A 52,564-nucleotide genomic window follows, 5' to 3' on the forward strand; every position below is an offset into this window, starting at 1 on the left:
CACGCAGGTCGTGATCGCGGCGGGTGGACTCCACGCCATCATCACGGAGCGTCGCAAGCCGTTCCATCACCTCTCCGACTTCCGGATGCTGGGCCTCGAGCCGACGACCGCGGACATCGTGGTGGTGAAGATCGGCTATCTCGAACCCGAGCTGTACGAACTCGCCGCGGGCTGGACTCTCGCGTTGACTCCCGGAGGTGTCGACCAGGACCTCCTCCGTCTCGGTCACCACCGTCTACGCCCCGGTGTCTACCCCTTCGACCCCGACGGAAACCCCGACCTGAAAGCCGTGGTCGTCCGCCGCGGCGTCGCAGAGGAGCCGACCGCATGATGAACTTCGAGAAGCGCACCGGGCCGGACCTCGGCGCGGATGCTCCGACGTACCCGACGCAGAGCGTGCCCGACTGGTACCGCGACGCGAAGCTCGGCATCTTCGTGCACTGGGGGCTCTACTCGGTGCCGGCGTGGGCCGTGCAGCACGGCGAGGGCGTGAACATCCCGACCGAGGACGCGTACGCCTGGCATCAGTATGCCGAGTGGTACGGCAACACCGTGCGGATCGCGGGGAGTCCGACCTGGGAGCGTCATCAGCAGCTGTTCGGGCCGGGGACCTCCTACGAGGACCTCGCCGATCGGTGGGACGCCGAGGCGTTCGACGCGGATGCCTTCGTCGGCGAGCTCGTCGGCGCAGGGGCCAGGTACATCATCCCGACCACGAAGCACCACGAGGGCTTCTGTCTGTGGGGCACCGAGACCACCGGCTTCAACGCGGTCGCACGCGGGCCGCGCCGTGACCTGATCTCCGAGTTCCACGATGCCACCCGGCGCGCGGGCGCGAAGTTCGGCGTGTACTACTCGGGCGCGCTCGACTGGCATGTGAGCGACTTCCCGCCGATCGAGTCCGACACCGATCTGTTCCGTTTCCGCCGCAACGACGCCCATTTCGCGCGGTACTCGGCAGCTCAGCTCGAGGAGTTGGTCACGCGCTTCTCACCCGACGTGCTGTGGAACGACATCGAGTGGCCCGACGGCGGCAAGGGGCGCGACGAGTATGCGGTCGCCGCGCTGCTGGAGCGATACTTCGAGGCCGTTCCGGATGGCGTCGTCAACGACCGGTGGGGTGTGCCGTATCACGGCTTCCTCACGCGGGAGTACACGGACATCCCGGAGATCATCCCGGAGCCGTGGGAGTCGACTCGAGGCCTGGGCTACTCCTTCGGCTTCAACCAGGCGGAGGATGAGCGTCATTCGCTGTCGGGAGCCGCCTTGATCCGGCTGCTCGTCGACGTCGTCGCCAAGAACGGCAACCTGCTGATCAACGTGGGTCCCGCGGCCGACGGATCGATCCCGGAACTTCAGCGGCGCGCGATGCGCGAGCTGGGCGCGTGGCTCGAGACGAACGGCGAGGCGATCTACGGCACCCGTCCGTGGGTTCGAATGGGCGAGCGGACCGGAGCGCCGCGGCGGTACACGACCACGGGCGCGACCGTGCATGTGCATGCGCTCGACCCGAGCGTCGGCACGCTGGAGCTGCCTGCGGAGCTCCTGGGCTCCGACCTGCGTTGGGCCGACGGTTCCGTCGCCGAGCGATCCACGGACGACCGCACGGTCGCTGTGATCCCGGCCGGTCTGCGCGAGGAAGCTGTCGCCGTCCTGTCCGCTGGCTGAGACGGACCGGATCGCGACCACGCGAGGGCCCTCCCGATGTCGATTCGGGAGGGCCCTCGCTGTGTGCACCGGGTGTCAGGGCCGGGTGAGCTCCTCGAGGACTTCGATCACGTGGCGGTACGGCCGGCCGGTGGCGCGCGTCATCCCGATCTCGCAGGTGCGGTTCGCCGACACGAACGCGTCGAAGTCGCCGCGCGTGCTCTCGGCTTCGGCGATCTCCGCGGACTCCTGGGCGGTCGCGCTGGCCGTGAGCTCCGGGTGCAGCATGCCGCGGTCGCCCGCGAAGGCGCAGCAGCCCCATCCCTCGGGGACGAACACGTCGTCGGCGACGGCCGCGGCGATCGCGGTCAGTGCTCCGGTCGCGCCGAGCGCGGTCGTGGAACAAGTCGGATGCACGGCCACCGTGGGGAGCTTGGCCGGCACCGAGACCTTCGGCAGCACCTCGCGTGCCACGAACGTCGTGGCGTCCTCGATCCGCAGGCCTGCGTAGCGCGGGTTCTTCGCGACCGACTGCGCGAGCATCACGTCCAGGCCCTCAGTGCACGACGCCGCGTCGCACACCACCGGAAGCTCCCCGTGCCTGCTGGCTTCCCACAGCGACTCCAGCACCCGGTCCGACATCAGGGCGTAACCGTCCAGGTGACCCTTCGACTTCCACGGTGTGCCGCAGCACAGGCCTCCGTTCTCCTCCGGGATCACGACGGCGATTCCCGCACGGTCCAGCAGGGCGCGGAGTGCGTCTCGAGAGCCCTCGCCGTCGCCTTCCGCGCCGAACATCGTCCCGATGCAGGCACCGAAGAAGACGGCCTGCGCGTCGGCCGGGGACTCCGGGCGCGGCGGCTTCGAACCACCGTGCGGGAGCCCGCCGTCGTACAGAGGCACGGTGTCGGCACCGAGGACGGCGCGGCCGAGATGCGTCACCCCGCGCACGAGCGGCGCAGGGAGGGCATCGGCGACGGTGAGCGCGACTCCGCCGGCGCGCGTGACCGTGCCCCAGTGCTTGGCTGCGGTGCCCCATACCGCGCCTTCGACGGAGTGCGACTGCTCCGCTCGAAGCCGACGTACGAGATCACCGGTGTTGATGTCGACCGGGCAGGCCACGCCGCACATGCCGTCGACCGCGCAGGTCTGGACGCCGTCGTAGTCGTAGTCCTTCTGCAGATCGCGCAGCAGCTCGGTGTCGCCCTGCTCCTCGGCCCACGCCATGTCGCGGCGGATCACGATGCGCTGGCGTGGAGTGAGCGTGATGCTCTTGCTCGGGCAGGTCGGTTCGCAGTAGCCGCACTCGACGCAGCGGTCGACCTCGTTCTCGACCGTCGGCACCCGCTTGAGGTCGTGCAGGTACGAGTCAGGGTCATCGGAGAGGACGACTCCGGGATTCAGGATGCCGTCGGGGTCGAACAGCGCCTTGATCTCCCACATCATGTCGGTGAGCTCATCGCCGTATTGGCGACGCACGAACGGCGCCATGATGCGACCGGTGCCGTGTTCGGCCTTGAGCGATCCCTGCTGCGCCAGGACGAGTTCGACCAGGTCGTCCGTGAACCGCCGATAGCGCGCGACGCTGTCGGGGTCGTCGAACCGTTCGTTGAGGAGGAAGTGGACGTTGCCGTCCTTGGCGTGCCCGAAGATGACCGAGCCTTCGTAGCCGTGCTCGGCGAACAGCTCGATCAGGCGTTCGCAGGTGGCGAGGAGCCGGGGGACGGGTACCACGATGTCTTCCAGCAGCGCCGTCGTACCGGACGGGCGCGCACCGGCGACCGCGGTGTAGAGCCCCTTGCGCACATGCCACAGAGCGGCGCGCTCACTCGCATCCGTGGTGAGGCGTGGGGGCACGGCCAGCGGGAGCTGCTCGAAGTGCGACTGCGCCTTCGTGCTCGCCGCGGTGAGAGCGTCCGCGTCGGCGGCATGGACCTCGACCAGGAGAGCGGCGTGACCCTGGACCTCGATCTCGGCGATCGCAGAGGGGACATCGCTCAGTCCCTGAGCGACCCGCAGGGAGGCGGCGTCCAGGAGCTCGATGGTGGCCAGACCGAGCCGGGTCAGGTCGGGGAGCGCCGTCATCGCCGCCGAAAGCGTCTCGAACACGAGAAGTCCCGTCGCGATCGACGGTCGCACTTCGATCGTGCGGAATCGAGCCTCCGCGACGAACGCGAGCGTGCCCTCGGACCCGATGATGAGATGCTCCAGGATGCGCACCGGGTCGTCGAAGTCCAGCAGCGCGTTGAGCCCGTAGCCCATGGTGTTCTTCATCGAGAACTGCTGGCGGAGGAAGGCGACGTGCTCGGGGGCGGCGAGCAGGCGTGCTCTCAGGTCGAGCAGGCCCCTGACGATCTCGGGCTCCGCCGCGCGCAGCACCTCGCCCGCATCCGGGCGCCCGGTGTCGAGGATCGTCCCGCTCGGGAGCACGACGGTCATCGACTCGATCGTCTGATACGAGTTCTCGGTGATCCCGCAGGCCATTCCGCTGGAGTTGTTCGCGACGACTCCACCGATCGTGCACGCGATCTCGCTCGCGGGGTCGGGGCCGAGCTTGCGACGGTAGCGTGACAGGCGTGTGTTGACCTGACGTACGGTGGCACCCGGGCCCACCCGCACCGAGGCCCCGTCGTCCTCCACCCGGATGTCTCGGAAGTTGCTGCGCGTGTCGACGAGGATGTCGCCGCTCACGCTCTGCCCCGAGAGGCTGGTGCCTCCGGACCGGAACGTCATCGTGCGCTCGGCAGCGCGGACTGCTCCGAAGGCGCGTGCCACGCCCTCGGCGTCTGCAGGGGAGAGGACGGCATCCGGGATGAGCAGATAGTGGGACGCGTCGTGGGCTCGTGCGAAGCGGTCGATGGAGCGGGAATGGACCTGCGTCCGGGAACCCAGCAGTGCGGTGTCCAGGGGTTCGGCGAGGGTGGTCGGCACGGTGCTCCTCTGCTCCGTCGAAGGATTGTCAGACAAGTGTACCGATACGTGGATGCTTCGATAGGCTGACCCGCATGACCACCGCTTCGGACGCGACGCTGGGGATCGTCGGCGTCGTGGATGCCGTCACCGCTCAGTTGCGCGGCCGTATCCTCCGTGCCGAGATCCGTTCCGGGGATCCGATCACGGAAGCGGCTGTGTCGCAGTCCTTCGGCGTGGCCCGTCCCAGCGCGAAGGCGGCGATCGAGCAGCTCGTCGCGAGCGGACTCCTGGTGCGCACGGCGCATCGCAGCGCGCGCGTCGTCGGGATCGATTCTGCGACGGTGCGGGATGTCTATCGCACCAGGACGCGGCTCGAGAGCGCCGCCCTTCGCGACCTCGCGGTGACGCGGACGGTGCCACGCGCGGCTGTCGAGGCGAACGCGGAGCTCCTCGCGATGCCGCCGGGGCCGGACCCGGCGACCGTCGCGCCCGACCTGCGATTCCACACCGCTCTCATCGAGGCGCTCGACAGTGAACGCACCGCTCGGATGTACCGCAGCGTCCTCGACGAAGTGCGCTTGTGCATGGCGCAGGTGCAGGGTCGACGATTGCTCGACGCGGCGGCGATCGCGGCGCAGCACAGCGACATCCTGGCTGCGGTCGCCTCGGGAGACGGGGAGCGAGCAGCAGTCCTCCTCGACGCTCACCTGTCATCGGCCGAGGAGCGGCTGGTGGAGGCGCTCGACGCGGACTAGCGTCGCGCCCGTCGTCACTCCGCCGGCGCTTCCTCCACGACGATCGGCGCCTCGGAGGGATCGGTCCATTCCGGGGCGGGGAGCACGGTGTCGGTCTGGCCGGCCTGGATCGCGCGCAGTGCCTCGGTGATCTCCTCGTCGTTCTCGGGAACGGGGAGCCCGCACGCCCGCAGCTCGGACGTGAACTGGAGCGTCAGCCGGATCTTCCCCGCTTCGACCGCCTGCGCCGTCGTGCCTGTGCGGATCTCGCTCCCGGTCTGGATCGCCGACACCTCATCGCACACGTGGTACACCTTGCCGCCATCGACCCAGACGACCTCGTCCTTGCCGAGGAGCAGGATCACGGCGGACTGGTCGGCCGTGTACTGCTCGACGGACGGCGGATCGAAGTCGACGCCGATGAACACGGCCAGGGCTGCGAGAGCCACGCCGACGATGCCGGCCGTGGTCTTCTGTCCCTTGTCCATGTCCTTGTTCAGGAAGATCAGGATGACCAAGGGCAGGAACGCCACCACCGCGATGATCGCGCCGAGCTGGTTCTGCACGAAGAAGCGCGTCTTGTCGGACTTGCGTGCGGGGTCGAGGCGGTTCGCCTTCTTCCACAGCACCGATCCGGTGATGGACAGCGCCGCGATGACGACCAGCAGCACCAGCAGGGCGATGAACGCCCACTGCGGGAACGTCGCGGTGACGCCCTGTTCCTCCAACAGGCCGGTGTCGGGATCGCGGAGCAGAGTGCCGTCCTCGCCGACGAACTCGCGCTGGCGGAGGAGCCAGAAGATGCCGACGCCCTCGCCGATGATCGCGACCGCCCAGAGGACCGCGGCGATCCACCGGAGGCGTGTGGCCCTGGCCTTCGCTTCCGCAGTGGGAGTCCAGCCGGAGGGCGGCTCCGGAGTCGCGTTCGTCGCGGACGGTTCGATCCGCGCGTCGGTGTCGTCACTCTCGGCCACGGTGCTCCCTTTCCCCTCCGATGCCCGCCGTTCCGGCTCAAGGCAACCCTGAGCATAGTGGACCGGGTGTCCTACGCTAGAGGGCATGACTTCCGACTCCGACGACGCCCTCACCTGGGATGGCGACGAGGCTTCCGCGCCGAAGGATCCCGCGTTGCCCCCTGGGTGGAACGCCGTCGGGAAAGGCAGTCGCGACGTCGGCACGATCGAGGGGGACGGAACGATCACTCCCGCCCCGTCGGATGAACAGGCCGGCCTGAGCACGCCGATGCTGCTGATCCTCGGCATCGTCGGCGGCGTGTATCTCCTCTACACGGTCGGATGGATCGTCGGCGGGCTGCGTCTGCGGCCACTGGCGTCGTTCCTGGTCGCCGATGCGATGTTCCTGCCCTGGTTCGTCCTGGCGATCGCTGCGCCGGCGCTCTGGTTCCTCGCGAGCTGGGTGCTGACCAGGGGGAGGGCTGCGTGGATCCGCGTCGCCGTGCTGCTCGCAGGAGTCGTCCTGCTGGTTCCCTGGCCCTTCGTCACCGTGGGGGTGGTCGGATCATGAGCGCATCCCCGACCACGGAGCCGGTGTCCGCCGGTTCGCCGCGCTGGCTCGTCGGCCTGGTCGTCGGCCTGGCCGGACTGTTCTACGCATACGCGGTGTGGAACGCCGTCGCGCATCTGATCACGATGGCGCAGACGGGACTGACCGCCGGCGGGTGGGCGACCTTGCTCTTCGGCGTCGCGTTCCCCGCGATCGTCTTCGTCTTCGCGTACCTGATCGGCCGTCGTCGGCGGGTGGGGGAGCTCCTCCTCGTCTTCCTGGCCGGACTCGGTGTCGTCGCGGTGTTCTGGATGAGCCTGATCGCGCTCAGCCTGACGATGCCGAGCGCCTGAGTCCCGGGCGTCACACGGCACGGAGCGCCCCGAGCCCTCGGGTAGAGTTGACGCGATCGCGCCCCCATGGTGTGCGGCGCATCGGCCCCTCCCGCCTGCCGCGCTGCCCCGAAGGATCCACTGTGCCGAAGCCCGTCGTGCTCATCGCCGAAGTTCTCTCTCCCGCCACGATCGAGGCCCTCGGCCCCGACTTCGACGTCCGCGACGTCGACGGTACCGATCGCGAGGCGCTCTTCGCGGCACTCGCCGACGCTGACGCCGTGCTGGTGCGTTCGGCGACGCGCATCGACGAGGAGGCGCTGGCGCACGCGCCGAAGCTCAAGGTCGTGGCCCGTGCGGGCGTCGGTCTCGACAACGTCGACATCAAGGCAGCCACCGCAGCGGGCGTCATGGTCGTGAACGCGCCGACGTCCAACATCGTCTCCGCGGCGGAACTCACGGTCGGCCACATCCTGAGCCTCGCCCGCCGTATCCCCGCCGCACATGCCTCGCTCTCCGGCGGCGCGTGGAAGCGCAGCTCCTTCACCGGAGCCGAGCTGTTCGAGAAGACGGTCGGCATCGTCGGCCTCGGCCGGATCGGCGCCCTCGTCGCCGCGCGCCTCGCGGCCTTCGACATGCGTGTCGTCGCCTACGACCCCTACGTCACGTCCGCCCGCGCGCAGCAGCTCGGCGTGCAGCTCCTCTCCCTCGACGAGCTCGTGGCCGAGTCGGACTTCCTGACGATCCACATGCCGAAGACGCCGGAGACCACCGGCATGATCGGTGCCGCGCAGTTCCAGGCCATGAAGCCGACGGCGTTCGTGGTCAACGTCGCCCGCGGCGGACTGATCGATGAGGAAGCGCTCCACGCGGCGCTCGTCGCAGGAGAGATCGCCGGTGCCGGGCTCGATGTCTTCACGACCGAGCCTCCCGTGGAGGGCGGGACCGCGCGTCCGCTGCTCGACCTGCCCAACGTGGTCGTCACGCCGCACCTCGGCGCGAGCACCGAGGAGGCGCAGGAGAAGGCAGGCGTCTCGGTCGCCCGCTCGGTGCGTCTCGCCCTCGGCGGAGACCTGGTGCCGGACGCGGTGAACGTCGCGGGTGGCGTGATCGACCCGTACGTGCGCCCCGGCATCTCCTTGGTCGAGAAGCTCGGCCAGATCTTCGCCTCGCTGGCAACCTCGCCTCTCACGAGCCTCGACGTCGAGGTGCACGGCGAGCTCAACGACTACGACGTGAGCGTTCTCAAGCTCGCCGCGCTCAAGGGCGTGTTCACGAACATCGTGAGTGAGACCGTCTCGTACGTGAACGCCCCGCTCCTCGCCGAGCAGCGCGGGATCGCCGTGCGTCTGATCAAGGACGACGTGAGCGACGAGTACCGCAACGTCATCACGCTCGCGGGCGCACTGTCCGACGGGACCCAGCTGTCGGTCTCGGGAACGCTGACGGGGCCGAAGCAGACGGAGAAGCTGGTCGGGATCAACGATCACGCGCTCGAACTGCCGATCGAGCAGCACCACGTCGTGATGCTCTACACCGACCGCCCCGGCATCGTCGCGGTGTACGGGCAGAAGTTCGGCGAAGCAGGCATCAACATCGCCGGCATGCAGATCGCGCGTCAGGCGGCGGGCGCGCAGGCGCTCAGCGTGCTGACGCTCGACTCGCCGGTGTCGGAGGAGCTGCTCGAAGACGTGAGCGCCGCGATCGACGCCGACCTCTTCCGGCAGATCGAGATCACCGAGGTCTGATCACTCGACGCGACAGACGGGAGAGGGCGGGAGCGAGATGCTCCCGCCCTCTCCCGTCTGTCTGACCGTCAGGCCGTGGCTCGGAGCACCAGCGCGATCAGGTCCTTGAGCTCGTCGCTTCGGGGAACCAGGCGTTCGGGGCCGTGCACGTCGAGGGAGTTGTTGAAGTACAGGCCGTCGCTGACGAGCATCACGAGGTCGAGGCTCGCGTTGTCGCGCACGTGCGGACGGATCGTCTCAGCCCAACGTCGCCGTGTTTCGCGCAGCATGTCGGCCGCAGCGACCGAGCCGCCCTGCGCGAGCCTCGTCGTCGCGATCAGGACACGGTCGAGGGCGTCGTCTTCCATCACCGAGGTGCGCACGTAGTAGGCGACGGGCCCTTCCTCGGCTGCCGTCATCCGCTCGAGGTCCGCTGTCGTGAGGCGGTCGAGGCGCTCGACCAGGCCGATCTCCAACTCTTCCTTCGAGCCGAAGTGGTACAGCAGACCACCCTTGGAGACCCCTGCTGCCTTGGCGGTCGCGTCGAGGGTCGCGGCACGCTCGCCGTCTTCGATGAGGATCGCTTCGAAGGCGTCGAGCACCTTCTCGCGAGCGAGGGGAGGTCGGGGCATCGTGGGTCCTCTGCACAGGGGGAGCGGTCGGAATTCTGTTACTATACCAGCCGGACGGTTCACTAACCGTCGATCACGATCCTGAGAGGTGTTCCATGACCCGTACTGCGTCGATCCCGACGACAGAGACGGATGCTCCCCGTGTCGGAGCCCGTGGCTGGGCGGCGCTCGTCGTCCTCATGCTGCCGGTGCTTCTGGTGTCGGTGGACAACACGGTGCTGAGCTTCGCGCTCCCCGAGATCTCCATCGCGCTCGCGCCCACCGGTGCGGAGCAGCTGTGGATCATCGATGTGTACCCGCTGGTGCTCGCGGGACTCCTCGTCACGATGGGTACCCTGGGCGACCGGTTCGGACGTCGGAAGATGCTGCTGATCGGGGCGACCGGCTTCGCCGCCGTATCCGCACTCGCCGCCTTCGCGCCCACGGCCGGCTTGCTGATCGCCGCCCGTGCGCTCCTGGGCCTCTTCGGCGCCATGCTGATGCCGTCGACGCTCTCCCTCCTCCGCTCGATCTTCCGCAACCGTGATCAGCGCCGCATGGCGATCGCGGTCTGGGCATCGGCGTTCTCCGCCGGGTCGGCGTTGGGTCCGATTGTGGGCGGCATCCTGCTCGAGCATTTCGCCTGGGGATCGGTCTTCCTGATCGCCGTCCCGGTGCTCATCCCCCTGCTCATCGCCGCACCGCTGCTGGTGCCGGAGAGTCGCGATCCGAACCCGGGTCGCATCGACCTGATCAGCATCGCGCTGTCGATGGCGACCATGATCCCGGTGGTCTACGCGATCAAGTCCCTCGCGGTGGACGGCCCGAGCCTCACCGCCGGCGCCTGGGCTCTGCTCGGCTTCGGCATGGGCTACCTGTTCGTCCGTCGTCAGCTGCGGGTCAAGAGCCCGATGCTCGACATGGCGCTGTTCCGGCGCGGTTCCTTCTCCGGGGCGATCCTGGTGAACCTGCTCAGCGTGGTCGCACTGGTGGGCTTCCTGTACTTCGTGTCGCAGCACCTGCAGCTGGTCCTCGGCCTGTCGCCGATGATGGCCGGCATCGCACTGGTCCCCGGCATGCTCGCGATGATCGTGGCGGGGCTCTCCGTCGTGCCGGTGTCGCGCCGCGTGCCGCCGCACATCGTGGTCCCCGCCGGGCTCGCGTTCTCGGTGGCCGGCTACCTCATCGTGGCGTTCACGACGCATGAGCACGGCGTCCTTCCGCTCGTGGTGGCGTTCGTGGTGCTGGGCATCGGCATCGGCGCGGCGGAGACGATCTCCAACGAGCTGATCCTCTCGAGCGCTCCCGCGGCCAAGGCAGGCGCGGCGAGTGCGGTCTCGGAGACGGCGTACGAGCTCGGGGCGGTGCTCGGCACCGCGGTGCTCGGTGGCATCATCACGGCGTTCTACCGCGGCGCTCTCGTGCTTCCGGCAGGTCTGCCCGCCGATGTCGCCCACGCGGCGGAGGAGACCCTCGCCGGTGCCTACACCGCAGCGCAGGAGCTCCCGGCGCAGCTGGGGACGGCCCTGTGGGACGCGGCGGCCGACGCATTCGGTTCCGGTGTGACGGTGACGTCGCTGATCGGGGCCGGGCTCGTCGTGGTCGCCGGGGTGATCGCCGCCGTCACACTGCGCAAAGCCCCCTCGCACTGACCAGTACGCTGGGAGGATCGGCCCGCCCCGCCCTGCGGCAGGTCTGGGCCGGTCCATCCCCGTGCAGTGCGCAAGGAGTGTCATGTCGCGTGTCGTGAAGCTGGCCGTCATCCCCGGTGACGGCATCGGTCCCGAGGTCATCGCCGAGGCGGAGAAGGTGCTCGACGCCGTGACCGCGGCGAGCGACGTCGTGTTCGAGAAGACCCGCTTCTCGCTCGGCGCCGGCCGCTTCCTGGAGACCGGCGACACGCTCACCGATGACGACCTCGCCGCCATCGCCGCCCACGACGCGATCCTGCTGGGCGCCGTCGGCGGAACGCCGGGGGACCCGCGACTGAAAGACGCGAACATCGAGCGGGGACTCCTGCTCCGGTTGCGCTTCTCGCTCGACCACTACGTGAACCTGCGTCCCTCCAAGCTCTTCGTCGGAGCTCCCGGACCACTGGCCGCGCCGGGGGAGATCGACTTCGTCGTGGTCCGCGAGGGGACCGAGGGGCCGTACGTCGGCAACGGCGGGGCGATCCGCAAGGGCACCCCGCAGGAGGTCGCGAACGAGACCTCCGTGAACACCGCATTCGGTGTCGAGCGGGTCGTGCGCTACGCCTTCGAGCTCGCGGAGCGTCGCCGCAAGAAGCTCACGCTCGTCCACAAGACCAATGTGCTCGTCCACGCCGGAGCCATCTGGCAGCGCATCGTGAACGAGATCGCGGCCGAGCACCCCGAGGTCGCGGTCGACTACCTGCACGTCGACGCGGCCACGATCTTCCTGGTGACCGACCCCTCGCGCTTCGACGTCATCGTCACCGACAACCTGTTCGGCGACATCCTGACCGACCTCGCCGGAGCGGTCACGGGCGGCATCGGCCTCGCCGCCTCGGGCAACATCAATCCCGATGGCGCTTTCCCCTCGATGTTCGAGCCCGTGCACGGCTCCGCCCCCGACATCGCCGGTCAGCAGAAGGCCGACCCGACGGCGGCGATCCTCTCGATCGCGCTGCTGCTCGACCACCTCGGCCTCTCCACCGAATCCGCGCGGGTGAGCGCCGCGGTGGAGGCCGACATCGCCGCCCGCAGCGCGGCGCGCACGACCGCGGAGATCGGCTCTGCGATCACCGCACGACTCTGACCGCAGGCGTAGGCTGAACGGGCGCGAGGATGCGCCCACCCACGAGGAATGGATGATGAGATGACGACCATCGATGCCGAGGCGGCCGTGGCTCCCCTGGAGTTCGCCGTCACGAAGAACCTGACCGCCGCGTCGCCCGCACGGCTGGCCGAGGTGCTGGAGAACCCGGGCTTCGGCGTGGTCTTCACCGACCACATGGTCGACATCTGCTGGTCGGTCAAGGGCGGCTGGCACCGGCCCCGCGTGCAGCCGTACGGACCGATCCCGCTCGACCCCGCGGCGTCCGTCCTGCACTACGCACAGGAGATCTTCGAGGGCATCAAGGCCTACCGCCACGCCGACGGCTCGATCCACACGTTCCGCCCCGACCGCAATGCCGCGCGCCTGCAGGCCAGCGCCCGCCGCCTCGCGCTGCCCGAGCTTCCGACCGAGTACTTCATCCAGTCGCTGCGCGAGCTGATCGCGGTCGACGGTCGCTGGGTACCCAGCGGGGCCGACCAGAGCCTCTACCTGCGTCCGTTCATGTTCGCCAAGGAGGCCTTCCTCGGCGTCCGCGCCGCGCAGAAGGTCGCCTACTACGTCATCGCCAGCCCCGCGGGCGCCTATTTCTCCGGCGGTGTGAAGCCGGTGCGCATCTGGCTCTCGGAGGAGTACGCCCGCGCGGGCAAGGGCGGCACCGGCAAGGCCAAGACCGGCGGCAACTACGCGTCGAGCCTGCTCGCACAGAGCGAGGCGAGTGCTCAGGGCTGCGACCAGGTCGTGTTCCTGAACGAGAAGCGCGACGTCGAAGAGCTCGGTGGCATGAACGTGGTCTTCGTGTTCAAGGACGGCCGCGTCGTCACCCCCGAGTCGGACAGCATCCTCGAGGGCATCACCCGTGACTCGCTGCTGCAGCTCGCGGAGGACCGCGGGTACACGGTCGAGAAGCGTCCGATCTCGATCGACGAGTGGCGTGAAGGCGTGGCATCGGGCGACATCGTCGAGGTGTTCGCGTGCGGCACGGCCGCCGTCGTCACCCCGATCGGCGCGCTCGTGGGCGACGGCTTCGACGAGCCGCAGCCGCTGGGAGAACTCGCTCTCTCGTTGCGCGAAGAGCTGACCGACATCCAGTACGGACGCCGTGAGGACAAGCACGGCTGGCTCCTGCGCCTCGACGCCTGACGCCGGACACCCGACGCCGAGACCCCGCCCTCTCGCCGAGACCCCGTCGTCTCGGCGCGCGCAGGACGGGGTCTCGGCGGCGTTGGGGGGTCTCGGTGCAGGGTGCCGCGCTCGCTAGGCTGGACACCATGAAGATCGCCCGGTTCAGCCACGACGAAGCCATCATGTACGGGATCATCGACGAGCGCGAGCTCGTCGTCCTCGCGGGGGATCCGATGTTCACCGGGTACGAGACGACCGGCGCTCGTGTGCCCCTCGCCGACGCCGCGCTGCTGGCTCCGGTGATCCCGCGGTCGAAGGTCGTCTGCGTCGGGAAGAACTATCACGATCACGCCGCCGAGATGGGGGGAGTGGCCCCGGAGGAGCCGCTGCTGTTCCTGAAGCCGAACACGTCCGTGATCGGACCGGGTGATGCGATCGTGCGTCCCTCGCTCTCGGAGCGCACCGAGTACGAGGGTGAGCTCGTCGTGGTGATCGGGAAGATCGCGAAGAACGTGAAGGCCGAGAATGCGCTCGACTACGTGCTCGGCTACACGATCGGCAATGACGTGACCGCGCGGGACCTGCAGCGCAAGGACGGCCAGTGGTCGCGGGCCAAGGGATTCGATACCTTCTGCCCGCTGGGACCGGTGATCGAGACGGACTTCGATCCCGCCAACGCGACGATCGAGACGCGGGTGAACGGCGAGGTGCGCCAGCACGCTCCACTCACCGACATGATCCACTCGGTGCCGGCGATCATCGAGTACGCCTCCGCCGTCTTCACCCTGCTCCCCGGCGATGTGATCATGACGGGCACGCCGGCCGGGGTCGGCACGTTCGAGGCGGGTGACGTCGTCGAGGTCGAGATCTCCGGACTCGGCATCCTTCGCAACACCGCGCGCAACGCCGTTCCCGTGCCATGACGACCGTCGCCCTGACGGCGGCGCAGCAGACGGCGGTCCAGCGGCGAACCGTCCTGGTGCTGTCGCTCGGACAGGTCCTCGGCGGCATCGCATTCGGTGCGACGGTCTCCCTCGGCGCGCTCCTGGCCGCGGACATCTCGGGCAACGATGCGCTCTCCGGGCTGGCCACGGCTTCCGTGACGCTCGGAGCGGCCGCGTGCGCGATTCCGCTCGCCCGCCTCGCCGCGCGCGTCGGACGGCGTCGCGCGCTCACCCTCGGCAACCTCTTCGCGCTCGTCGGTATCGCGGTCGTCATCCTCGCCGCCTCCCTGCGCGTCTTCCCGCTGCTCCTCGTCGGGATCCTGCTGATCGGGGCGGGCAACGCGGGGAACCTGCAGTCGCGGTTCGCCGCCACCGATCTCGCCGCACCGCAGCATCGTGGTCGAGACCTGTCGATCGTTGTCTGGTCGACGACCATCGGCGGTGTCGCCGGCCCGCTGTTGCTCGGACCGGGCGAGATCGTCGGGCAGGCGGTCGGGATGCCTCCGCAGACGGGCTCCTATCTGTTCTCGTTCGTCGCGCAGTGCGCGGCGCTCGTGCTCTACATCGTCGCGCTGCGGCCCGATCCTCTGCTGGCCGCTCAGCGTCTCGCGAAGGCGTCTGCCGCCGTCACGGGAACCGTGGTCGCGGACCGGCCTCGGGTCGCGCGCTATGCGATCTTCGCGATCGCGGGGTCTCATGTGGTCATGGCATCGGTCATGGCGATGACCCCCGTCCACCTGTCCCACATGGCGCATGGCGCCGGTGGGATGGCGCCGAGCCCGGCGGATGTCTCCGCCCTGGTCGGTATCACGATCGCGCTCCATGTCGGCGGTATGTACGCGCTGTCGCCCGTCTTCGGGGTGCTCGCCGACCGCTGGGGCCGGCTCCAGGTCGTCCTCCTCGGTCAGGCGCTCCTCGCGGGGGCGCTGGCTTTCGCGGTCTTCACGGGCACCGAGGCCTGGGGCGTGATGGTCGCCCTCATCCTGCTCGGTCTCGGGTGGAGTGCCGCGACGGTGGCCGGTGCCGCGCTCCTCACCGAGGCGTCCGCGCCTGAGCTCCGCACGCGCAGGCAGGGCCGCAGCGACTCGTTGATGAGCCTGTCCGCTGCGGCGGGCTCGGTGCTCGCGGGAGTGGTGTTGGCGAACTTCCAGTACGCGGGGCTCGGGGTCGCCGCCTTCGTGCTGGTCATCGCGATCGTGGTGCTGGCTCCGCTGGCGCGTTCCGGAGCACGGTGAAGGACTGGTCCGGCGTCGGCGACGCCTACTCGGCTTCCTACGCTGCGCTCTGCGCGGGCACCTTCTCGGCGATGCGGGAGGTGCTGGGCGAAGGGAACGGTCGCAGTCTGGTCGACGTCGGGGCGGGGGACGGCACGCTCGCAGCGAGGTGGGCGGCCGACGGATGGACCGTGACGGCAGGTGAGCCGGAACCCACCAGCGGTGCCGTCGTGGCGACGGTCTGGACCCGCTCGCCTTCCTGGCTCTGGGCCGAGATCACCGAGCGTTCCGGGATCGCTCCGTTCGTCGGCGCACGACTCTCGGACGCGGAGGACTTCGAGCGGACGGCTGACGGATTCGGGCGGATGCTGCAGGAGGCGGGACTCCCGCACGTCGCGGTCACCGAGATCGACTGGATCTGGAACGCGGACCCGGATTCGCTCTGGCTCTCGGTCGACGGGGGAGTGGCCGGTGCGGGTGCTCTCCACGCCGGTCTCGACCAGGCCGAGCGGCAGCGCTTCCGAACCGCGTTCGACACCGTCGTGGAGGAGCGGAGCGTGCGCGGATCGCTGCTGCTGGAACATCGTGCGGCGATCGCGGTGAGCGCCGGTCGCTGAGCGCCGCGACCCGCCGACGGCGCCCAGCCCTGTCCCCGTAGAATCGAAGGGCTATGGCTACCCCTCATCCCCTCACCACGACTGTCAGTGGTGCCGACGTCCGCGTCCGCTTCTGCCCCTCGCCGACCGGTCTGCCGCATGTCGGCATGGTCCGCACGGCTCTCTACAACTGGGCCTACGCCCGTCACAACGGCGGGAAGATGGTGTTCCGCATCGAGGACACCGATGCCGCGCGTGACAGCGAGGAGAGCTTCCGCCAGCTGGTCGACGCGCTGACCTGGCTCAAGATCGACTGGGATGAGGGCGTCGAGGTCGGCGGTCCGCATGCGCCCTACCGGCAGTCGGAGCGTCACCACATCTATCGTGAGGTGATCGACAAGCTCATCGCCACGGGAGCCCTCTACGAGAGCTACTCCACGGCGGAGGAGATCGATGCGCGCAACGAGGCCGCCGGTCGCGCCAAGCAGCTCGGCTACGACAACTTCGACCGCGATCTCACCGATGCGCAGAAGGAGGCGTTCCGCGCCGAGGGCCGTCAGCCCGCTCTGCGCCTGCGTGTTCCGGATGAGGACCTCACGTACGTCGACCTGATCCGCGGCGAGGTCACCTTCCCGGCCGGTTCGTTCCCCGACTTCGTGGTGGTGCGTCCGAACGGCGTGCCGCTGTACACGTTCGTGAACCCGGTCGACGATGCGCTGATGGGCATCACCCACGTGCTGCGTGGCGAAGACCTCATGCCCTCGACCGCGCGCCAGCTCTCGCTGTACGCGGCACTGATCGATGCGGGTGTGACGACCTTCGTGCCGCGCTTCGCGCACATGCCGCTGGTGCTGGGGGAGACCGGCAACAAGAAGCTCTCCAAGCGCGACCCGCAGGCGGACCTGTTCCTGCACCGGGAGCGCGGGTTCATCCCCGAGGGGCTGCTCAACTATCTGGCTCTGCTCGGCTGGTCGATCGGTCCCGACCGCGACGTCTTCTCGCTCGATGAGTTCACCGCCGCGTTCGACATCACCGACGTGAACCCCAACCCGGCGCGCTTCGATCAGAAGAAGGCCGAGTCGATCAACGGCGATCACATCCGGATGCTGGGGGAGAAGGACTTCGCCGAGCGGACCGTGCCGTACCTCGCCGCCGCGGGTCTGTTCGATGAGCCCACGCATGAGCAGCTGGTGATGGCGTTCCGCGTCGCGCCCCTCGTGCAGGAGCGTGTGCAGCTGCTGGGTGAGGTGCCGGGGATGGTCGGCTTCCTCTTCACGGATGAGGTCTCGTATGCCGAGGACGCGCTCAAGGGCCTTCCGGCGAATGCGGCCGAGGTGCTCGACGCCTGCGTCACCGCGCTCGAACCGGTGACGGATTTCACGCCGGAGAAGATCCAAGAGGCCCTCGCCGCCGAGCTCGTCGAGAAGCTCGAGCTCAAGCCGCGCATCGCCTACGGCCCGCCGCGGGTGGCCATCACCGGCCGCCGGGTCTCGCCACCGCTGTTCGAGTCGATGGAGCTGCTGGGCAAGGAGGAGTCCCTGCGTCGCCTGCGGTCGCTCTCCACGTTCCTCGCGGGCTGAACCGCGACGCGCCCGGGCGGCGGCACAGGGCACCGGTTTTGGTGTTCCGCCGCCGCTCGGGTAGGCTTGATTCTCGGTGCGAGGCCCTGGTTTCGCCCTTGGGGTATGGTGTAATTGGCAACACGACGGTTTCTGGTTCCGTTATTCTTGGTTCGAGTCCAGGTACCCCAGCAAGATCAAAACCCCCGCTCAGACGGGGGTTTCTTCGTGTTCGGGTGATCGTGCGCAGCTGGCCGGTCGTCGCACGGCATCCTCCCGCGTCGCGTCCGAGGAAGACCGACGTCGCGACTAGTGTGAATGTGTGACAGGAACACGAGCGGAATCGGCATACTCCCGCGCTGTCACCGCCTTCCGCACTCCGACCCTCGATCTGCTCCACGGTCGGTACGCTCCCTTCGTCGTCGCCTCGCTCTCCCTCCTGTTCACGGCTGACCGGCCGTCGATCCCGATCGCGGATGCCCATGCCGAGCTCTCCGAGATCCTCGAGGAGCTGAGGGGCGCGGACGACGATGACGACGAGCGACGGACACCGGCGGGGACCGGACGCGATGTCTCGAGGAACTGGGTGCGCCTGGGCTGGCTGGTCCAGCAGATCGATGACGACGTCGAGGTGTATCGGCTCTCCGCGCATGCGGTGGAGGCGCTGGAGATCGCGGGCCGGACGGGCGGTGGACGCACACGCGTCTCGAACTCCCGCGTGCGTACGCTCCTCGAGGCCGTGGAGCACTTGGCGGACAGCGCGGAGGCCGATCCGGAGCGGCGACTCACGCGCCTTCGCGAGGAGCGGACGGCACTCGACGCGGAGATCGCCCGGATCGAGGAATCCGGCAAGGCGGATCCCCTCGATGATGAAGAGCTCTTCGAAGAGGCGGAGAACGTGCTGCATCTGGCTCGCGAGCTCCCGGCGGACTTCACGCGCGTCGCCGAGTCCCTGAAGCTCATGCAGCGCGATGTCGTCGCCCATCTGCGTCGCGACGAGCGTCCGACGGGCGAGGTCCTCCGTGAGTATCTGCAGCGCGCGCAGGACGTCATGAACTCCACCCCCGAAGGGCGCGCGTTCGCCGGGGCGCTGCGGTTGATCGGTGACCCGGAGCGCATCGACGCGCTGTCCGAGCAACTCCACGGCCTGCTCCGGCAGCCGTTCGCACGCAAGCTCGACAGCAACCAGCGCGCCGATCTCGATGCCATCGGACGCCGGGTCGAACTCGGCGTCGAGGAGGTCTTGGCCGCGCAGCGCCGCGCATCGCACGTCATCACCGGGCAGGTGAAGACGCACGATCCGCTGCGGGACCGTCAGATCGACGACCTGCTCCGCGATGTGATCGCCGCCCTCCACGTCTGGGACGGTACGGGCGCGAGCGCAGCGCCGGTGCGCAGCCTCCCGCTCGTCGACCTCGGACACCTCCGCCAAACGGTGAGCAGTATCCGCCCTCCCGCCGCCCCCGCTCCCCTCACGGACGCCGACGACGTCGAGTTCCTCGACGTCGACAGTCGCGCCTGGGGAGGCCCGAGATACACCGAACTCGAAGAACACGTCTCCGCTCTCGGCGAGGAGTTCGACCTCGCCGCGGCGTTCACGACAGCCGCAGACGACACGCGCCGCCCCGTCGACCTTCTCGGTCTGCTCGAGATCGCACACCGCAACGGCATGACCGAGAGCGACGAGGTGTCGGTGGTCGAAGCCCTGCGTCCGGACGGCTCGACACGACGTTTCGCGTTCGGTGCCGTCACGGCGCGCAACCCGAAGGAAGATGCACATGCCTGAACAGAGCCTCGCGACCGAGGCACCGCTCGATGAGCCGTTCATCGCGCCGGTTCCGATGGAAGACGACATCGAGGAGCACTTCGCCGGTGATCGGGGAACGCTCGATCCGGAGATCCGACGTGTTCTGGTGCACATCCTTCAGCGCCGGTTCATCGCTGCGGAGCGCAACCGTCGGGAGTGGACCCTGCTGCTGGACCATCAGCAGGTGATCGAGTCGCGCTTGAACGATCTGTACCTCCGCCTGGTCATCGACCACGGCCGGGGGTTCGCGTACAAGCAGCAACTCCGCTCCGACGAGATCGACATGCCCGTTCTCCTCAAGGATGCGCCGTACACACGTGCGGAGACCCTGGTGCTCGTGCACCTGCGCACCGTCTATCAGCGGGAGTCCGCTGCCGGTGAGGCCTCCGTCCGCATCGACATCGAAGATCTCGAGCAGACGGTGCTGAGCTACTTCACGGATGTCGACGGAGGGACCGCCCGACAGCAGAAGGCGATTCGCAACGCGATGGACCGCCTCGACCGTGAGGGGATCATCCAGGAGGAGACAAGTGGTCGCTATCGGATCACGGCGCTCGTCGAAGTGGTGCTGAGCGCGGAGACGCTCAAGGAGCTCCGGGATTGGCTGCGGTCGCAGGAAGTGGTGCAACGATGACGATGGTCGACACGCTGTTCGGACTCATTCCCTCGGGGTCCCGAGGACAGCAGTGGGTGGCGGAGGAGCTGCAGCTGATCAACTGGGGCGGCTATGACGGCGGCCCTCACCGCGTGCGTTTCTCCCCGGATGCGACCCTGCTCTGCGGCGGTTCGGGGTCGGGGAAGTCCACGCTGATGGATGCGTACATCGCGCTCATGATGCCGCACACGACACCGTTCAACGGCGCGTCCAACGGTGGCGTGACCGGGCGCCCCCGGGGCGAGGAGCAGCGGAACATCCTCTCCTACGGGCGGGGGAAGATCGACGAGTCCCGAACCGAGGACGGCACCAAACTGCGCGTGCTGCGTGGTGACGGTGAGGACACCTGGAGCGCGATCGCCACGACGTGGCTGGATCACGACGGGTCACGGTTCACCGCGGTGCGTGCATGGTACATCCCGGCGGACGCGCGCACTCTGGAAGACACCACCCGGGTGCGGGCGACGGTCGGCGGCGCCTTCGACCTGGGACTGTTGGAGCAGGCAGCCGCGCAGCGCCTGTCCGATGCGGCGGTGCGTGGGACCGGGCTGGAGACGCTCGCCACCGACCGTGAGTTCTCGGCGCGGCTGCAGGCCGTGCTCGGGATCGGTGCCGCGGGCTCCGGCTCGAAGGCCATCAGCCTGCTGGCGCGCATCCAGGCAGGACAGCAGATCACGACGGTCGACGATCTCTACAAGAAGCTCGTCCTGGAAGAGCCCGAGACCATGGCCACCGCAGACGCCGTCGTCGCGCACTTCGACGAGCTCGAGAGCACGCGCACCCGGATGCTGACCGCCAAGCAGCAGGTGAGCGCTCTCGAACCGATCCGGGCGATCAAGGAGCGGATCGCCGTGGCTGCTGAGCGCGTCAGGGTGATCGACGAGGTCGGGGTCTTCACGGATCCGTCCTCGCTCGCCGCTCTGTGGAATGCGCAGCGACGTCTGGATCTGCTCCGCGAGGTGGAGGTCGAACTGGGCGACCGTGCGCGTGCCCTGAGCCTCGCCGTCCGCGAGAAGCGTGCGCTCGTCGACGCGGCCGACCTCGAGCGCGAAGGACTCCTCGATGTCCTCCGTCAGTCCGGCGGCGATCGCCTCGAGACCGCACAGCGCGAGCTCCGTGTCGCGGAACGCCGGCTCGAGGACGTCCGCCGGGAACGGGCGAAGTTCGACGCCATCGTCCGCGAGTTCGGCGCAGAGGTCGAGACCGCGGCGCAGTTCGACGCGTTCGTCTCCCAGGCTCGCGGTGCGTCGGCGAAGTCCGACAACCGCGGGGCACGGGCTGCGTTCGCCGACGCGGAGACGACTCGGAGAGCCGCGGAGACGGAGATGCGCGGTGTCCGGGAGGAACGCGAGCGGACGAGCCGCGTGCGGGGCAGCATCCCGGCGCGTCTCGACGAGTCGCGGGCGCTGCTCGCCGAGGCGGTGGGGCTCTCCCCGTCGGAGCTCCCCTTCGTGGCCGAGCTCATCGAGCTGCGCACCGAGTTCGAGCCCTGGCGTGAGGCCTTCAACCTCGCTCTCGGCGGTTTCGCCCGGACGCTGCTGATCGATGCCGAGCACCTGGCGACGTTCCGCTCGGCCATCAACACGGTCCGCACTCCTGAGCGCCTGAACTACGAAGGCGTGCACGTCGGACTGCCCGAGATGCGCCCGGCTGACCCGAAGTCGCTTCCCGCCCGGCTCGACTACCTGCCATCGCCCTTCACCGGCTGGTTGCAGCAGAGACTGCAGGAGCGTTACGGGTACGTCTGCGTGGATTCTTCTTCGCAGCTGAGCGAACACCAGAGGGCGCTCACCATCAGCGGTCAGGTATCTCAGGGAAGCCGCGGCGGTCACGGCGGTCAGGGCCGTGCCAATGTGCTCGGCTTCACCAACGAACGCCGGTTGCGGGAACTCGACGAGCAACTCCGCCGACTTGCCGAGCGATACGAGGACGCCGCCGCGGCGGCGCAGGAGGCCGAGGCCGCGCTCGACCGGATCGAGACGACCTCCACCGCGCTCGCGAAGATCGAGGACCTCACCTGGGAGCAGATCGATGTCGTCGCCGTGGAAGCGGAGAAGGAGCGCTGGCTCGCGGTCGAAGCCGAGGTGACGACGGCCAGCCCCGAGATCGCGCAGCTGAAGAGCCAGGCCGAGGAGTTGAGGGCCCGTGCGGGTCGCCTCCGCGACGACGAGGCGCGGCTGGGCAATGAGCTCGCCCAGACGCAGGAGCGGTGGGGGCAGGTGACCGATGACGTCGACACCTGCCAGACCGTGATCGATGCGGCAGCGTCGTCGGGGACCGTCTTGGAGGAGGGGCACGCGGCCTTCCTCGACGGGCGATTCCTGCATGCGGAGACCGGGGACACACCGACGGCGGCTCAGAGACTGTCGCATCTCGACACAGCGCTCCGGACCGCCGCGCAGCGCCTCCTCGAGGAGCGCCGCGAAGCCGCCGACGCTCACGAGCAGCAGCGGGAGAGCATGCGTCGACTCATGACCGGGTTCCTCGAACGCTGGGACAGTCTGACGATCCTCCCCGATCCGGATGCCTCGGTCGGCGAGTTCGAGAGCATCCTCGAAGCGCTCCAGACCAACGGGCTGCATGAGCTCGAGACCGAGTGGCGCGACAGTCTCCTCAAGCTGTCCGGAAACGATCTGACGAGCCTCGACTCGACGCTCAGCCGCTCCCTCCGAGAGATCAAGGATCGGATCGATCCCATCAACAGGATCATGGAGGAGCTCCCGTTCTACGACGATGACCATCGGCTGCAGATCACCCCGCGGGAGAATCAGACGGAGGCGCGCAAGCGGTTCCGCAGGGAGCTCCGTGAGGTCCGCGGACTCATCGATGCGGCGTCGACGGATGCGGAGCGTGAGACCGTCTACCGCAAGATGAGCCGGCTGATCGCACGCATGCGTCGCACGGCCCCCGATTTCGCGGAGCTGATCGACGTGAGGAACCATGTGCGGGTGAGTGCGGAAAGGGTGGACGCCGCCACGCGTTCGCATGTCGCGCTCTACGACCACATCGGCGAGAAGTCCGGAGGGGAGTCGCAGGAGCTCGTCGCGTTCATCGTCGGCGCCGCTCTTCGGTACCAGCTCGGAGACGCGGGCGCGGCTCGACCGCGCTACGCCCCGGTCTTCATGGACGAGGCTCTGATCAAGGCGGATGCGCATTTCACGAAGCGCGCGATCGGTGCGTGGAGAGGTCTCGGCTTCCAGCTGGTGATCGGCGCCCCGAACGACAAATACAGCGCGATCGAGCCTCACGTCGATGTCGAGTACGACATCCTCAAGGACACGCACGGGCGGTCGTGGGCGAAGGCGAAGGTGGGCCTGCCGGAGGACACCGAGAATCGGAACGCTTAGGCTCCAGACATGGCTTTGGAACCCCTCTTCCTCCGTCTCGATCGGATCGCGGGTGGCCGCCACGCCGGCGTCGCCATCAGCGAGGCCGACCGCACCCACCCCCGGACGGTGCGCGCCTTCGCGTGGATCCTCTGGTTGCTCGTCGTGGAGCTCGTGATCGGTGTCGGGGCGGTCGTCGTGGCGCTGGTGCTCGCGGTCGACGGAGAGCCCGTTTCGTTCGCGGTGTGGATGCGGACGCTCGTGGTCCTCGCGATGACCGTCACGCTGTTCTACTTCGCGTGGCGGGCCCGGCGCGGGTGGCGCTGGGCGTATCAGCGCCTGCGCCTGTTCGCGCAGATCTTCCCGATCATCACGCTCGTGATGGCCGCCATCCCCGGCCTGTATCCGCTGTGGATGGTCTCCGAGCAGATCATCTTCAGCCTCATCATGATCGGTATCGCCGACTTCCTGACGAGCGACCACATGCGTCGTGCGTTCGCCGCACCTCCCTCCGACGACGAATAGCACGCACAGGGCCGCGACGCCACTCCCTATCGCCGGCCGTGACGAGGCGGCATCCTCGTCCGAGGCGAGAGGGTCGAGGAGGGAGAGCGGATGGCGAGACTGAACCGCGTGGTTCCGGGGGAGGACCCCGGGTTCCGCAGGCGGCGATCCGGATCGGGGTTCCGGTATGCGGGTCCCCGGGGAGAGACCGCCCCGGAAGCTGATCGGCAACGCATCGATGACCTGGTGATTCCGCCGGCCTGGCGCGACGTCTGGATCGCTGCGGATCCGTTGGCGCACATCCAAGCGGTCGGGGTCGACGAGGCGGGCCGCAAACAGTACCTCTACCACCCGCTGTGGCGCGTCAGCCGCGACCGCAAGAAGTTCGTCCGCGCTCTCGAACTCGCCGCTGCGCTTCCCGGTGCCAGAGCACGCGTGACACGGGCTCTCCGCGAGGACGGACAGACGAAGGAGCGCGCGCTGGCGATCGCCTTCCGCCTGCTCGACGATGCGGCACTCCGGATCGGCTCGGAGCGGTACCTGGTGCGTCACGGCAGCCGTGGTCTCACGACCCTGCGGCGTCGTGACGTGCGCGTGTCCGGGAGCGAAGTCGCGTTGTCGTTCCCCGCCAAGAGCGGGCGCACCGCATCGATAGAGATCACCGATGAGGCGCTCGCGGACGCCCTGACGGATTTCGCCGCGGGGAAGTCCGGAGCCTTCCTGCTGGCCTATCGGCGCGGCCGCCGCCGTGTGCGCATCAGCCCGGCCGAAGTGAACGCGTATCTGCGCGAGGTCACCGGCTCCTCCTTCTCGGCGAAGGACTTCCGGACTCTGCACGGCACGATCATCGCCGCCGACGCCCTGGCCCGGATCGGCGAACTCGATCGTCGCAGCGAGCGCAAGCAGGCCGAGCGGCTCGCAGTGCAGGCCGCGGCGACCGCACTCGGCAACACCACCGCCGTCGCACGCGGCAGCTACATCGATCCGAGGGTGTTCACGCAGTATGCGCGGGGGCGCACCCTCGACCTCTCCGTGTCGCCCGAGACGGCCATCCGCCGACTGCTGGGCGGACCGGCGACGTCGCGGAAGAGGACGCGGCGATCCGGATGACAGGATGGATACATGGATACAGCCAACCTCACCCGCGAGGAGACCGCAGCGCGATCCGCAGCGGTCACCGTGCACCGCGTTCGCGTCGAGCTCGACCTGACCGGCGCCCCCGAGCGGGCTCGCACCGGGTTCCCGACGGTGACGACGCTCGAATTCGACGCGTCCACCGAGGCGACCTGGCTCGACTTCATCGGTGAGGCCGTCACCCGCGTCGTCCTGAACGGTGTCGAGCAGGAGGTCGTGTACGACGGCGCACGGATCTCCCTCGTCGGGCTGGGCCCGTCCAACGTCGTCCGGGTCGAAGCGGTCGGCGCCTACAGTCGTTCGGGAGAAGGACTGCACCGTTTCCACGATCCCGCCGACGACGAGACGTACCTGTACACGCAATACGAGCCCGCCGACTCGCGCCGGGTCATGGCGTGCTTCGAGCAGCCGGATATGAAGGCGTCCTACACCTTCGTGGTCGACGCGCCGTCCGGGTGGGAGGTGCTCTCGAACCAGTCGCCGACGCACACGGACCTCGGCGTCGGCGTGCAGCGCGTCGAGTTCGCCCCGACTCTCCCGATCTCGAGCTACATCACCTCGGTCGCCGCCGGCCCCTATACCCGGGTGGACGGCGAGTGGCAGCGCGGCGAGGAACAGGTCGCCCTCGGAGTCTTCGCCCGCCGCTCCCTGGCCCCGTATCTGGAATCCGAGGAGATCCTCGAGGTGACCCGGCAGGGACTGGACTTCTTCGCTGATGCGTTCGCTTATCCGTATCCCTGGGGCAAGTACGACCAGATCTTCGTCCCCGAGTACAACCTCGGCGCGATGGAGAACCCGGGGCTCGTGACCTTCACCGAGGCGTATCTGTCTCGAGGGGCGGCCACCGAGGCACAGCGAGCCGCGCGTGCCAACACGATCCTCCACGAGATGGCCCACATGTGGTTCGGCGACCTCGTGACCATGACCTGGTGGGATGATCTGTGGCTCAAGGAGTCCTTCGCCGACTACATGGGCTCGCATGCGTCCGCCGTGGCGACACGTTTCCAGGACGCGTGGGTCAAGTTCGCTGCGAGTCGCAAGGCCTGGGCATACCAGCAGGATCAGTTGCCGACGACGCACCCGATCGTGGCGGACATCACCGATCTCGAAGCCGCGAAGCTCAACTTCGACGGCATCACCTACGCCAAGGGTGCCGCGGTGCTGAAGCAGCTCGTCGCGTTCGTCGGAGACGAAGCGTTCTTCGAGGGTGCCCGTCGCTACTTCGCGGCGAACGCCTTCGGCAACACGACCCTCGACGACTTCCTCGTGCAGCTCAGTGCCGTCTCCGGACGTGACATGAGCGACTGGTCGGCGTCGTGGCTGCAGACCTCCGGGCTGTCGACGATCCGGGTGGAGACCGACGGCGAGGGGCGCCGCTTCCTCGTGCAGACGGATCCGCGTCCGCACCGGCTCCGCATCGGCCTCTACGGACGCGAGGACGGCCGCATCGTCCGGAAGGAGCAGCAAGAGCTCGATCTGCTCGCTGAACGCACCGAGGTGGAGCTCGCTGACGCCGATCTGGTGCTGCTCAACGACGACGATCTCACCTATGCGAAGGCGCGACTGGACGAGGCCTCGCTGCGCACCGTCGAGGAGTCCCTCTCGTCGATCGAAGACCCGCTGGCCCGCGCCCTGGTGTGGTCGTCGCTGTGGAACGCCACCCGCGACGGCGAGCTCAGCGCGACGCGCTACCTCGCGATCGTGCGCACGCATGCTCCGGCGGAGTCGAACAGCGGACTCCTGTCCAGCGTCCTCGCCAATGCGGTCCACACGATCCGGCACTTCGTCGCACCCGCCCGGCGCGACGACGAGCAGCGCACCTGGACCGACTCCGTGTGGAATGCGCTCCAGGCCGCGGACTCCGGGAGCGATGCGCAGCTCTCCTGGGCGCGGGCTCTGGCGACGGCCTCCGCGTTCGACGATGTGCACAGCGAACGGGTGCGCGCCCTGCTCGACGGGGAAGTTCTCGAGGGTCTCGTCGTCGATCCCGACCTGCGCTGGCAGCTCCTCACGGCGCTCGTCGCGACGGGGCATGCCGACCTCGCGGACATCGCGGCAGAGGAGGAACGCGACGACACGGGGAGTGGGCGCACGGCGGCGCGGCGCGCACGTGCCTCGCGCCCGGAAACCGCCGTGCGACGCGGCGCGTGGGAGTCGGCCTGGAACGACGAATCGCTCAGCAACGACCACTTGGATGCCGAGATCGACGGCTTCCGCGCCGGGGGACGCCGAGACCTCATCGCGAGCTTCGATGAGGAGTACTTCCGCCGTATCGGTACGGCGTGGAGCGGACGCAGCATCGAGATCGCTCGAAGGCTGGTCCTCAGGTTCTTCCCTGCGAGCGACAGCCTCGGCCCCGTCGACGCCTGGCTTGCGGACAACGAGGCCGCGCCGGCCGCACTTCGTCGCCTGGTCGTCGAGCAGCGGGATCACCTGCAACGCGACCTCCGGGTACGCGCCGCACAGGACGCGTCCGCCGAGGGCTAAGCCGGGGCGACCTGCATGCCCATGACCGTACGTACGATCCACGGGTGGGCGCGGTCGTCGTCGATGTGCGTCATGCCGAGGTTCTCGGCGACCCCGCGCGACGCGGTGTTGGCGGGGTGGATGATCGCCGTCAGCAGGGTGGGGGCGAGTTCGCGGGCGACGAGTTCGACGCATGCCCGCGCGGCTTCCGTCGCGTAGCCCCGGCGCTGACTCGCGCGACGGACGTGATAGCCGACCTCCAGCACCGGAGCCCCGTTCGCGGACTGCCAGGTCAGACCGCAGTCCCCGATGAACTCACCGTCGTGCGTCTCGATCACCCAGAGCCCGTGCCCGTGTTCCCGGTAGCGCTCCTGCATCCGCGCGATCCATTCGGCGCTCTCCGCGCGCGTCTTCACGGCCGGATAGAAGGCCATGACCTCCGGATCGCCGAGCATCTCGGCGATCTGATCGAGGTCGTCCTCCCTCATCTCGCGGAAGCGCAGGCGGGCGGTCGGCGAGGGGAGGAGGCGGCGTGCTGCGCCGGTCACAGGTCGAGGGTGTCGCCGGGCTCCAGCACGAAGAACTCGCCGCCGCCCTGCTCGGTGGCCCATTGCAGGCGCTGCCGGTGCATGTTCTTGCCGATGACCGACAGCGTCATGTCGTGGGTGCCGAAGGCACGGCGTGGCGCGACGGCGAGCACGTAGTCCATCGCTTCGCCGATCTTCAACCAGGGCGCTCCGAGCGGCGCGGCGAGAGTGCCCACCGAGATGCCTTCGGGGACGGCGTAGGAGTCGCCGGGGTAGTAGAGCTCGTCGTTGACGAGGACGCCGACGTTTTCCACGGTGGGGAGAGATGAGTGGATGACCTCGTGCGTGCCGCCGAAGAAACGCAGAGTGAAACCGCCGACCTCGACGGTGTCACCGGGGGAGACCACGGTGATGTCGTAGCCCTCTGCCGCGCGCGCGACGCCGGCGGGCGCGAAGATCGGGGTGCCGGGCGCCGTGCGCAGCAGACGGTCGAAGTGCTCAGGGGTCCAGTGGTCGGGATGCTCGTGCGTGATCACGATCCCGACGAGATCGCTGAGATCGTTCACGGGTGCCGTGAAGGACCCCGGATCGATCAGGAGGGTCCTGTCGTTCGCATCGAGACGGAGAGCAGCATGTTCGAACTTGGTGACGCGCATGAGATGAGTCAACTCCTTCGTCTGCTCCACGGCAAACGGATTCCGCGCGCCACGCCCGGGGGTCACGAGGAGGCGGCCTCGATTTTGCGGACGGAGAAACGCCGTGGCATACTTGAACGGTTGTCGCGCGACGGAAACGTTTCGCCAGACGGCCCCATCGTATAGCGGCCTAGTACGCTGCCCTCTCACGGCGGTAACGCGGGTTCGAATCCCGCTGGGGTCACACAACACGAGAATGCCTCCGGTTCGCCGGAGGCTTTCTTGCTTTTCAGAGGCCGTTATTCCGCCGGGCCCGAGCGAAGCGCCATCGTGCGGAAGGTCCTGTTGCTCAACGGCAGGATCATCAGCGCCATCATCGCGCCGCCGAACAGGGTGAAGGGCACCCACAGGCTCGTGAGTGAGGCGAGCGCGCCGAAGCCCGCCATCGCCAACGGCATCAGGCAGTCGTCTCCCAACCGGGTCAGCGACCCCATCCGGCCGAGATAGGCGGTGTCGACGGTGGCTGAGAAGGTCGCGCTCAGCAAGACCGAGGCGTATCCGGCTGTCGCTCCGATCACGAAGGCGGCCGTCGCCACGGTCCACGCCGGCCCGAACCCGAGCGCGACGATCCCTGCCCCTTGGACCACCAGGGCCCAGAAGCCACCGCGCGCTTCGTGGCGGGGTCGCCACTTCGCGACCGAGACGGCCCCGATCGCCGCGCCCAGACCGAGGAGGGCTTCGAAGAGGCCGACCGCCTGCGCGCCCCAGCCCTCGGCGTGTGCGCGCAACGCGAGGCCGATCCCGACAGCGGGTCCCACGGCGAGGTTCAGACCCGACAGCGCGATCACGAGGGTGCGCGTGGTCGGATTCGCGGAGAGGTGCGCGAATCCTCGCGCGATGCCGCGCAGCGCCGACTCCTTCTCGGCCCGGGCGAGTCGGAACCGCGGTCGCAACCAGATCGCGATGAAGGCGGCGACGAGCGCGAACGTCAGCGCATTCAGCGAAGCGCTGCCGACGAGGCCCGCGTGCGCCACGATGATCCCGCCGATCGCCGCGCCACCCATGGTGCCGAGTCGTGACGCGGTCTGCGCGGCCGCCCCATATGACGGTAGATCCGTCGGTCGGACCAGCTGTCGCGCGATGGTGCCCGCCGACGGCTCGTAGAACGCGTCGCACACCCCGAACGCGATCGCGGCGAACAGCAGGATCGCCACGGAAGGGGGCGTTGTGAGGACCCACACGGCCACGGTGACGAGCACGCCCACGCGGAGGATGGTGAAGAAGAGCATGATCCGCCGCGCATCGGCACGGTCGGCGATCACGCCGCCGAACAGCAGGATCGCAGCCCGGGGGATGGTCCCGGCTGCGACGATCAGGCCGGCGACGGCCGGCGACGCGATCTGCACGGCTGTCCAGGCGAGTGCGATCGTCCAGAGTGCATCCCCCGCGTCGGAGAGGGCCTTGACGCCGATCCATGCGTGCACGCGGTGATCGCGTCGGAACTCCGGGGGAGTGAGGAGCACCGTCGGCTCGCTGAGGGTGGCCATCACGGCACCGTCGGGAAGGCGTGGGCGAACACGAAGATGGGCGTGCGCGACTGGTCGTCCGCGAGATCGATGCCGTCCTGCCACTCGCGGATCGTCGCCAGGAGTCGAGCGGAAAGATCTCGCAACTCATCGGGAGAAGCCCAGGTCGTGGTCTCGGTGTTGGAGCCGTCATACCCGACGTAGGCAGGATCGTGTCGGTGCCTGTGCCACTGCTGGAGTCGCTCGATCTGCATCCGGATGCCCTGGCGTTGCGCCTCTCGGGCGAGAAGGGCGTCGGAGGGGGAGTCCGCGTAGTCGTCGGTCGACCAGGTCAGCCCTCTCCGTGCGACAGCCCACCAGCTGGTGCGCTTGTCACCGTCCGGGTCGGGAACGCGCTCGACGACCCCCGCTCGCTCGAGCATGCGCAGGTGGTGGCTGATGCTGCCGACCTGGCTCTCGAGTGCGCGGGCAAGCGTCGTCACCTGAGACGTCCCGTACAGGAGGAGGTAGTCGTAGATGCGGCGGCGCAACGGATGGTGCACGGCGGTGATCACGGAGATGTCTTCCACGGGAGAAGACGCTAATCCCGCCCGTGCAGACGCACAAGCCTTCTTGTATACCCCGGAAAATCAGGCTTCTTCGGCGTCCTTACGGTCTCCGGTTGTCGCGTGCGAGGCGCGACGGGCCCGGCGTGACCGGCGGACCAGCCACACGATCAGGATGACGACTCCGGCGATCGCCAGCCACGGGAGGATGAATCCGACCGCGACCACGAGCGCGTTCAGCGAGACCACGAGGCCGTTCCATCCGGCGAGGAGGCCGTCGCTGAATCCGGCGGGGTCAGCAGTGGTGGGAGAGTTCTCCCGGGTCAGCTGCACCTGCAGGGATGACATCGCCACCTGGTCCTGCAGTGCCTCGAGCTGCTGCTCGTATGACTCGAGCTGCGCTTGCCGGTCGGTCAGCGCGACTTCCGCCTCGATCAACTCCGAGACGCTGCCCGACTGCGACATCAACTCGGTGAGACGATCGACCGATGCTCTGGTCGAGTCGATCCGCGCCTGCAGATCGATGGAGATCGAGGTCACATCCTGCTTCGACGTCGACGAGGAGAGGACGTCCCCGACGTCGCCGAGCGCGGCGATCACCTCCGGCAGGTCATCGGACGGCACCCGGATGCTGATCCACCCGTACGCGGAGTCGGCCGGCGCCGGCTCGGAGGTGCCGTCCATCGCGGCCGCCTTGCCGATCTCCGTGCTCTCCACGTATCCGCCGTGGTCGGCGGCGAGTGCGGCGATGGTCGTCGCGGCTTCGGGGATACTCGGCACCTGAACCGTGGCCTGTGCGGTGGCGATGATCTCCCGATCGTTGTCGACAGCGCCATCGACGGCACCTTCGACGGCACCGCCCGCATCAGTGGTCCCTTCGGCGAGCATCTCCGGAACACTCTCGGCCATGCGGTCGGGCGAGGAGGAGGAAGCGTCGGTGGCGGCATCCCCGGACATGCTCCACCCGCCCGCGGTGACCGTAGTGGAGCCGCCGACCGCGCCGAGGATCGGGGGAGTCACGAGCACGCCGATGACGAAGGCTGCGGCGATGCCGCCGCCTGTCAGCCAGCGGCGTCGTCGCGTGCGTGCGCGGGCCGAAGCCAGGTTCACCGGCGCACGCTCGGCGGCGATCTCGGCGAACACGGACTCCTCGATGCGGGCGATGGTCTCGTCCGACACGACCGGCAGCTCGCCGTGGGGGTTCTGATCGTTCATGCGTCTCTCGCTTCCTGGACGGTACCGCGCAGTCGGGTGCGCACTCGGGAGAGACGGTTTCGGACGACGGCGTGGGTGATGCCCAACTCTTCGGCGGCCGCGTGGTAGGCGTAGCCCTCGGACGCGCAGAGTCGGAAGATCTCCCGGTCGAGCTCGTTCAGGGTGCCCACCTCGGCGGCGATCCGTGCGGCGAGCTCAGCGGTGATGACCTGCTCCTCCACGCTGATCGTGTCCGGCAACAGCGTCGCGTCCACGGCTTCGGCGGTGTGTGCCTGATCCCGTCGCTGCTGGCGGAGCCGGTTCGCGGCCTGGAACCGGCAGATCGTCGCCAACCACGGCAGGATCGATTCGCCCTGGAGGTCGAGGGCGGGGAGCTTCCGCCAGGCGACGACGAACGTCTCCTGCGTGACATCCTCTGCATCGGCGGCCGATGCGAGTATCCCTCGGGCGATCCAGTAGACCGGCCGGACATGCGCGCGGTACAGCTCGCGGAAGGCGCTCTCGTCGCCTGCCGCGGCCTGGGCCGCCCATTTCTGATCACTCGTCTGCACGGGCATCCTGATTCCGTTCGGTGTCTCTCACCCGGGAAGTGTCGACGGAGTCCTCATCGTCTCAGATCCTGTTCCGTCGATGTCCGCCGCGTGGGCGATTCCCCACGCTCCCAGCACTCCGGTAGCATTGCCCGAGCGAGAGGGAGTATCCCGGATCCGCGCGTAACGTCATCACGAGCACCGTCATCGTTGCTCCGGGCGCGCGACGCACCACTGTGCGGGGGAGAGACTTTCGAGTCATTCCCGACCCTTCGCGAAAGGTGCAGTGCGCCGTTGGAAATCCCTGTCTGGTTCGAGATCACGTCGATGGTCGTCCTCACGATCATCCTGATCGCCGATCTGCTCCTCATCCGGCTGCGGCCGCACATCCCTTCCACGAAGGAGTCCACCCTCTGGGTGGTGTTCTACGTCGGCCTCGCGCTCCTCTTCGCCGTGCTCCTCGGCAACGTCGGCGGCTGGCAGAATGCGGGTGACTTCATCACCGGCTGGGCACTGGAATACAGCCTGTCGATCGACAACCTGTTCGTGTTCGTGCTGATCATGGCTCAGTTCGCGGTGCCGCGACGTCTCCAGCAGCAGGTGCTGATGGTCGGCATCATCATCGCCCTCATCCTGCGTGGCCTGTTCATCCTCGCGGGCGTCGCGATCGTCGAGAACTTCTCGCCGATCTTCTACGTCTTCGGGGCGTTCCTCATCTGGACGGCGATCCGCCAGGCCATGCCGGACGGAGACCACGAGGGTGAGGTGCAGCGCGAGAATTTCGTCGTCCGTCTGCTGCGGCGTCGGATCGACATCAGCGAGACGTACGACGGGTCCAAGATCCGCACCACGGTGGACGGCAAGCGCATGTGGACCCCGATGGTCATCGTCTTCATCACCATCGGAGTGACGGACCTGATCTTCGCGATCGACTCCATCCCCGCGATCTTCGAGATCACGACCAACGGATTCCTCGTCTTCGCCGCCAACATCTTCGCGCTCATGGGTCTTCGTCAGCTCTACTTCCTGCTCGGCGACCTGCTCGACCGTCTCCGCTACCTGCACTACGGCATCGCCGTCATCCTGGGCTTCATCGGTGTCAAGCTGATCCTCCACGCCCTGCACGTCAACGAGCTGCCGTTCATCAACGGCGGCGAGCACGTCGAATGGGTGCCCGACATCAGCAACATGGTCTCGCTCGGGGTGATCCTGGCGTCGATGACCATCGCGACGGTCGCGAGCTTGATCGCCTCCTCGCGGGAGAAGCGAGCGGCGAGGGTCGCGACGCCGGCGGAGTGAGCTCCCTCAGCGTCAGCGACGTCTCACTCGTCTGACCACAGAAGCTCGGCCTCGAGCGTGAGGTCGATGATCTGACGGAGCAGCGCCCCGACCGTGGCGGACTGCAAGAGGGCATATCTGTCGTACTCGCCGAGAGGTGCGATCGCCGCGAGCTGCCATGCCGCGGCGATCGGATCGTCCGAGAGCTCCGTGCCGGAATCCCACGGGGCCTCGGGCGTGCGTGCGAGGGTGCGCCGCACGATGGCCTCGGCCTCCGTGCGCACCGGGGTGAGCTGGTCGTTCCAGTCGAGCTCCGGCAGCGGCGTGACCTCGGCTCGGGGATACGGCTCGTCAGCCAGCCACTCGTCGACCGAGAATCGCTCGGTGCCGACGGCGACGGCGACCAGCGCGTCAGCGCCGGTGGAGATGCTGACCAGCCGCGCGGTCGTCCCGATGCGACGGCGCTGGTCGCCCCCACCGACCTCCTGGCCGCGTTCGATGAGAACGACACCGAATCGCGGGTCGTCCTCGTCCAGAAGCCGCCCGATCAAGGTGAGATAGCGCGGCTCGAACACGCGGAGCGGAAGCGGGGTGTACGGGAACAGCACCGAGCCGAGCGGGAACATCGGGAGGGCGGTCATGGCACCAGTCAACACCGAGAGACGTACAGTGAACAGATGCGCAGACCTCGCCCCGAAATCCCCGCCGCCGGTCAGGAGTCCGTCTGGGACTACCCGAGGCCGCCGCGCGTCGAGCCCGTCGGCGAGCGCATCACCGTCCGCCTTGCGGGGAACCTGATCGCTGACACCCGCGATGCCGTGCGTGTGCTGGAGACGAGTCACCCTCCGGTGTATTACCTTCCGATGGCCGACTTCGTCCCCGGCGCACTGGTCGAGGCCTCGGGCTCGTCCTTCTGCGAGTTCAAGGGGGCCGCCCGCTACTTCGACGTGCGCAGCGGAGACACCCTGCGCCAGGGGGCGGCCTGGAACTACCCGCATCCTTCTCCGGGCTTCGAGATGCTGGCCGATCGGGTCGCCGTCTACGCCGCACCGATGGACGAGTGCACGGTCGGCGGCGAAGTCGTGGTACCGCAACCCGGCGGGTTCTACGGCGGGTGGGTCACCTCGTCCGTCGTCGGTCCCTTCAAAGGCGGGCCGGGCTCGCTCGGCTGGTGACGGTCGCCTGACGGCCGGTCAGAACGCGTGCAGGTTCGCCTGCAGGCCCCCGTGCGCGTACTCCCGGCGGAGGATGCCGCGACGGCGCAGGATCGGCACGAGCTCGTCGAGCGTGCGATGCAGCGTGACCGGATGGAAGTCTCCCCACAGCAGCACGCCGTCGTTGCCCCATTCGCCGAGCTCTTCGATCAGGTCGGCGAACTCGTCCGCGGTTCCGACGAAGCCCGTCCGATCGCTGATCCGTCCGGTCCGGGCGAGCGCCGTCAGGTGCGCGCGCAATGGGGCGTCCTCTCCACGGTCGCCGATCAGACGCTGAATGCTGCCGCGCGAGACGTGGGAGCCGAAGAGCGAGGGAGGCAGGGGTTCGTCGAGATCGAGGGAGGTCAGATCGGTCTCGAGATCGCTGGACTGCTTGCGGGCGATCTGCAGGAGTGCTCCGTCGTCGGGGTGCGCGGAGGCCGCCACGACGCGATCCGCCTCTTCGCGCGACGGCGTGATCACGGGCTGGATGGCGAACAGGACCTTGACGTCCTCGGGGCGTCGCCCTTCGGCGACGGCAGCCGCGTGCACCCGGGAGCGGTAGTCGCGCACCGACTTCTCGTTCAGCGGTGCGAGGGCGAGTTGCACATCGGAGTTCGCGCCCGCGAACCCGAGCCCGCGACCGGAACCTCCGGGGGAGACGATCGCAGGGTCGCCGTCGGTGAAGGGGAGGGCGTTGAGCGGGCCGTCGAAGGCGAAGTGCTCCCCACGGTGTTCGACAGCGCGTAGTCGTGAGCCGTCGGCGAACACGTCGGTCGCGCGATCGGCGATGAGGGCGCCGTCCTCCCAGCTGTGCCACAGGGCACGGATCCCGGCGAGCCATTCCTCGGCGCGGTCGTACGCCTCGTCGTGGCCGAGCTGCGGGGCGTCGGAGAAGTGACGCGCGCTGCCGGTGTCGGTGACCACGTTGAGTCCCAGCCGATGTCCGCTCGCGTGCTGCAGGGTCGCGAACTGGCGCGCCGCTGTATAGGGGAGGTACGCCGCAGGGTTCACGGTCGGCACCACACCGAGATGCCTCGTCGCCTGGAAGAGGTAGGGGGCCAACAGCAGCGGATCGTGCTTCGGCCCGCCGAACGCGTGGCGCACGCGCAGGTCGATCGTCGAGGGCGAACCCAGCGACGGCGCGTCCTCGATGATGACCAGGTCGAACCCCGCCTGCTCGAGTGTCCGTGCCGCCTCCTGATAGACCTCGGGACGCGTCCAGTCGTAATCCCAGTCGAGGGACGGGTACCCCCAGCCCTGCGGCCCGAAGCCGCGGGCGAGGAACCAGCCGAAGTGCTGAAGGCGGCTCATGCCACCGTCTCCCGCGCGCCCTCGAGCACCTGTGCCAGATCGGAGAGGAGGTCGTCGACGTCCTCGATGCCCACTGAGAGTCGGAGCGTGCCCGGACGCACGCCGAGCCCCTCGCGCTCCTGCTCGGTGCGCTGAGCATGGCTCGTCGTCCCGGGGTGCAGGACCAGGGATCGCACATCGCCGAGGTGCGTCATGTGCGTGAACACCTGCACCTGCTCGACGAATCGTCGTGCTGCCGGGAGGCCGCCCCGCAGCGTGAACGTGAAGACCGAGCCGAATCCGCCTTCCAGGTACCGGTTCGCGGTCGCGTGGTCAGGGTGCGACGGCAGGCCGACGTAGTCGACGTTCTCCACCTCCGGATGCTCTTCGAGCCAGCGGGCGATCTGCAGGGCGCTGCGGGATTGCCGCTCCACGCGCAGTCCGAGTGTTTCCACGCCCTGGCCGATCAGGAACGCATTGAACGGGGAGGGCGAGGCGCCGAATCGCGGAGCCACCGACTCCCGGACATAGGCGATGCGAGCACGGCCTCCGTGGCGCGCGAAGACGCTGGGCGCGTCGCCACGGCCCGGGAGCACGAGATGGGGCGTGTTGTGGCCTGCGCCTTCGGCGTCGAAGCGTCCGTCGTCGACGATCACGCCACCCAGCACGGAACCATGCCCGGCGAGGAACTTCGACGCCGAGTGGACCACGATCGCGGCGCCGTGTTCCAGAGGGCGCAGAATCGCCGGTGTCGCGAGGGTGTTGTCGACGATCAGCGGGATCGCGAACTCTTCCCCGACGGTGCTGACGGCGCGGATGTCGAGCACGTCGTTGCGGGCGTTCGCGATCGATTCGGCGAACAGCGCGCGGGTGTTCGGGCGGATCGCGCTCCGCCAGGCGTCCGGGTCGGCGATGTCGTCGATGAACGTCGTCTCGATGTCGAGCCGCGCGAGGTTGTCGAGGAGCAGGCCCCGGGTGCCCTCGTAGATGTGCGTGGACGACACGATGTGGTCGCCGGCGGCCGCGACGGTGAGCAGGGCTGTGGCGACCGCCGCCTGGCCGCTGGCGACGAGCACGGCGTCCGCGCCCGACTCCAGGGCGGCGAGCTGGCGTTCCACGGCGCGGACGGTCGGGTTCCCGGTGCGGGTGTAGCCGAAGCCCGCTCCGGTGCGGAAGTGGTCGGCCGCGTGATCGAAGTCGTCGAACTCGAAGCCCGCCGTCAGGTAGATCGGTGTCGCGCGCGATGCGGCGGTGTCCCGGTCGCGCGCCGCATGGACCGCGCGGGTGGCGAAGCGGGGGTGTGCGACGGTCATGCGGTGCCTCTCGGTCGTTCGGTGCTCAACAGAGTGTCATGGCGGATCGCAGCACGGCCGAGCGGTGGTAATCTGACGTCATGCGGACCGTGCTCCTTCTTCTTATGGGCCGCGACGAGACCTCGATCTAGAGCCCCTCCTCGTCGCGGAGTCCATCGTGGGCCGAACCGTCAGCCACAGGAGACACGCAATGACCACCCCCGCACACAGTGCTGATCCGTCACGCCGCAGGACACTCGCCGAGAAGGTCTGGGACGACCACTTGGTCGTCAAAGGCGACAACGGCGAGCCCGATCTGATCTACATCGACCTGCACCTCGTGCACGAGGTGACGAGCCCCCAGGCCTTCGATGGGCTTCGCACCGAAGGACGACCGCTGCGCCGGCTCGACCTCACGATCGCGACCGAGGACCACAACACGCCGACCTGGGAGATCGACAAGCCGATCGCCGACCTCACCAGCCGCACGCAGATCGAGACCCTGCGACGCAACGCGGCGGAGTTCGGTGTGCGTCTGCATTCGCTCGGTGACGCGGAGCAGGGCATCGTGCACGTCGTCGGGCCGCAGCTCGGTCTGACCATGCCGGGGATCACGGTGGTCTGCGGAGATTCGCACACCTCGACCCACGGGGCGTTCGGTGCGATGGCGTTCGGCATCGGCACGAGCGAGGTCGAGCACGTCATGGCCACGCAGACGCTTCCGCTCAAGCCGTTCAAGACGATGGCGATCAACGTCGACGGGACGCTGCGTCCCGGGGTCACGGCGAAGGACATCATCCTTGCGGTGATCGCGAAGATCGGCACGGGCGGCGGACAGGGCTACGTGCTCGAGTACCGCGGCAGCGCGATCCGCGCCCTTTCGATGGAGGGGCGCATGACGATCTGCAACATGTCGATCGAGGCCGGTGCGCGCGCAGGCATGGTCGCCCCCGACGAGACGACCTTCGCGTACCTCGAGGGGCGCCCGCACGCGCCGAAGGGCCAGGATTGGGAGGACGCTGTCGCCTACTGGCGCACGCTGCCGACCGACGAGGGCGCGACGTTCGACGCCGAGGTGTTCATCGACGCCGACGAGCTCGAACCATTCGTGACCTGGGGGACCAATCCCGGTCAGGGAAGCTCGCTGTCCGCCTCCGTGCCGGACCCGGCGCAGATCGTCGATCCCAACGAACGTGCCGCAGCGGAGCGTGCGCTGGAGTACATGGACCTGACACCCGGCACGCCGCTCAAGGAAGTGCCGGTGGATGCGGTCTTCATGGGCTCGTGCACGAACAGCCGTATCGAGGACCTGCGCGCCTTCGCCTCGGTCATCGAAGGCAAGAAGAAGGCCGACGGCGTCCGCGTCATGGTGGTCCCCGGATCCGCGCGGGTGCGCCTGGAGGCCGAGGCTGAGGGCTTGGACAAGGTCATCAAGGACTTCGGAGCGGAGTGGCGCTTCGCCGGCTGCTCGATGTGCTTGGGCATGAACCCCGACCAGCTCGCGCCGGGGGAGCGCTGCGCCTCCACATCCAACCGCAACTTCGAGGGCCGTCAGGGCAAGGGAGGGCGCACACATCTCGTGTCGCCGCTCGTCGCCGCCGCCACCGCGATCCGTGGCACGCTGTCCAGCCCGAGCGATCTGACCGAAGGGTTCTGAATCATGGAGAAGTTCACCACTCACACCGGCATCGCGGCGCCGTTGAAGCGCTCGAACGTGGACACCGACCAGATCATCCCCGCCGTCTTCCTCAAGCGGGTCACCAAGACCGGCTTCGAGGATGCGCTGTTCCACGGATGGCGCCAGGACCCGGAGTTCGTCCTCAACCAGCCGGCGTTCCAGGGGGCGTCCGTGCTTCTCGCCGGACCCGACTTCGGCACCGGCTCCAGCCGTGAGCACGCGGTCTGGGCCCTGCGCGACTTCGGCTTCAAGGTCGTGCTCAGCCCTCGTTTCGCCGACATCTTCCGCGGTAATTCCGGCAAGCAGGGCCTCCTCGCGGCGACCATCTCCGAAGAGGATCTCGAGCGTTTCTGGGCCGAGATCGACCGGAATCCCGGGGTGTCGATGACCGTCGACCTCGAGGCGCGGACTGCGTCCATCGGCGACGTCCAGGCCGACATCGGGATCGACGATTACACTAGATGGCGGCTCCTCGAAGGGCTCGATGACATCGGGCTCACGCTGCGCAACGAAGACAAGATCGCGCAGTTCGAGGCCCGTCGCGAGTCGTGGCGGCCACGGACCCTTCCCGTTCAGTAGACGGTGGGGGCGGGGGAGCCAGGGGCAACCCGCCCCCGAAATCCGTAAATGAAGTGAGGCTCCGAATGACGACACCTGTGCGCGACGCTCTTCCGGACGGAGTCCCTGCACTCACCGGAGACGTCCTCGCCATTCGAGGCGGACGTCCGCTCCGCGGCCGTGTCGACGTCAAGGGCGCGAAGAACCTGGCCACGAAGGCCATGGTCGCGTCCCTCCTCGGCGAGACGGTCAGCACGCTGCGCGACGTCCCCGCCATCAGCGATGTCGCCGTCGTGCGTTCGCTGCTCGAGGTGCACGGCGTCAGGGTCTCCGAGGGCGACGAGCCCGGCTCGCTCGTGTTCGACCCCAGCGACGTGGAGTCCGCACACTTCGAGGAGATCGACGCGCACGCGGGGGCCTCCCGTATCCCGATCCTGTTCTGCGGCCCGTTGCTGCACCGTCTCGGACAGGCGTTCATCCCCGACCTCGGCGGGTGCCGCATCGGCGACCGCCCCATCGACTTCCACCTGGACGCACTGCGCAAGTTCGGCGCGATCGTCGAGAAGCTCCCCAGCGGCATCCGCCTCTCGACCGGGGGGACGCGTCTGCACGGCGCCAACATCCATCTCCCGTACCCGAGCGTCGGCGCGACCGAGCAGGTTCTGCTCACGGCCGTCCGCGCCGAGGGAGTCACGGAGCTGCGCAACGCAGCCATCGAGCCCGAGATCATGGACCTGATCGCCGTGCTGCAGAAGATGGGCGCGATCATCTCCTACGAGCCGAACCGCGTCATCGTGATCGAGGGCGTCGAGAAGCTCCGCGGCTACGACCACCGGTCGATCTTCGACCGCAACGAGGCGGCATCCTGGGCCTCTGCCGCGCTGGCCACCGACGGCGAGATCTTCGTCGGCGGCGCCAAGCAGCAGGAGATGCTGACGTTCCTCAACGTCTTCCGCAAGGCGGGCGGCTGGTTCGACATCCAGGAAGACGGCATCCTGTTCCGTCGCGACGGCGAGATCAAGCCCGTCGTGATCGAGACCGATGTTCACCCCGGCTTCATGACCGACTGGCAGCAGCCGCTGGTCGTCGCGCTCACCCAGGCACACGGTCGCTCCGTCGTGCACGAGACCGTGTACGAGAACCGGATGGGCTTCACCGATGCGCTGGTCAAGATGGGCGCCGACATCGTCGTCCACCCCCGGGGTCTCCAGGACGGCCCGCGTCGAGTCCCGCGTCGCGACCTCGAGCAGGCCGCCGTCGTCACCGGCCCCACGCCGCTGCACGGCGCTGACATCGTGGTCCCGGACCTTCGCGGCGGCTACAGCCACGTCATCGCGGCGCTGACCGCCACCGGCGAGTCGAAGGTGTCCGGCGTCGACATCCTCAGCCGCGGCTACGAGAAGTTCCTCGCCAAGCTCGACGCGCTCGGCGCCTACTTCGACGTCATCCGGTGACCGAAGTGGCGTCCCGATCATCGGAGACGAAGCGCCCGAGCATCTTCTGGCCGCTCGCGGCGCTGGTGATCCCTCCGGTCTCCCTGATCGCGAAGATCCGCGTCCGCGGGGCGGAGAAGCTGCCGCGTGAGGGCTCGTTCGTGCTGGCCCCGAACCACTACTCGGAGTTCGATCCGCTCATCGTCGCCGTCGCCGTCTGGCGTGCCGGTCGTGCGCCGCGCTTCATGGCCAAGGAAAGCCTCTTCAGGGTGCCGGTGCTCGGCTGGTTCCTGCGCCGCACCGGGATGATCCCGGTCGCTCGCACCTCCTCGGCCGCGTCCGCTCGACAGACGATGAAGCAGTCGGAAGAGCTCGTCGAGCACGGTCGGGGTGTGATCGTGTACCCCGAGGGCACGCTCACACGTGATCCCGAGCTGTGGCCGATGCGCGGCAAGTCGGGCGCGGTGCGTCTGGCACTCGCCGACGGCATACCGTTGATCCCGATGGCCCAGTGGGGGACCCAGGCGATCATGGGGCGCTATCAGAAGGGTCTCAGCCTCTGGCCGCTGCGCAAGCCGGTCCGCGTGCTCATCGGAGATCCGGTCGATGTCGCGGATCTGCGTGAACGTGCGGGCGAGCCTGCTGCCCTCAATGAAGCCACCGATCGACTCATGAACGCCATCACCGCTCTGCTCGAGGAGCTTCGAGACGAGAAGGCCCCGGCGGAGCGATGGAACCCCGCGAACCATGGCCAGAAGGAGACCGGGCGCCTTGACTCCTAAGAGAACCGTTCCGAGCGGACCGCGCGTCACGGTGATCGGCGCCGGCAGCTGGGGGACGACCTTCGGCAAGATCCTCGCCGACGGCGGCGCACACGTCACGATGTGGGCCCGGCGTGCAGAACTCGCGCAGGAGATCAACGAGGCCAAGCGCAATTCACGCTACCTCCCGGGCATCAACCTCCCGCGGACGATGGCGGCCACCCACGAACTCGCGACATCGCTCGACGGCGTGGAACAGGTGTACCTGTCGGTGCCGAGCCAGTCGCTCCGCGAGAACCTGAAGGCGCTGCGCCCGTTGCTCGCCGACAGCGACACCAAGGTCATCAGCCTCATGAAGGGCGTCGAACGCGGCACGGGTCTGCGCATGAGCCAGGTGATCCAGCAGGAACTCCGCTGCGATCCCGACCGCATCGCCGTGGCATCGGGGCCGAACCTCGCACTGGAGATCGCGCGTGAGCAGCCCACCGCAGCCGTGATCTCCTCCCGCAGTCAAGAGACGGCCGATGTCGTCGCGCGCGCGGCTCGCAACCAGTATTTCCGCACCTTCGTGAACACCGACGTGATCGGCACGGAGTTCGGCGGCGTCCTCAAGAACCTGATCGCGGTCGCGATCGGCATCGTCGACGGCGTCGGGTACGGGGAGAACACGAAGGCATCGATCATCACGCGCGGACTCGTCGAGATGACGGACTTCGCGGTGGCCAACGGTGCGCATCCGGAGACGCTCCAGGGCCTGGCCGGTCTCGGCGACCTGATCGCCACGTGCCAGTCGCCGCTGAGCAGGAACAACACGGCGGGACGCCTGCTCGGCCAGGGGTACAGCTTCCAGGACGTCGTGAAGCAGATGCAGCAGACCGCGGAAGGTCTCGCCTCCGTCGCTCCGATCCTGCAGCTCGCACGCGAAGCCGAGGTCGACATGCCCATCGTCGAGCAGGTGAAGATGGTGCTCGACGGCAAGATGGATCCGCGGGACATCGCACCCCACCTGACGACGGACGACGACACCCCGCAGGGTGAGAGGACCAACCATGGACAAGCAGACGGTGGTGGTGCTCTTCGGCGGGCGCTCCAGCGAGCATTCGATCAGTTCCGCAACGGCGGGGGGCGTGCTGGGAGCGATTGATCGCGACCGGTATGCCGTGATCCCGGTGGGCATCACCCGCGAGGGTGCATTCGTGCTGGAAGACGACGATCCCGCGAAGTTCCCGCTGGATGCGGCACATCTCCCGGAGGTCGTCGACAACGGCACTCGTGTGCTGTGGCCGGAGCCGGGTGGTGACCGCACACTGCGCGTCGTGCAGGCGGACGGCTCGGTCGAAGGCTTCGGCGAGATCGATGTGGTGCTGCCCATCCTGCATGGACCGCACGGCGAGGACGGCACGATCCAGGGCTACTTCGACACCCTCGAGGTCCCGTATGCGGGCGGCGGCGTGCTCGACTCCGCGCTCTGCATGGACAAGCACTTCATGAAGATCGCCCTCCAGGCCGCGGGCATCGCTGTCGCTCCGTGGGTGACCGTGCGCCGCCGGGAATGGGACGGGGACGCCGCGGACGTGCGCCGCCGTGCCGCCGCGCTCGGCCTGCCGCTGTTCGTGAAGCCGGCGCGCGCCGGTTCGAGCGTGGGCGTGTCGAAGGTCGACACCGCGGACGAGCTCGACGCCGCGCTGGCCGTGGCCTTCGCCGAAGACGACAAGGTGCTGATCGAGACCGGCGTGAGCGGTCGCGAGATCGAAGTCGCCGTCCTCGAGGGCGCCGACGGGGTCCGGGCGTCTCTGCCGGGCGAGATCGTGCTGACGTCCCGCGGCTTCTACGACTTCGAGGGCAAGTACCTCGGCGGCGACGGCGTCGATGTCGTGTGCCCGGCGGAGCTGACCGAAGCCGAGATCGCAGCGATTCAGCAGGCGGGTATCCGCGCGTTCGACGCGGTGGACGGCCGGGGACTCGCCCGGGTCGACATGTTCCTGACCTCGACGGGCGAGTTGGTCGTCAACGAGCTGAACACGATGCCCGGCTTCACGCCGATCTCGATGTTCCCGAAATGCTGGGTCGCCTCGGGGCTGAGCTACGGCGAACTGATCACCGAGCTGGTCGAAGCGGGCCTCCGCCGCTGAACATCGAGTTCCGCGTGGCGATCAGCTCGCGGGGAACTCGACCCGATCGGTGCACTTCGCCGTGGCCGGGGCGAGCCCGGACTGGATGCTCTGCGAGATCGAGTCCACGATCGACTGGAAGTCGATCTGCTCGCCGCGCCGGATGTTCAGCTCGACCGCGGGATCCCGGCCGTAGGTGACGAGGCGCTGACGTTCCTCCTCCTGCTCGAGGACCAGCCAATCGACGCCCCCCAGCGTGGTGCACACGAGGGCGGAGGGAGCCGGCGGCTCGACGCCGCAGCGCAGCGCGACCGCGGTGGGCTCGCCCCACGCGCCGGTGGCCTGGGCATCCGTCCACACGCGGTCGAGACCGGCGACGTTGTCGGGCAGCAGGACCGACACCGAGGCGCATGCGGGATTGTTCGCATCGTCGGCCGGTTCGAGGTGCACGGTCGTCGCGCAACCGGAGAGGACGGCGGAGAGGGTCACCGCGCCTGCGAGGGCAGCGAGGCGACGGGAACGAGGCATGCTTCCAGGCTACCGTTGACAGCATGCCCTCCCGACCCGACGCCGACGATCCACGCCTCGGCGATGTCTCCGAAGGACGCATCCTCCAGGCGATCCTGAGCCGAACGTCTTCCGCCTCGCACGCCCTCATAGGCCCGGGGGACGATGCCGCGGTCGTCGCGACCCCCTCGGGCAGTGTGGTCGCGACGACCGACACCCTGGTGCACGGACCCGACTTCCGCCTTGCCTGGTCGAGCGGGTACGACCTCGGCTGGAAGGCCGCGGCCGTGAATCTGGCGGATGTCGCTGCGATGGGCGCACGTCCGACGGCACTCCTCGTCGCGTTGGCCGTGCCTGCCGATCTCCGACTCTCCTTCGTGGAAAGGCTCGCAGACGGCTTCCGGGACGCCTGTGACGCCCTCGCGCCCGGTTGCGCGGTCGTCGGAGGGGATCTGACGGTGTCGGATGTGCTGACGGTCGCTGTGACGGCGCTCGGAGATCTCGAAGGCAGGGCGCCGGTGACCCGCAGCGGGGCGCGTCCTGGCGACGTCGTCGCGGTGGCGGGAGAACTCGGTCACGCCGCTCACGGACTGGCGGTGCTGTTCGGACGCTTTCGCGACGGAGACGTGCCGGTGGCGGTCGACCCGGCGATGCTCGCCGCAGGGGAGAGCGCGGCGGTGGCCGCGCAATTGCGCCCCTCTCCGCCGATCGGACTCGGTGCGGTCGCAGCAGCGGCCGGCGCCAGCGCGATGATGGATGTGTCGGACGGGCTCGCCCTCGACGCCCGGCGGATGGCTGCGGCCTCCGAGGTCACCATCGCGCTCGACCGCGAGACGCTCGGTGATGACCCCGAGCGTGCGATCGCCGGTGGCGAGGACCATGCGCTGCTCGCGACTTTCCCCGCGGATGCGCTTCCGCCGGGCTTCCGTGCGATCGGACGGGTGCTTCCGCGCGGCGAGGAGGACCTGCTGTGCGACGGTTCGCCGGTCGAGGTCAGCGGGTGGGACCCCTATCGCGACTGGGACTCGGTCTCGGGCTGAGCGTCGGACGTCTTCGGCTCGTCGTCCGCCCGGGGCTCGGCCCACCAGAGGGCGGTGTCGCCGTAGGTCTTCTCCCGGAACAGGTCGAGGCCGGCGGCGGGAAAGTCCGGTGGCGTGGATCGGCGTGCACGTTCGACCACGACGACGGCATCGGGGGACAGGAGCGGCGCGAGCGCGACGAGATCCGCTGTCATCGCGGCATCGTCGAGGTCGTACGGCGGATCGCTGAAGACCAGATCGAAGGGGCCGGTCGCCCGCTGCAGGAACGCGCGGACCGCGCCCTCGTGCACATGGCCCGGCGCCATGCCGCCGGCCTTCGCCACGGCCGCGGCATTGCGACGCACGATCGCGGCAGCCTGCCGTCCGCGCTCCACGAACTCCGCCGACGCCGCGCCCCGGCTCAGCGACTCGAGGCCGAGAGCACCGGATCCTGCATACAGGTCGAGGACCCGGGCTCCGTCGATGGCACTCAGCGACTCGAGTGCGCCGAAGAGCGACTCACGCACACGGTCGCTGGTGGGGCGCGTTCCCGCACCGGGTACTTCGAGTCGAGTGCCCCTGGCTCTGCCCGCTATGATCCTCGTCACCCGTTCACGATACGACAGCAGCGGTGCGGCCGGTGTCGGTCGGGTTCCCTAGACTCGGAGCATGTCGCTCTCGCTCGATTCCTCGCTGGAGGACGCGCTCGGCGCGGCGTCTGCCAAGACGCTCGGTCGTGCGTTCGCCATGCAGAGCGTCGGTGACCTCCTGGCGCACTACCCGCGCCGGTACGCCGACCCGGGTGAGCTCACCCCGATCCGCGATCTGCCGCTCGGGGAGACGGTGACCATCGTGGCAGAGGTGCTCTCCTCGAGCTTCCGGCGCATGCGCAATCGTCCGGGAGCCATGGTCGACGTGGTGATCGGAGACGGCATCGGACGCATGTCGCTCACGTTCTTCGCGAAGAACGTCGGGGCCGCGGAATGGCGCTCCAAGGATCTCGCCGTCGGCCGGCGGGGAGTCTTCTCCGGAAAGGTCGGAGAGTTCAACGGAGTGACGCAGTTCGCGCATCCGGAGTACGAGCTCTTCGACGATGAAGACTCCGCGCGGCGGAGCGCAGACGCGCGTGCGGCTGTTCCCATCCCGATCTATCCGGCCACCTCGACGATCCAGACCTGGCAGATCGCCCGGCTCATCGGACGGGTGCTGGACGACCTCGCCGAGGTGCCCGACCCGCTGACGAAGGACATCCGCGAGAGCGAAGAGCTGCTCACGGCCGGCGAGGCGCTCGAACGCATCCACCGCCCGCGGACGCGCAACGACATCGATCCGGCGGTCCGCACTCTCCGGATGCATGAGGCTCTCACATTGCAGACGGCGCTCCTGCAGCAGCGGGATGCGGTCCGGGCGCTCTCGGCGACGGCCCGTCCGGCCGGTCCCGGCGGACTCCTGGAGCGCTTCGACGCGGCGATGCCCTACACGCTGACGCCCGATCAGGAGACGGTCGGCGCGCAGATCGCGGCCGACCTGATGGGATCCTGGCCGATGAACCGGCTCGTCCAGGGTGAGGTCGGTTCGGGTAAGACCCTCGTCGCGCTGCGGGCGATGCTGCAGGTCGCCGAGAGCGGAGGCCAGGCCGCTCTGATCGCCCCCACTGAAGTTCTGGCTGGCCAACATCTGCGTTCGATCGCGAAGATGCTGGGCCCGGAACTGGCACCGCTGCTGATGCCCACGCTGCTGACCGGGCAGCTTCCTGCTGCCGAGAGACGCAAGGCCGCCCTCCGGGTCGCCTCGGGTCAGGCGCTCATCGTGGTCGGCACGCACGCCTTGCTGGGGGAGAAGACCACCTTCGCCGATCTCGGCCTCGTGGTGGTGGACGAGCAGCACCGCTTCGGCGTCGAACAGCGTGAGGCACTTCGCGCCAAGGGGTCGAGTCCGCACGCACTGGTCCTCACGGCGACGCCGATCCCGCGAACGGTGGCGATGACGGTGTTCGGCGACCTCGACACCTCGGTCATCCGGACGATGCCGGCCGGCCGTGCGGGCATCGAGTCCTTCGTGGCACCGCTGGCCGAGCACCCGGGATGGTTCAACCGGGTCTGGGAGCGCGCGGCAGAGGAGATCGCGCAGGGCCGCCAGGTCTTCGCCGTGTGCGCCGCGATCGATACCGCCAAGAAGACCGCAGAGGCCGGTGAGCAGCCGCCTCTCGCCCCCGATGGGGCCTCCGGCCCCCGGTGGGGGGTGGTGCAGCTCGATGAGGCGCTGGCGACGCATCCGACGCTCGGCGGGATCCGTCGTGCCGTGCTCCACGGCCGGATGCCGTCGGAGGAGAAGGATGCGGTGATGCAGGCGTTCGCGCGCGGTGACATCGATCTGCTCCTGGCGACCACGGTCATCGAGGTCGGCGTCGATGTACCGAATGCATCGACGATGATCGTGCTCGATGCCGACAGGTTCGGTGTGTCCCAGCTGCATCAGCTGCGAGGGCGCGTCGGCCGTGGCGGCGTGCCTGGTCTCTGCTTGCTGGTCACCGAAGCGGAATCCGGCTCCCTCGCGCGGGATCGCGTCGACGCGGTCGCGGCGACGCTCGACGGGTTCGCTCTGGCAGAGGTCGATCTGGAACTGCGCGGCGAGGGCGATGTGCTCGGCGCGGCGCAAGCCGGGGTGCGTTCCTCGCTGAAGCTCCTCCGTGTCGTGAAGGATGCGGGTCTCATCACCCGAGCGCGTGAACTGGCCGAGACGATCCTCGTGGCAGACCCTGCTCTCGACGCGCATCCGGGCCTGCGTGAGGCCATCGCCCGCCGCGTGAGTGACGAGGACCGTGCGGCGCTCGCGAAGAACTGAGGTGCGCGCGAGGTGCCCTAGGCTGGTGGCATGAGCAGCAGGATCGCCGTCGTCCCGGGTTCCTTCGATCCGCCGACCCTGGGTCATCTCGATGTGATCCGTCGGGCCGCGGCCCTGTACGACGAGCTCCACGTGCTCGTGGTGCACAACCCGGGCAAGGAGGCGATGCTCCCGATCGCACAGCGCCTGTCGCTGCTGGAGCGTTCGATCGCCGACGACGGGATGTCGGGGAACATCGTGATCGGGTCATGGACCATGGGTCTGCTGGTCGACTATGCGCGCGATGTCGGCGCCGGTGTGCTCGTGAAGGGCATCCGCTCCCAGATCGACGTCGCGTACGAGTCCCCGATGGCGATCGTCAATCGGCACCTCGCCGGCATCGAGACCGTGTTCCTGCTGCCCGATCCCTCGCATGCGATGGTCTCGAGCTCCCTGGTGCGTCAGGTCGCTTCGCTCGGCGGCGACGTCGCACCGTTCGTTCCGCCGGCGGTTGCCGACTTCCTCGACACGGGCGCCCGCGGAATCTGACCGCCGTTCCTGAGTACGGGCTCGGCGCGACCCTGGGGCGACCCGGGTAGCATGGCGGAGTGCGCTCTCGAATGAACGGTCCCTTCGTGCTCCCCGTCCGCGACATCGTCCGGCGACCGGGGGAGATGCGTGAACACGAGTTCTCCGTGGCTCTCAAAGAGGCATGGGGAGAGGGCATCGTGACGTTCGAAGCCGGCTCCGAGATGGCCCTCGACGTGCGGCTGGAGTCCGTTCACGAGGGGATTCTCGTGTCCGGAACGGCCGATGCAGAATACGTCGGCGTCTGCGGCAGATGCCTGATCGACATCGCCCGGCCCGTCGAAGTCGAGTTCCAGGAGCTTTTCGCGTATCCTGGTGAGGAAGAAACTGACTTCGAGGTTCAAGACGACCACGTGGATCTTGAAACTCTCGTCAGGGATGCGGCCGTATTGTCGCTTCCTTTTCAGCCGGTGTGTCAGCCGGATTGCCCGGGTCTCGACCCGAAAACGGGTGAGCGACTGGCCGTGAACACCGGAACGGAGCAGGTGGCTCCCATCGATCCTCGATGGAGTGCGCTCCAGAACATCACAGACCAAGACGGCGCGGAAGAATCTCGCGCCGCCGAGAAAGAAGAGAGCTAGTCATGGCTGGTAACCCCCCGAAGCGCAAGGTTTCCCGTTCGAACACCCGCTCGCGCCGCGCGCAGTGGAAGGCGGCTCCCGTCGCCCTCGTCAAGACCATCGAGAACGGTCAGGTCGTCTACAGCCGTCCGCACCAGGCGAAGGTCGTCACCGACTCGCAGGGCACCGAGCTCTTCCTGGAGTACAAGGGCCGCAAGGTCGCCGACGTCTGAGTCGCGTACCGTGACGGAGGTCCCCGGGGGGACGAGACCTCTCCCAGATAAGCTCCGCGTCGAGATCGACGCGGAGCTTCTGGGGTTGGCCCTCACCCACCGCTCCTACGCGTATGAGCACGGCGGCATACCGCACAACGAGCGCCTGGAGTTCCTCGGCGACTCGGTGCTCGGGCAAGCGGTGACCGTCATGCTGTTCACCACGCACCCGGACCTCGACGAGGGTGAGCTGGCTAAGCGACGTGCGAGCGTCGTCTCGACCGTCGCGCTTGCAGAGGTGGCGCGGGGGATCGATCTCGGCAGTCACCTGTTGCTCGGACGCGGAGAAGAGCAGACCGGTGGTCGCGATAAGGATTCGATCCTCGCCGACACCATGGAAGCGGTGATCGGGGCCACCTATCTCTCCGCAGGACCGGATGCGGCCACGGAACTCGTCCTGCGTCTCACGAAGCCGCTGCTCGCCGACCCGGAGCGCTACGGCGCGGCGATGGATCCCAAGACGAGTCTGCAGGAACTCGCCGCCCGCGTCGGTGCGACGCCGCCCCAGTACTCGATCGAGGCGAGCGGTCCCGATCATGACCGTCGTTTCACGGCGACCGTCGTCGTCGGTGACGTGACCATGACCGGCACCGGCAGCAGCAAGAAGACCGCGGAGATGGCGGCCGCCCTCAGCGCCTGGCGCACGCTCAGCGCGCGTGCCTGAGCTCCCTGAAGTCGAGGTCGTCCGCGCCGGCCTCGCGCCGGCCGCTGTGGGATCCCTGATCACCTCGGTGAGCGTGTTCGATGAACGCGCGCTCACGCGGCACTCCGCCGGCGCGGAGGACTTCGTCGCCCGTCTCGAGGGGCGACGTTTCGCCGCGGCCTCTCGCCGGGGGAAGTTCCTCTGGCTTCCGCTCGATGATGACGACTCCGCGTTGATCGCGCACCTGGGGATGAGTGGGCAGATGCTCCTGCGCGCACCGGAGGCCACCGCGGAGCGACACGAACGTGTGCGCATCGGCATCGAGCATCCCGAACATGGCGAACTCGCTATCGTGTTCGCAGACCAGCGCACCTTCGGCTCGCTCGCGGTCGACGCCCTGGTGGACGACGGCGGTTCGAGGATTCCGACCCAAGTCGTCCACATCGCCCGCGACCCGCTCGATCGCCGCTTCGATGACGACGCCTTCCGCGCGGCGCTCGCCCGGCGTGGCAGCGCGATCAAGCGGGTCCTCCTCGATCAGGGCGTGGTGAGCGGTATCGGCAACATCTACGCCGACGAGTCCCTCTGGGCGGCGCGCATCCACCCCGAGACCCCCGCGGCCCGCCTGTCGACGCCGTCGGTGCGCAGACTGCTGGCCGAAGTGCGCAGCGTGCTGGAGAAGGCGCTTGCCGAGGGCGGGACGAGTTTCGACGCCCAGTACGTCAACGTCAACGGGCAGGCGGGTTACTTCGCTCACTCCCTCAACGCCTACGGGCGACAGGGAGAACCCTGCGCACGATGCGGCACGAGTATCCGTCGTGTGTCGTTCATGAACCGCTCGTCGCACTTCTGCCCGTCCTGCCAGCGTCGGCGCTGACCTCTTCGCGTCACGCGGTCCGGAACGCCTTTCGCAGGAGCGGACGCGTCGCCCAGGTGCTGGCCCACACGAGGGCGATGCCGACACCGACCACAGCGCTGATCGTCAGCACCGACACGGGCGCCGTGATCACCGCGATCCCCACGAGCGGGAACACCAGGAGTGCCGCGATCAGAGCCGAGCCGAGCGCCGTGACGAGCAGGGGAGACATGATCGCGCGACGGCGGGCACGATCCACCGTCTCCACCGGCATGCCCAAGTGATGGAGGCTGCGATGCAGCTCCCGCTGGTCGAGCACGTCCGATGCCTGATTGACTCCGACGGAGGCGGCGACCATGAGGAATGAGCCGATCAACGTGATGATGAGACCCGTGCGGATATCACGGGCGAGGGCGAAGTCGGCGGCGGATGCATCCGCGCTCGTCATCACATTCATCAGCGCGACGCCGGTGCCTGCGAACACGGCCATGAAGCTCGCCATCGCGATGCCGCCGACCTGACGCCAGGCCGCTTTCGGCGAGTCGAGAACGATGCGTGCCGCGAGCAACCGCTCGGGCTGTTCGGCACGACGCAGCTGGCGGGACGCCGAGACCTTGAGAACCCAGGGGCCGATCACGTTGAGGACGGCCAGGGCGGCGCCGAACAGTCCGGCGAGGACGACGACGGTGATGACGAAGCCGCCGATTGACGGGAACACCGTGATCAATACGAAGGCGATCGCGATGGCACCGGCAGCGAGAAGAGCGCGGATCCAGTGCACGCTCGACACGGTCGTGCGGGTGCGGACACCGAGTGGTGAGATCACGACGCGACGGAGGCCGATGACCGCACTCGCGGACGCGAGCACGAGCACACCGGCGAAGACGAGGGCGATCAGTGGCGGTGGAAGGATGACCGCGCCGAATCCGAGCGGTTCGCCCCGGAAGGGGATGAGCCCGATCAGAGGGCTGATCGCGAGGTGCCCGAGGACACCGGCGAGTGCTCCGGCGGCGGCGACGAGGGCAGACTCGGCGACCGTGACCACGGTGACGCCACCGGGGGTGACCCCCAGCAGGCGAAGTGTCGAGAGTCGTTCGTCACGGCGGCGCGCCGACAGGCGTGCCGCCG

At 68.5% G+C, this 52,564-nt stretch carries 49 protein-coding genes and 2 tRNA genes; 36 read left to right on the forward strand and 15 right to left on the reverse strand.

The features are described from left to right. Together L978_RS13980 and L978_RS13985 are read left to right on the forward strand one after the other, a co-directional pair. Positions 1-331 (forward strand): MlrC C-terminal domain-containing protein (locus L978_RS13980; RefSeq protein ID WP_047523915.1); only part of this gene is annotated, 331 nt, incomplete at its 5' end. Next, a complete protein-coding gene (locus L978_RS13985) occupies positions 328-1,668 on the forward strand; it encodes an alpha-L-fucosidase (RefSeq protein ID WP_047523916.1) in 1,341 nt (446 codons plus the stop codon). The genes L978_RS13980 and L978_RS13985, both read left to right, overlap by 4 nt. Positions 1,669-1,743: 75 nt before the next feature. Here the strand turns inward: L978_RS13985 and L978_RS13990 are convergent, their stop codons facing one another. Then, a complete protein-coding gene (locus tag L978_RS13990; RefSeq protein WP_047523917.1) occupies positions 1,744-4,578 on the reverse strand; it encodes an FAD-binding and (Fe-S)-binding domain-containing protein in 2,835 nt (944 codons plus the stop codon). A 74-nt stretch (positions 4,579-4,652) separates the two neighbouring features. Here L978_RS13990 and L978_RS13995 point away from each other — a divergent pair, with 74 nt between their 5' ends. Beyond that, the gene (locus tag L978_RS13995; protein WP_047523918.1) at positions 4,653-5,315 is read left to right on the forward strand and encodes a GntR family transcriptional regulator; all 663 of its coding nucleotides are present in this window, start codon (positions 4,653-4,655) and stop codon (positions 5,313-5,315) included. A 14-nt stretch (positions 5,316-5,329) separates the two neighbouring features. On the opposite strand, the gene L978_RS14000 is transcribed toward L978_RS13995, so the two are convergent. Next, entirely contained in the window at positions 5,330-6,268 is a 939-nt protein-coding gene (locus tag L978_RS14000) for a hypothetical protein (protein ID WP_047523919.1), read from the reverse strand. An 85-nt stretch (positions 6,269-6,353) separates the two neighbouring features. Between L978_RS14000 and L978_RS14005 the strand changes: the two genes are divergently transcribed. From L978_RS14005 to serA, 3 genes are all read left to right on the forward strand, one after another. Then, on the forward strand, positions 6,354-6,818 hold the full coding sequence (locus L978_RS14005) for a hypothetical protein (protein ID WP_047523920.1): 465 nt from the start codon (positions 6,354-6,356) through the stop codon (positions 6,816-6,818). Then, positions 6,815-7,150, forward strand: coding sequence for a hypothetical protein (locus L978_RS14010; RefSeq protein ID WP_047523921.1), 336 nt, complete (start codon positions 6,815-6,817; stop codon positions 7,148-7,150). The genes L978_RS14005 and L978_RS14010 overlap by 4 nt, the downstream gene beginning before the upstream one ends. Positions 7,151-7,272: 122 nt before the next feature. Beyond that, entirely contained in the window at positions 7,273-8,877 is a 1,605-nt protein-coding gene (serA, locus tag L978_RS14015) for a phosphoglycerate dehydrogenase (protein WP_047523922.1), read from the forward strand. A gap of 68 nt (positions 8,878-8,945) precedes the next feature. Here the strand turns inward: serA and L978_RS14020 are convergent, their stop codons facing one another. Further along, complete coding sequence (locus tag L978_RS14020; protein WP_047523923.1) at positions 8,946-9,488, reverse strand: TetR/AcrR family transcriptional regulator; 543 nt, start codon at positions 9,486-9,488, stop codon at positions 8,946-8,948. Between the two features lie 95 nt (positions 9,489-9,583). Between L978_RS14020 and L978_RS14025 the strand changes: the two genes are divergently transcribed. The 14 genes from L978_RS14025 to pepN all read left to right on the forward strand — a co-directional run bounded on the left by L978_RS14025 (position 9,584) and on the right by pepN (position 27,614). Beyond that, positions 9,584-11,119, forward strand: a complete 1,536-nt coding sequence (locus tag L978_RS14025) for an MFS transporter (RefSeq protein ID WP_047523924.1) — start codon at positions 9,584-9,586, stop codon at positions 11,117-11,119. A gap of 82 nt (positions 11,120-11,201) precedes the next feature. Then, positions 11,202-12,245: a 3-isopropylmalate dehydrogenase gene (locus L978_RS14030; protein ID WP_047523925.1), complete on the forward strand. Its 1,044-nt coding sequence runs from the start codon at positions 11,202-11,204 to the stop codon at positions 12,243-12,245. Between the two features lie 60 nt (positions 12,246-12,305). Beyond that, complete coding sequence (locus L978_RS14035; protein ID WP_047523960.1) at positions 12,306-13,406, forward strand: branched-chain amino acid aminotransferase; 1,101 nt, start codon at positions 12,306-12,308, stop codon at positions 13,404-13,406. 128 nt (positions 13,407-13,534) lie between these two features. Next, a complete protein-coding gene (locus L978_RS14040; RefSeq protein ID WP_047523926.1) occupies positions 13,535-14,311 on the forward strand; it encodes a fumarylacetoacetate hydrolase family protein in 777 nt (258 codons plus the stop codon). Continuing rightward, positions 14,308-15,567, forward strand: coding sequence for an MFS transporter (locus L978_RS14045; RefSeq protein WP_052193772.1), 1,260 nt, complete (start codon positions 14,308-14,310; stop codon positions 15,565-15,567). Before L978_RS14040 ends, L978_RS14045 begins: the two co-directional genes overlap by 4 nt. Continuing rightward, positions 15,564-16,163: a hypothetical protein gene (locus L978_RS14050; protein ID WP_047523927.1), complete on the forward strand. Its 600-nt coding sequence runs from the start codon at positions 15,564-15,566 to the stop codon at positions 16,161-16,163. Before L978_RS14045 ends, L978_RS14050 begins: the two co-directional genes overlap by 4 nt. A 53-nt stretch (positions 16,164-16,216) precedes the next feature. Further along, entirely contained in the window at positions 16,217-17,722 is a 1,506-nt protein-coding gene (gltX, locus tag L978_RS14055) for a glutamate--tRNA ligase (RefSeq protein ID WP_047523928.1), read from the forward strand. 99 nt (positions 17,723-17,821) lie between these two features. Continuing rightward, positions 17,822-17,893: transfer RNA gene (locus tag L978_RS14060), tRNA-Gln, on the forward strand. 130 nt (positions 17,894-18,023) lie between these two features. Then, entirely contained in the window at positions 18,024-19,487 is a 1,464-nt protein-coding gene (locus tag L978_RS14065) for a DUF3375 domain-containing protein (RefSeq protein ID WP_047523929.1), read from the forward strand. Next, the gene (locus tag L978_RS14070) at positions 19,480-20,142 is read left to right on the forward strand and encodes a DUF4194 domain-containing protein (protein WP_047523930.1); all 663 of its coding nucleotides are present in this window, start codon (positions 19,480-19,482) and stop codon (positions 20,140-20,142) included. Before L978_RS14065 ends, L978_RS14070 begins: the two co-directional genes overlap by 8 nt. Next, entirely contained in the window at positions 20,139-23,510 is a 3,372-nt protein-coding gene (locus L978_RS14075; protein ID WP_047523931.1) for an ATP-binding protein, read from the forward strand. Before L978_RS14070 ends, L978_RS14075 begins: the two co-directional genes overlap by 4 nt. A 9-nt stretch (positions 23,511-23,519) precedes the next feature. Beyond that, entirely contained in the window at positions 23,520-24,014 is a 495-nt protein-coding gene (locus tag L978_RS14080; protein ID WP_047523932.1) for a hypothetical protein, read from the forward strand. Positions 24,015-24,104: 90 nt separating this feature from the next. Continuing rightward, positions 24,105-25,103, forward strand: a complete 999-nt coding sequence (locus tag L978_RS14085; RefSeq protein ID WP_047523933.1) for a DNA topoisomerase IB — start codon at positions 24,105-24,107, stop codon at positions 25,101-25,103. A 12-nt stretch (positions 25,104-25,115) separates the two neighbouring features. After that, on the forward strand, positions 25,116-27,614 hold the full coding sequence (gene pepN, locus L978_RS14090) for an aminopeptidase N (protein WP_047523934.1): 2,499 nt from the start codon (positions 25,116-25,118) through the stop codon (positions 27,612-27,614). Here pepN and L978_RS14095 read toward each other — a convergent pair. Continuing rightward, positions 27,611-28,141 (reverse strand): GNAT family N-acetyltransferase, encoded by a 531-nt coding sequence (locus L978_RS14095; RefSeq protein ID WP_047523935.1) that lies wholly within the window; start codon positions 28,139-28,141, stop codon positions 27,611-27,613. The two genes, pepN and L978_RS14095, sit on opposite strands and share 4 nt — an antisense overlap. Next, complete coding sequence (locus tag L978_RS14100) at positions 28,138-28,776, reverse strand: MBL fold metallo-hydrolase (protein ID WP_047523962.1); 639 nt, start codon at positions 28,774-28,776, stop codon at positions 28,138-28,140. The genes L978_RS14095 and L978_RS14100 overlap by 4 nt, the downstream gene beginning before the upstream one ends. 150 nt (positions 28,777-28,926) lie before the next feature. Here L978_RS14100 and L978_RS14105 point away from each other — a divergent pair. Continuing rightward, positions 28,927-28,999: transfer RNA gene (locus L978_RS14105), tRNA-Glu, on the forward strand. A gap of 55 nt (positions 29,000-29,054) precedes the next feature. Here L978_RS14105 and L978_RS14110 read toward each other — a convergent pair. From L978_RS14110 to L978_RS14125, 4 genes are read right to left on the reverse strand one after another with little or no spacing between them, the layout of a single operon-like run. Continuing rightward, positions 29,055-30,302: an MFS transporter gene (locus L978_RS14110; RefSeq protein WP_047523936.1), complete on the reverse strand. Its 1,248-nt coding sequence runs from the start codon at positions 30,300-30,302 to the stop codon at positions 29,055-29,057. Further along, positions 30,302-30,850 (reverse strand): winged helix-turn-helix domain-containing protein, encoded by a 549-nt coding sequence (locus L978_RS14115; protein WP_047523937.1) that lies wholly within the window; start codon positions 30,848-30,850, stop codon positions 30,302-30,304. The genes L978_RS14110 and L978_RS14115 overlap by 1 nt, the downstream gene beginning before the upstream one ends. A gap of 60 nt (positions 30,851-30,910) precedes the next feature. After that, the gene (locus L978_RS14120; protein WP_047523938.1) at positions 30,911-32,041 is read right to left on the reverse strand and encodes a DUF4349 domain-containing protein; all 1,131 of its coding nucleotides are present in this window, start codon (positions 32,039-32,041) and stop codon (positions 30,911-30,913) included. After that, on the reverse strand, positions 32,038-32,598 hold the full coding sequence (locus L978_RS14125) for an RNA polymerase sigma factor (RefSeq protein WP_047523939.1): 561 nt from the start codon (positions 32,596-32,598) through the stop codon (positions 32,038-32,040). The genes L978_RS14120 and L978_RS14125 overlap by 4 nt, the downstream gene beginning before the upstream one ends. A 267-nt stretch (positions 32,599-32,865) precedes the next feature. Here L978_RS14125 and L978_RS14130 point away from each other — a divergent pair, with 267 nt between their 5' ends. Then, a complete protein-coding gene (locus tag L978_RS14130; RefSeq protein WP_047523940.1) occupies positions 32,866-33,870 on the forward strand; it encodes a TerC/Alx family metal homeostasis membrane protein in 1,005 nt (334 codons plus the stop codon). 23 nt (positions 33,871-33,893) lie between these two features. Here the strand turns inward: L978_RS14130 and L978_RS14135 are convergent, their stop codons facing one another. Beyond that, positions 33,894-34,490, reverse strand: a complete 597-nt coding sequence (locus L978_RS14135) for an LON peptidase substrate-binding domain-containing protein (RefSeq protein WP_047523941.1) — start codon at positions 34,488-34,490, stop codon at positions 33,894-33,896. 36 nt (positions 34,491-34,526) lie between these two features. Between L978_RS14135 and L978_RS14140 the strand changes: the two genes are divergently transcribed. Further along, positions 34,527-35,024: a DUF427 domain-containing protein gene (locus L978_RS14140; protein WP_047523942.1), complete on the forward strand. Its 498-nt coding sequence runs from the start codon at positions 34,527-34,529 to the stop codon at positions 35,022-35,024. Positions 35,025-35,042: 18 nt separating this feature from the next. Here L978_RS14140 and L978_RS14145 read toward each other — a convergent pair whose 3' ends face one another. After that, the gene (locus L978_RS14145; RefSeq protein ID WP_047523943.1) at positions 35,043-36,356 is read right to left on the reverse strand and encodes an LLM class flavin-dependent oxidoreductase; all 1,314 of its coding nucleotides are present in this window, start codon (positions 36,354-36,356) and stop codon (positions 35,043-35,045) included. Continuing rightward, a complete protein-coding gene (locus L978_RS14150) occupies positions 36,353-37,648 on the reverse strand; it encodes an O-acetylhomoserine aminocarboxypropyltransferase/cysteine synthase family protein (protein ID WP_047523944.1) in 1,296 nt (431 codons plus the stop codon). Before L978_RS14150 ends, L978_RS14145 begins: the two co-directional genes overlap by 4 nt. 190 nt (positions 37,649-37,838) lie before the next feature. Between L978_RS14150 and leuC the strand changes: the two genes are divergently transcribed. From leuC to L978_RS14180, 6 genes are all read left to right on the forward strand, one after another. Next, on the forward strand, positions 37,839-39,284 hold the full coding sequence (gene leuC, locus L978_RS14155) for a 3-isopropylmalate dehydratase large subunit (protein WP_047523945.1): 1,446 nt from the start codon (positions 37,839-37,841) through the stop codon (positions 39,282-39,284). A 3-nt stretch (positions 39,285-39,287) separates the two neighbouring features. After that, on the forward strand, positions 39,288-39,884 hold the full coding sequence (gene leuD / locus L978_RS14160; RefSeq protein ID WP_047523946.1) for a 3-isopropylmalate dehydratase small subunit: 597 nt from the start codon (positions 39,288-39,290) through the stop codon (positions 39,882-39,884). Between the two features lie 65 nt (positions 39,885-39,949). Continuing rightward, on the forward strand, positions 39,950-41,317 hold the full coding sequence (murA, locus tag L978_RS14165) for a UDP-N-acetylglucosamine 1-carboxyvinyltransferase (protein WP_047523947.1): 1,368 nt from the start codon (positions 39,950-39,952) through the stop codon (positions 41,315-41,317). Next, complete coding sequence (locus L978_RS14170; RefSeq protein ID WP_047523948.1) at positions 41,314-42,078, forward strand: lysophospholipid acyltransferase family protein; 765 nt, start codon at positions 41,314-41,316, stop codon at positions 42,076-42,078. Before murA ends, L978_RS14170 begins: the two co-directional genes overlap by 4 nt. Beyond that, the gene (locus L978_RS14175) at positions 42,044-43,201 is read left to right on the forward strand and encodes an NAD(P)H-dependent glycerol-3-phosphate dehydrogenase (RefSeq protein WP_156118306.1); all 1,158 of its coding nucleotides are present in this window, start codon (positions 42,044-42,046) and stop codon (positions 43,199-43,201) included. The genes L978_RS14170 and L978_RS14175 overlap by 35 nt, the downstream gene beginning before the upstream one ends. Then, positions 43,107-44,189 (forward strand): D-alanine--D-alanine ligase family protein, encoded by a 1,083-nt coding sequence (locus tag L978_RS14180; protein ID WP_047523950.1) that lies wholly within the window; start codon positions 43,107-43,109, stop codon positions 44,187-44,189. Before L978_RS14175 ends, L978_RS14180 begins: the two co-directional genes overlap by 95 nt. 21 nt (positions 44,190-44,210) lie before the next feature. Here L978_RS14180 and L978_RS14185 read toward each other — a convergent pair whose 3' ends face one another. Next, on the reverse strand, positions 44,211-44,696 hold the full coding sequence (locus L978_RS14185) for a DUF3515 family protein (protein ID WP_047523951.1): 486 nt from the start codon (positions 44,694-44,696) through the stop codon (positions 44,211-44,213). Between the two features lie 23 nt (positions 44,697-44,719). On the opposite strand from L978_RS14185, the gene thiL reads away from it, so the two are divergent. Continuing rightward, a complete protein-coding gene (gene thiL / locus L978_RS14190) occupies positions 44,720-45,715 on the forward strand; it encodes a thiamine-phosphate kinase (protein WP_047523952.1) in 996 nt (331 codons plus the stop codon). On the opposite strand, the gene rsmD is transcribed toward thiL, so the two are convergent. Then, positions 45,685-46,302, reverse strand: coding sequence for a 16S rRNA (guanine(966)-N(2))-methyltransferase RsmD (rsmD, locus tag L978_RS14195; protein ID WP_047523953.1), 618 nt, complete (start codon positions 46,300-46,302; stop codon positions 45,685-45,687). The two genes, thiL and rsmD, sit on opposite strands and share 31 nt — an antisense overlap. Before the next feature lie 61 nt (positions 46,303-46,363). Here rsmD and L978_RS14200 point away from each other — a divergent pair, with 61 nt between their 5' ends. The 6 genes from L978_RS14200 (at position 46,364) to mutM (ending at position 51,457) form a co-directional block, all read left to right on the forward strand. Next, positions 46,364-48,538, forward strand: coding sequence for an ATP-dependent DNA helicase RecG (locus L978_RS14200; RefSeq protein ID WP_047523954.1), 2,175 nt, complete (start codon positions 46,364-46,366; stop codon positions 48,536-48,538). A gap of 30 nt (positions 48,539-48,568) precedes the next feature. Continuing rightward, entirely contained in the window at positions 48,569-49,066 is a 498-nt protein-coding gene (gene coaD, locus L978_RS14205; RefSeq protein WP_047523955.1) for a pantetheine-phosphate adenylyltransferase, read from the forward strand. Between the two features lie 71 nt (positions 49,067-49,137). Continuing rightward, positions 49,138-49,686, forward strand: coding sequence for a YceD family protein (locus L978_RS14210; RefSeq protein WP_047523956.1), 549 nt, complete (start codon positions 49,138-49,140; stop codon positions 49,684-49,686). A 2-nt stretch (positions 49,687-49,688) separates the two neighbouring features. After that, on the forward strand, positions 49,689-49,898 hold the full coding sequence (rpmF, locus tag L978_RS14215; RefSeq protein ID WP_017830754.1) for a 50S ribosomal protein L32: 210 nt from the start codon (positions 49,689-49,691) through the stop codon (positions 49,896-49,898). 10 nt (positions 49,899-49,908) lie between these two features. Further along, positions 49,909-50,601, forward strand: a complete 693-nt coding sequence (gene rnc, locus L978_RS14220) for a ribonuclease III (RefSeq protein WP_047523957.1) — start codon at positions 49,909-49,911, stop codon at positions 50,599-50,601. Next, on the forward strand, positions 50,594-51,457 hold the full coding sequence (mutM, locus tag L978_RS14225; RefSeq protein ID WP_047523958.1) for a bifunctional DNA-formamidopyrimidine glycosylase/DNA-(apurinic or apyrimidinic site) lyase: 864 nt from the start codon (positions 50,594-50,596) through the stop codon (positions 51,455-51,457). Before rnc ends, mutM begins: the two co-directional genes overlap by 8 nt. 10 nt (positions 51,458-51,467) lie before the next feature. Here the strand turns inward: mutM and L978_RS14230 are convergent. Continuing rightward, positions 51,468-52,564, reverse strand: a 1,097-nt coding sequence (locus tag L978_RS14230) for an FtsX-like permease family protein (RefSeq protein WP_047523959.1), incomplete at its 5' end; no start/stop codon positions are given.

It is taken from the genome of Microbacterium sp. ZOR0019 (genome assembly GCF_000800925.1).
In the GTDB taxonomy this organism is placed as follows: Bacteria; Actinomycetota; Actinomycetes; order Actinomycetales; family Microbacteriaceae; genus Microbacterium; species Microbacterium aurugineum.

Bases quoted from the DNA above. Each gene is read 5' to 3' on its own strand.
- leuC (WP_047523945.1), top strand. From the start codon at position 37,839: ATGACCACCCCCGCACACAGTGCTGATCCGTCACGCCGCAGGACACTC.
- coaD (WP_047523955.1), top strand. From the start codon at position 48,569: ATGAGCAGCAGGATCGCCGTCGTCCCGGGTTCCTTCGATCCGCCGACC.
- L978_RS14035 (WP_047523960.1), top strand. From the start codon at position 12,306: ATGACGACCATCGATGCCGAGGCGGCCGTGGCTCCCCTGGAGTTCGCC.
- L978_RS14175 (WP_156118306.1), top strand. From the start codon at position 42,044: ATGGCCAGAAGGAGACCGGGCGCCTTGACTCCTAAGAGAACCGTTCCG.
- L978_RS14140 (WP_047523942.1), top strand. From the start codon at position 34,527: ATGCGCAGACCTCGCCCCGAAATCCCCGCCGCCGGTCAGGAGTCCGTC.
- L978_RS14075 (WP_047523931.1), top strand. From the start codon at position 20,139: ATGACGATGGTCGACACGCTGTTCGGACTCATTCCCTCGGGGTCCCGA.
- L978_RS14210 (WP_047523956.1), top strand. From the start codon at position 49,138: ATGAACGGTCCCTTCGTGCTCCCCGTCCGCGACATCGTCCGGCGACCG.
- L978_RS14135 (WP_047523941.1), bottom strand. From the start codon at position 34,490: ATGACCGCCCTCCCGATGTTCCCGCTCGGCTCGGTGCTGTTCCCGTAC.
- rpmF (WP_017830754.1), top strand. From the start codon at position 49,689: ATGGCTGGTAACCCCCCGAAGCGCAAGGTTTCCCGTTCGAACACCCGC.
- L978_RS14070 (WP_047523930.1), top strand. From the start codon at position 19,480: ATGCCTGAACAGAGCCTCGCGACCGAGGCACCGCTCGATGAGCCGTTC.
- L978_RS14185 (WP_047523951.1), bottom strand. From the start codon at position 44,696: ATGCCTCGTTCCCGTCGCCTCGCTGCCCTCGCAGGCGCGGTGACCCTC.
- leuD (WP_047523946.1), top strand. From the start codon at position 39,288: ATGGAGAAGTTCACCACTCACACCGGCATCGCGGCGCCGTTGAAGCGC.
- murA (WP_047523947.1), top strand. From the start codon at position 39,950: ATGACGACACCTGTGCGCGACGCTCTTCCGGACGGAGTCCCTGCACTC.
- L978_RS14120 (WP_047523938.1), bottom strand. From the start codon at position 32,041: ATGAACGATCAGAACCCCCACGGCGAGCTGCCGGTCGTGTCGGACGAG.
- L978_RS14125 (WP_047523939.1), bottom strand. From the start codon at position 32,598: ATGCCCGTGCAGACGAGTGATCAGAAATGGGCGGCCCAGGCCGCGGCA.
- L978_RS14110 (WP_047523936.1), bottom strand. From the start codon at position 30,302: ATGGCCACCCTCAGCGAGCCGACGGTGCTCCTCACTCCCCCGGAGTTC.
- L978_RS14100 (WP_047523962.1), bottom strand. From the start codon at position 28,776: ATGCGCGTCACCAAGTTCGAACATGCTGCTCTCCGTCTCGATGCGAAC.
- gltX (WP_047523928.1), top strand. From the start codon at position 16,217: ATGGCTACCCCTCATCCCCTCACCACGACTGTCAGTGGTGCCGACGTC.
- L978_RS14145 (WP_047523943.1), bottom strand. From the start codon at position 36,356: ATGAGCCGCCTTCAGCACTTCGGCTGGTTCCTCGCCCGCGGCTTCGGG.
- pepN (WP_047523934.1), top strand. From the start codon at position 25,116: ATGGATACAGCCAACCTCACCCGCGAGGAGACCGCAGCGCGATCCGCA.
- L978_RS14200 (WP_047523954.1), top strand. From the start codon at position 46,364: ATGTCGCTCTCGCTCGATTCCTCGCTGGAGGACGCGCTCGGCGCGGCG.
- L978_RS14180 (WP_047523950.1), top strand. From the start codon at position 43,107: ATGGACAAGCAGACGGTGGTGGTGCTCTTCGGCGGGCGCTCCAGCGAG.
- L978_RS14020 (WP_047523923.1), bottom strand. From the start codon at position 9,488: ATGCCCCGACCTCCCCTCGCTCGCGAGAAGGTGCTCGACGCCTTCGAA.
- L978_RS14030 (WP_047523925.1), top strand. From the start codon at position 11,202: ATGTCGCGTGTCGTGAAGCTGGCCGTCATCCCCGGTGACGGCATCGGT.
- L978_RS14010 (WP_047523921.1), top strand. From the start codon at position 6,815: ATGAGCGCATCCCCGACCACGGAGCCGGTGTCCGCCGGTTCGCCGCGC.
- L978_RS14150 (WP_047523944.1), bottom strand. From the start codon at position 37,648: ATGACCGTCGCACACCCCCGCTTCGCCACCCGCGCGGTCCATGCGGCG.
- L978_RS14025 (WP_047523924.1), top strand. From the start codon at position 9,584: ATGACCCGTACTGCGTCGATCCCGACGACAGAGACGGATGCTCCCCGT.
- L978_RS14005 (WP_047523920.1), top strand. From the start codon at position 6,354: ATGACTTCCGACTCCGACGACGCCCTCACCTGGGATGGCGACGAGGCT.
- thiL (WP_047523952.1), top strand. From the start codon at position 44,720: ATGCCCTCCCGACCCGACGCCGACGATCCACGCCTCGGCGATGTCTCC.
- L978_RS14080 (WP_047523932.1), top strand. From the start codon at position 23,520: ATGGCTTTGGAACCCCTCTTCCTCCGTCTCGATCGGATCGCGGGTGGC.
- L978_RS13985 (WP_047523916.1), top strand. From the start codon at position 328: ATGATGAACTTCGAGAAGCGCACCGGGCCGGACCTCGGCGCGGATGCT.
- L978_RS14045 (WP_052193772.1), top strand. From the start codon at position 14,308: ATGACGACCGTCGCCCTGACGGCGGCGCAGCAGACGGCGGTCCAGCGG.
- L978_RS13995 (WP_047523918.1), top strand. From the start codon at position 4,653: ATGACCACCGCTTCGGACGCGACGCTGGGGATCGTCGGCGTCGTGGAT.
- L978_RS14085 (WP_047523933.1), top strand. From the start codon at position 24,105: ATGGCGAGACTGAACCGCGTGGTTCCGGGGGAGGACCCCGGGTTCCGC.
- L978_RS14040 (WP_047523926.1), top strand. From the start codon at position 13,535: ATGAAGATCGCCCGGTTCAGCCACGACGAAGCCATCATGTACGGGATC.